The sequence below is a fragment of the Bifidobacterium thermophilum genome (assembly GCF_037482445.1).
GTDB lineage: Bacteria > Actinomycetota > Actinomycetes > Actinomycetales > Bifidobacteriaceae > Bifidobacterium > Bifidobacterium thermophilum_B.
On the sequence record NZ_JBBHLY010000001.1, the window covers coordinates 288,357 to 346,027 of the forward strand.

48 protein-coding genes and 5 tRNA genes (2 of these 53 cut by a window edge) are annotated in these 57,671 nt (G+C 63.0%); 19 read left to right on the forward strand and 34 right to left on the reverse strand.

The features are described 5' to 3' along the window. The 6 genes from WD012_RS01120 to WD012_RS01145 all read right to left on the reverse strand — a co-directional run. Positions 1 to 21: the 5' end (the start) of a hypothetical protein gene (locus tag WD012_RS01120; protein ID WP_339561967.1), read on the reverse strand. 333 nt of this gene lie to the left of the window's left edge; the window shows 21 of its 354 coding nt (coding positions 1-21); its start codon is at positions 19 to 21; its stop codon lies beyond the left edge, outside the window. Positions 22 to 206: 185 nt separating this feature from the next. Then, the gene (locus tag WD012_RS01125) at positions 207 to 944 is read right to left on the reverse strand and encodes a hypothetical protein (RefSeq protein ID WP_339561968.1); all 738 of its coding nucleotides are present in this window, start codon (positions 942 to 944) and stop codon (positions 207 to 209) included. Between the two features lie 709 nt (positions 945 to 1,653). After that, positions 1,654 to 1,726: transfer RNA gene (locus WD012_RS01130), tRNA-Phe, on the reverse strand. Between the two features lie 46 nt (positions 1,727 to 1,772). Beyond that, positions 1,773 to 1,846: transfer RNA gene (locus tag WD012_RS01135), tRNA-Asp, on the reverse strand. 128 nt (positions 1,847 to 1,974) lie between these two features. Then, positions 1,975 to 2,346: a hypothetical protein gene (locus WD012_RS01140; protein WP_339561969.1), complete on the reverse strand. Its 372-nt coding sequence runs from the start codon at positions 2,344 to 2,346 to the stop codon at positions 1,975 to 1,977. Beyond that, positions 2,304 to 3,041 carry a hypothetical protein gene (locus tag WD012_RS01145; protein WP_339561970.1) on the reverse strand — a complete coding sequence of 246 codons (738 nt, stop codon included), beginning with the start codon at positions 3,039 to 3,041 and terminating at the stop codon, positions 2,304 to 2,306. Before WD012_RS01145 ends, WD012_RS01140 begins: the two co-directional genes overlap by 43 nt. 154 nt (positions 3,042 to 3,195) lie before the next feature. Here WD012_RS01145 and WD012_RS01150 point away from each other — a divergent pair, with 154 nt between their 5' ends. The 3 genes from WD012_RS01150 to WD012_RS01160 all read left to right on the forward strand — a co-directional run bounded on the left by WD012_RS01150 (position 3,196) and on the right by WD012_RS01160 (position 6,163). Further along, positions 3,196 to 5,082: a glycoside hydrolase family 13 protein gene (locus WD012_RS01150; RefSeq protein ID WP_339561971.1), complete on the forward strand. Its 1,887-nt coding sequence runs from the start codon at positions 3,196 to 3,198 to the stop codon at positions 5,080 to 5,082. 38 nt (positions 5,083 to 5,120) lie between these two features. After that, complete coding sequence (trmB, locus tag WD012_RS01155; protein ID WP_339561972.1) at positions 5,121 to 5,957, forward strand: tRNA (guanosine(46)-N7)-methyltransferase TrmB; 837 nt, start codon at positions 5,121 to 5,123, stop codon at positions 5,955 to 5,957. Positions 5,958 to 6,091: 134 nt separating this feature from the next. Next, positions 6,092 to 6,163: transfer RNA gene (locus WD012_RS01160), tRNA-Glu, on the forward strand. A gap of 295 nt (positions 6,164 to 6,458) precedes the next feature. Here the strand turns inward: WD012_RS01160 and WD012_RS01165 are convergent. The 3 genes from WD012_RS01165 to WD012_RS01175 form a co-directional block, all read right to left on the reverse strand. Next, a complete protein-coding gene (locus WD012_RS01165; RefSeq protein WP_339561973.1) occupies positions 6,459 to 6,992 on the reverse strand; it encodes a low molecular weight protein-tyrosine-phosphatase in 534 nt (177 codons plus the stop codon). A gap of 86 nt (positions 6,993 to 7,078) precedes the next feature. After that, entirely contained in the window at positions 7,079 to 7,765 is a 687-nt protein-coding gene (locus tag WD012_RS01170) for a dihydrofolate reductase (protein WP_339561974.1), read from the reverse strand. 49 nt (positions 7,766 to 7,814) lie between these two features. Next, on the reverse strand, positions 7,815 to 8,615 hold the full coding sequence (locus tag WD012_RS01175) for a thymidylate synthase (protein ID WP_339562098.1): 801 nt from the start codon (positions 8,613 to 8,615) through the stop codon (positions 7,815 to 7,817). A 277-nt stretch (positions 8,616 to 8,892) separates the two neighbouring features. Between WD012_RS01175 and WD012_RS01180 the strand changes: the two genes are divergently transcribed. Beyond that, entirely contained in the window at positions 8,893 to 9,306 is a 414-nt protein-coding gene (locus WD012_RS01180; protein WP_339561975.1) for an OsmC family protein, read from the forward strand. A 144-nt stretch (positions 9,307 to 9,450) separates the two neighbouring features. On the opposite strand, the gene WD012_RS01185 is transcribed toward WD012_RS01180, so the two are convergent. The 3 genes from WD012_RS01185 to WD012_RS01195 all read right to left on the reverse strand — a co-directional run bounded on the left by WD012_RS01185 (position 9,451) and on the right by WD012_RS01195 (position 12,507). Next, positions 9,451 to 10,491: a universal stress protein gene (locus WD012_RS01185; RefSeq protein WP_339561976.1), complete on the reverse strand. Its 1,041-nt coding sequence runs from the start codon at positions 10,489 to 10,491 to the stop codon at positions 9,451 to 9,453. 170 nt (positions 10,492 to 10,661) lie between these two features. After that, positions 10,662 to 11,414, reverse strand: coding sequence for a C40 family peptidase (locus WD012_RS01190; RefSeq protein ID WP_339561977.1), 753 nt, complete (start codon positions 11,412 to 11,414; stop codon positions 10,662 to 10,664). Between the two features lie 166 nt (positions 11,415 to 11,580). Further along, a complete protein-coding gene (locus WD012_RS01195; protein ID WP_339561978.1) occupies positions 11,581 to 12,507 on the reverse strand; it encodes a CHAP domain-containing protein in 927 nt (308 codons plus the stop codon). Between the two features lie 432 nt (positions 12,508 to 12,939). Between WD012_RS01195 and serC the strand changes: the two genes are divergently transcribed. After that, positions 12,940 to 14,082, forward strand: coding sequence for a phosphoserine transaminase (serC, locus tag WD012_RS01200; RefSeq protein WP_339561979.1), 1,143 nt, complete (start codon positions 12,940 to 12,942; stop codon positions 14,080 to 14,082). A 79-nt stretch (positions 14,083 to 14,161) separates the two neighbouring features. Here the strand turns inward: serC and manA are convergent, their stop codons facing one another. Further along, a complete protein-coding gene (manA, locus tag WD012_RS01205) occupies positions 14,162 to 15,553 on the reverse strand; it encodes a mannose-6-phosphate isomerase, class I (RefSeq protein ID WP_339561980.1) in 1,392 nt (463 codons plus the stop codon). Between the two features lie 68 nt (positions 15,554 to 15,621). On the opposite strand from manA, the gene WD012_RS01210 reads away from it, so the two are divergent. Beyond that, positions 15,622 to 15,876 carry a DUF2530 domain-containing protein gene (locus WD012_RS01210; protein ID WP_339561981.1) on the forward strand — a complete coding sequence of 85 codons (255 nt, stop codon included), beginning with the start codon at positions 15,622 to 15,624 and terminating at the stop codon, positions 15,874 to 15,876. 103 nt (positions 15,877 to 15,979) lie between these two features. On the opposite strand, the gene WD012_RS01215 is transcribed toward WD012_RS01210, so the two are convergent. Beyond that, positions 15,980 to 17,281 (reverse strand): sensor histidine kinase, encoded by a 1,302-nt coding sequence (locus tag WD012_RS01215; RefSeq protein ID WP_339561982.1) that lies wholly within the window; start codon positions 17,279 to 17,281, stop codon positions 15,980 to 15,982. Between the two features lie 248 nt (positions 17,282 to 17,529). Here WD012_RS01215 and phoU point away from each other — a divergent pair, with 248 nt between their 5' ends. After that, positions 17,530 to 18,216 carry a phosphate signaling complex protein PhoU gene (gene phoU / locus WD012_RS01220; protein WP_339561983.1) on the forward strand — a complete coding sequence of 229 codons (687 nt, stop codon included), beginning with the start codon at positions 17,530 to 17,532 and terminating at the stop codon, positions 18,214 to 18,216. Between the two features lie 116 nt (positions 18,217 to 18,332). Here phoU and WD012_RS01225 read toward each other — a convergent pair whose 3' ends face one another. The 3 genes from WD012_RS01225 to lysS form a co-directional block, all read right to left on the reverse strand. After that, complete coding sequence (locus tag WD012_RS01225) at positions 18,333 to 19,070, reverse strand: phosphoglyceromutase (RefSeq protein ID WP_026502343.1); 738 nt, start codon at positions 19,068 to 19,070, stop codon at positions 18,333 to 18,335. A gap of 102 nt (positions 19,071 to 19,172) precedes the next feature. Continuing rightward, positions 19,173 to 20,123, reverse strand: a complete 951-nt coding sequence (gene menA, locus WD012_RS01230; RefSeq protein ID WP_339561984.1) for a 1,4-dihydroxy-2-naphthoate octaprenyltransferase — start codon at positions 20,121 to 20,123, stop codon at positions 19,173 to 19,175. 819 nt (positions 20,124 to 20,942) lie between these two features. Beyond that, positions 20,943 to 22,631 (reverse strand): lysine--tRNA ligase, encoded by a 1,689-nt coding sequence (lysS, locus tag WD012_RS01235; protein ID WP_339561985.1) that lies wholly within the window; start codon positions 22,629 to 22,631, stop codon positions 20,943 to 20,945. 92 nt (positions 22,632 to 22,723) lie between these two features. Here lysS and WD012_RS01240 point away from each other — a divergent pair. From WD012_RS01240 to WD012_RS01260, 5 genes are all read left to right on the forward strand, one after another. After that, positions 22,724 to 22,797, forward strand: a tRNA-Pro gene (locus WD012_RS01240). Positions 22,798 to 23,811: 1,014 nt separating this feature from the next. Then, a complete protein-coding gene (locus tag WD012_RS01245) occupies positions 23,812 to 25,797 on the forward strand; it encodes a DUF2207 domain-containing protein (protein WP_339561986.1) in 1,986 nt (661 codons plus the stop codon). A gap of 58 nt (positions 25,798 to 25,855) precedes the next feature. Continuing rightward, positions 25,856 to 27,964 carry a DUF4037 domain-containing protein gene (locus WD012_RS01250; protein WP_422614330.1) on the forward strand — a complete coding sequence of 703 codons (2,109 nt, stop codon included), beginning with the start codon at positions 25,856 to 25,858 and terminating at the stop codon, positions 27,962 to 27,964. 159 nt (positions 27,965 to 28,123) lie between these two features. Beyond that, on the forward strand, positions 28,124 to 28,795 hold the full coding sequence (locus WD012_RS01255) for a DUF4125 family protein (protein WP_339561988.1): 672 nt from the start codon (positions 28,124 to 28,126) through the stop codon (positions 28,793 to 28,795). 71 nt (positions 28,796 to 28,866) lie between these two features. Then, positions 28,867 to 30,534: an alpha/beta hydrolase family protein gene (locus tag WD012_RS01260; RefSeq protein WP_339561989.1), complete on the forward strand. Its 1,668-nt coding sequence runs from the start codon at positions 28,867 to 28,869 to the stop codon at positions 30,532 to 30,534. A gap of 83 nt (positions 30,535 to 30,617) precedes the next feature. On the opposite strand, the gene WD012_RS01265 is transcribed toward WD012_RS01260, so the two are convergent. Further along, positions 30,618 to 31,238, reverse strand: coding sequence for a hypothetical protein (locus tag WD012_RS01265; RefSeq protein WP_339561990.1), 621 nt, complete (start codon positions 31,236 to 31,238; stop codon positions 30,618 to 30,620). Continuing rightward, positions 31,235 to 33,070 carry a PspC domain-containing protein gene (locus WD012_RS01270; protein WP_339561991.1) on the reverse strand — a complete coding sequence of 612 codons (1,836 nt, stop codon included), beginning with the start codon at positions 33,068 to 33,070 and terminating at the stop codon, positions 31,235 to 31,237. The genes WD012_RS01265 and WD012_RS01270 overlap by 4 nt, the downstream gene beginning before the upstream one ends. A 113-nt stretch (positions 33,071 to 33,183) precedes the next feature. Between WD012_RS01270 and WD012_RS01275 the strand changes: the two genes are divergently transcribed. Next, the gene (locus WD012_RS01275; protein WP_339561992.1) at positions 33,184 to 34,833 is read left to right on the forward strand and encodes an ATP-binding protein; all 1,650 of its coding nucleotides are present in this window, start codon (positions 33,184 to 33,186) and stop codon (positions 34,831 to 34,833) included. Continuing rightward, complete coding sequence (locus WD012_RS01280; RefSeq protein WP_339561993.1) at positions 34,830 to 35,540, forward strand: LuxR C-terminal-related transcriptional regulator; 711 nt, start codon at positions 34,830 to 34,832, stop codon at positions 35,538 to 35,540. Before WD012_RS01275 ends, WD012_RS01280 begins: the two co-directional genes overlap by 4 nt. A gap of 51 nt (positions 35,541 to 35,591) precedes the next feature. Here WD012_RS01280 and WD012_RS01285 read toward each other — a convergent pair whose 3' ends face one another. The 3 genes from WD012_RS01285 to serS all read right to left on the reverse strand — a co-directional run bounded on the left by WD012_RS01285 (position 35,592) and on the right by serS (position 38,439). Further along, on the reverse strand, positions 35,592 to 36,329 hold the full coding sequence (locus tag WD012_RS01285) for an HAD family hydrolase (RefSeq protein ID WP_339561994.1): 738 nt from the start codon (positions 36,327 to 36,329) through the stop codon (positions 35,592 to 35,594). 631 nt (positions 36,330 to 36,960) lie between these two features. Then, positions 36,961 to 37,045, reverse strand: a tRNA-Ser gene (locus tag WD012_RS01290). A 107-nt stretch (positions 37,046 to 37,152) separates the two neighbouring features. After that, entirely contained in the window at positions 37,153 to 38,439 is a 1,287-nt protein-coding gene (gene serS, locus WD012_RS01295; protein ID WP_339561995.1) for a serine--tRNA ligase, read from the reverse strand. Positions 38,440 to 38,598: 159 nt separating this feature from the next. Here serS and WD012_RS01300 point away from each other — a divergent pair, with 159 nt between their 5' ends. Next, positions 38,599 to 39,891 (forward strand): diacylglycerol/lipid kinase family protein, encoded by a 1,293-nt coding sequence (locus tag WD012_RS01300; RefSeq protein WP_339562099.1) that lies wholly within the window; start codon positions 38,599 to 38,601, stop codon positions 39,889 to 39,891. Position 39,892: 1 nt separating this feature from the next. Here WD012_RS01300 and WD012_RS01305 read toward each other — a convergent pair whose 3' ends face one another. After that, positions 39,893 to 40,774, reverse strand: coding sequence for a PRD domain-containing protein (locus WD012_RS01305; protein WP_339561996.1), 882 nt, complete (start codon positions 40,772 to 40,774; stop codon positions 39,893 to 39,895). Between the two features lie 26 nt (positions 40,775 to 40,800). Next, the gene (locus WD012_RS01310) at positions 40,801 to 42,918 is read right to left on the reverse strand and encodes a glucose PTS transporter subunit IIA (protein ID WP_339561997.1); all 2,118 of its coding nucleotides are present in this window, start codon (positions 42,916 to 42,918) and stop codon (positions 40,801 to 40,803) included. 235 nt (positions 42,919 to 43,153) lie between these two features. On the opposite strand from WD012_RS01310, the gene WD012_RS01315 reads away from it, so the two are divergent. Both WD012_RS01315 and pgm read left to right on the forward strand, forming a co-directional pair. Beyond that, positions 43,154 to 43,411, forward strand: a complete 258-nt coding sequence (locus WD012_RS01315) for a hypothetical protein (protein ID WP_339561998.1) — start codon at positions 43,154 to 43,156, stop codon at positions 43,409 to 43,411. 4 nt (positions 43,412 to 43,415) lie between these two features. Next, positions 43,416 to 45,110: a phosphoglucomutase (alpha-D-glucose-1,6-bisphosphate-dependent) gene (gene pgm / locus WD012_RS01320; RefSeq protein WP_339561999.1), complete on the forward strand. Its 1,695-nt coding sequence runs from the start codon at positions 43,416 to 43,418 to the stop codon at positions 45,108 to 45,110. Positions 45,111 to 45,710: 600 nt separating this feature from the next. On the opposite strand, the gene brnA is transcribed toward pgm, so the two are convergent. From brnA to WD012_RS01340, 4 genes are all read right to left on the reverse strand, one after another. Continuing rightward, on the reverse strand, positions 45,711 to 45,995 hold the full coding sequence (brnA, locus tag WD012_RS01325) for a type II toxin-antitoxin system BrnA family antitoxin (protein ID WP_339562000.1): 285 nt from the start codon (positions 45,993 to 45,995) through the stop codon (positions 45,711 to 45,713). An 862-nt stretch (positions 45,996 to 46,857) separates the two neighbouring features. Beyond that, positions 46,858 to 47,304 carry a MerR family transcriptional regulator gene (locus WD012_RS01330; protein ID WP_339562001.1) on the reverse strand — a complete coding sequence of 149 codons (447 nt, stop codon included), beginning with the start codon at positions 47,302 to 47,304 and terminating at the stop codon, positions 46,858 to 46,860. Positions 47,305 to 47,576: 272 nt separating this feature from the next. After that, the gene (locus tag WD012_RS01335) at positions 47,577 to 48,668 is read right to left on the reverse strand and encodes a zinc-dependent alcohol dehydrogenase family protein (protein WP_339562002.1); all 1,092 of its coding nucleotides are present in this window, start codon (positions 48,666 to 48,668) and stop codon (positions 47,577 to 47,579) included. A 99-nt stretch (positions 48,669 to 48,767) separates the two neighbouring features. Then, complete coding sequence (locus tag WD012_RS01340; RefSeq protein ID WP_339562003.1) at positions 48,768 to 49,496, reverse strand: carboxymuconolactone decarboxylase family protein; 729 nt, start codon at positions 49,494 to 49,496, stop codon at positions 48,768 to 48,770. Positions 49,497 to 49,733: 237 nt separating this feature from the next. Here WD012_RS01340 and WD012_RS01345 point away from each other — a divergent pair, with 237 nt between their 5' ends. After that, positions 49,734 to 50,921 carry a ribonuclease H family protein gene (locus WD012_RS01345; protein WP_339562004.1) on the forward strand — a complete coding sequence of 396 codons (1,188 nt, stop codon included), beginning with the start codon at positions 49,734 to 49,736 and terminating at the stop codon, positions 50,919 to 50,921. 494 nt (positions 50,922 to 51,415) lie between these two features. Next, entirely contained in the window at positions 51,416 to 51,847 is a 432-nt protein-coding gene (locus WD012_RS01350) for a GNAT family N-acetyltransferase (RefSeq protein ID WP_339562100.1), read from the forward strand. A gap of 79 nt (positions 51,848 to 51,926) precedes the next feature. Here the strand turns inward: WD012_RS01350 and WD012_RS01355 are convergent, their stop codons facing one another. The 6 genes from WD012_RS01355 to WD012_RS01380 all read right to left on the reverse strand — a co-directional run. Next, positions 51,927 to 53,225 (reverse strand): MFS transporter, encoded by a 1,299-nt coding sequence (locus WD012_RS01355; protein WP_339562005.1) that lies wholly within the window; start codon positions 53,223 to 53,225, stop codon positions 51,927 to 51,929. A 91-nt stretch (positions 53,226 to 53,316) separates the two neighbouring features. Then, positions 53,317 to 54,111, reverse strand: coding sequence for an amino acid ABC transporter ATP-binding protein (locus tag WD012_RS01360; RefSeq protein ID WP_339562006.1), 795 nt, complete (start codon positions 54,109 to 54,111; stop codon positions 53,317 to 53,319). A gap of 83 nt (positions 54,112 to 54,194) precedes the next feature. Next, positions 54,195 to 55,163 (reverse strand): NAD(P)-dependent oxidoreductase, encoded by a 969-nt coding sequence (locus WD012_RS01365; protein WP_339562007.1) that lies wholly within the window; start codon positions 55,161 to 55,163, stop codon positions 54,195 to 54,197. A 15-nt stretch (positions 55,164 to 55,178) separates the two neighbouring features. Next, positions 55,179 to 56,459, reverse strand: a complete 1,281-nt coding sequence (locus tag WD012_RS01370) for an aminotransferase-like domain-containing protein (protein ID WP_339562008.1) — start codon at positions 56,457 to 56,459, stop codon at positions 55,179 to 55,181. 66 nt (positions 56,460 to 56,525) lie between these two features. Further along, positions 56,526 to 57,275 (reverse strand): amino acid ABC transporter ATP-binding protein, encoded by a 750-nt coding sequence (locus WD012_RS01375; protein WP_339562009.1) that lies wholly within the window; start codon positions 57,273 to 57,275, stop codon positions 56,526 to 56,528. Further along, positions 57,272 to 57,671, reverse strand: the 3' portion of a protein-coding gene (locus WD012_RS01380; RefSeq protein WP_339562010.1) for an amino acid ABC transporter permease. The gene runs 311 nt beyond the window's last position; only the last 400 of its 711 coding nucleotides appear in the window; its start codon lies off the right edge, out of view; its stop codon occupies positions 57,272 to 57,274. Before WD012_RS01380 ends, WD012_RS01375 begins: the two co-directional genes overlap by 4 nt.

The window sequence follows — 57,671 nt, forward strand, 5'->3', positions numbered from 1 at the left end:
GAGGCGTGTTTGTTCCGCCATTGCTTGAGTGTCGTGAGTTACCATGGGTATCCCCTTCCATGAGTGCCGCCGATACCCGGTCAGCGGCGAATCTGATTGATGGTTCTACGTAGTGGTGTGTTATGCGTATGGTGTGTTGCAGTATTCCGCGGCTTGTGACTGGTCCATCACAAGGACACCACAAGCCACGGCGGCCGTGCCTGCCGCTAGTTGGCCAGCGCGATTTTCGGGTTCACTCCGGTGTCGATGAGCATCCGCAGCTGCTTCTCGTAGAGCTCGATGCTCTCCCAGATCAACGGCTCGTCTTTCTTGTCGTTGCGATAGAACATCGCGTACTTGCGATGCCGATGACGCCACTGCACCCCAAAAAAGATATCGATGCAATTCCAACGACCGTTGGCAATCGAACGGAACCTGATGACGGCGTCATCAGTGATCGGAATAATGGCATTCAATGGCGTGACCACCAAGCCGTATACTCCTTCCGACGAATCGTCAATGCCGGTGCGCAGCATTCTGTGCGTCGAAGCATCGTCCGCGAGCAGCAGTCCGTCTCCGAAACACTCGCGCTTGTCAAGCTCCATTCCGGGTTCGTTTGTGGAATCATCGATCCGGAATTTTACCGCAAGGCGAATTTCGGCATACTGCTCGAAGACGCGAGCATCTCCGGGAGACCACACGTCCGCAGGCTCCCACTGGTCGCCCCGAAATGAGTACACGATCTGCTGTCCGTTCCTGGACGTGGATGCGCGGAAATCACACACCTGTACCGGCAGATGAAAATCACCGAATCCGGCAAGCTCACCCTCGAAGGCCGCATGGATGTCATCGGCGCTCATGCCCTTGCGCAGGGTGATGAAATCCTCGGCGTCCCATTTCGGTTCCAGATTGTCGTTGGTATTGCTGGTAACGTTTTCGTTCATGGTGTCGTTGTTCTTGCTCATGTCATGCTCCCTTCTCGTTTGGTTCTTGCAGACGGCAGTTCTTGCCGCCGCGTCTGATATCCATTTCATCACCGCGACACGCCGAGGCGAAAAATATGAACAACTTCGTTGACGCCTGGGATTCCTGTTGCCGCACATCAAGAACATGGCGATATTCCGCGTATTCAGAGTCCATAACGCACTGACCGCAGAAAGAACGAACCCCGATGCCCATGCAGCGGAGATTGTGAACCTGCATGCCTGCCGAACCACTGACTGAACCGCTAGCCGGCAGCCGGCGACTTCTGCGCTTGTGGTCACGGCTTATGGTGGTATCTGTCTGCTGTGCAACTGCACAATCGCAATACAGGAAGAAACGCCATCTGAATCCAGGATACGGGCGCGTATCACGCCGTCGTGCGACCACACAATCACACAACGGACGGGTATAGCCGATCCAATCAAGAATCCCGACGATACCCACCCGTCATGCGACCACACAATCACACAACAGGCAGATACGAATTCCCTCGAAACTCCACAAACCGGCGACGCTAACAGCCCTCCCAGCGTAGACAGTTTGTAGAGGATAACGACCGGCACACACCGCCAGACCGCGGGCACCCCCAACCGGTCCACCACCAGACACGCATTTTGGCCTATAACCCAGGCTGCCACCAACGCCACGGAAATGAGAAAACCCCGGTTCCATACGGAATCGGGGTTTTTGTGGCTCCGAGCGGGATCGATCCGCTGACCTAGCGATTTTCAGTCGCTCGCTCTACCAACTGAGCTACAGAGCCATGGACGGTTAAAAAAACCCGGATGAACCGGGTTTCTTACCATTCGCGACCTCGGCCGGACTTGAACCGGTGACCTCCGCCGTGACAGGGCGGCGCTCTAACCAACTGAGCTACGAGGCCGTGGCGTTTGCTCCGTGGAGCAGCCGAGTGTTTATATTACTCAGATCTGCCCGCCACGCAAATCGGGCGCGCGCTTCGGCGTGTCGTTTTTACGGGGGCAACGCAAAACCATTGCAATCTGTAGGTTTTCAGCAAATCAGTACAGGCTGCCCTGCCATCGTGACATCCAGGTATGAAACGCCGTCACTGTTTTGAAGGTCGCTGTAATCGCCCGTGTCACCGTAGCCGTCGCCGGAATCACTGCCGTAACCATACAGGCTGTCATCGCTCCAGCCGTCCGTATCATTGCCATCCAAGCCATATTCGCGCAGGTAGTCGCATCCGCTCCCCGTGCACTGGCCCAGACTGCTCGAGCCGCTCGGGCTGGAGAAACCGGTGCTGCCCGAAGTCATGGATTTAAGGGCGGAAACCGCGGAAACCGCCAATACGATGACCAGCACGACGGTGACCGCGCTGATCACAATGCCCGCGATCGCCAATCCGCGGCTTTTCTGCCCCACTTGCGGACCATCACCAGGCCGATAATCGAGAAAATCAGGCCCAGCATGGGGTTGAAGAACGCGAACACGAAACCGATGATGGTCAGCACGTTCCACGAATCAGTGGGGTTCGAATACGGGTAGGCCCCCTGCGGCGGGACCGCATACCCTGCCGGCGAACCATACCCGGGGGCTTGCCCATACTGGTATTGCTGGTATCCGCCGCCCGGCTGCCGCTCCGGGGCGGGCTGCTGCTGCGTGTATTGCCCATATTCGGGCTGACCATACTGATCAGGCTGGTCGTACTGGTTAGGCTGCCCATACGGCTCCGATTGCCCGGCATACGGGTCGTACTGACCGGGCCGTCCAGGCTGCGCGCCTTGATTCCGGTCCCCGCCCGGCTGCTGCGCCTGGTGGTCGTATACGCCAGCCGGCGTAAACACCTGCGTGGGCTGCGCATCGTAAGGCACATATGTGTCAGTCGGCTGGGCCGCGGGCATGGCTGCGGTCGGCTCCCCGTCAGCCGCCCAATCGGTATTCGCCGTGGACACCGTGGGAACTTCCGGCACGGTGATGGGCGGGATCGGCTGGGTCGGCATCGATGCCGCCGGCTCATCCGGTTGCATACCGGACGGCGAATCGATCGCGCCGGAAAAATCGTGCTGCTGGGCATCCCCTGAGGACGGCGTCTGCGCCGGGTCTTCATAATCACTCATGGTTGTATTCTACCCGCAAGCCCGGTCTCCTCCCAATCCGCCACGCCCTGCAAACGTCATCATCGTCGTTGTATCATCACCGTAGCTTGCCCCGAAAAGCCGCGCAACGGCGCAAGGGGATGAATCGCGAACGTTCGCACGACGAAAGGCGCATATGATGACCATGGCAGCGCAGGAAGCATACCAGCCCTGTGACGGGACCATCCCGGCACTCCCCCACCATGATGGCTCGGCATTGTATGTGTCCAACCCCACGCCGCGGCTGGGCGAGACGATACGCGTACGCGTGCGTATCCCCGCGTCAAGCCCGTACACCGGCGTGAAACTCCACTCGCTCACCGACGACGAGATGCATATCGAGGACGCCCAGCCCATTGCGAGCACCGACGCCGAGACCTGGTATGAGGCGCCGCTGCCTGTCCACAACCCCGTCACCCAATACCGCTTCGCCCTGTTGCGCGACGGCGGTTTCAACTGGCTTAACGCGCTCGGCGTATTCAGCCGCGAGGTCAGCGACGTCTTCGACTTCCGTATCACCACGTTCACCCCATCCCCCGCATGGAACCGGGAAGGTGCGACATACCAGATCTTCCCTGACCGTTTCGCACGTTCAGAGCAATCCTCCACCCGGCAGGCCCCCGATTGGGCGCATCCGACCGCGTGGTCGGCCAAACCGCTCGCCTATGGCATGGAAACCGGCCGCCAATGGTACGGCGGCGACCTCAAGGGCATCGAGGAGCATCTCGACTACATCCACGACCTCGGCTTCACCACCGTCTACCTCACACCATGCTTCCCGGCGCGTTCCGTCCACCGGTACGACGCTTCGACCTTCGACCATATCGACCCGCTGCTCGGCGGCGACGAGGCGCTGCACTCACTTGCTCGCGCATGCCATGCCCGCGGCATGCGTATCATGGGTGACCTGACGCTGAACCACACCGGTTCCAGCCATGAATGGTTCCAGCGGGCGTTGCACGACCCCGACAGCGAGGAACGCGACTATTACCTGTGGAACCGGTACCCGGACGATTATGTGGCATGGATGGGCATCAAATCACTGCCGAAACTCAACTGGGCTTCGCGCAAGCTGGTCGACCGCATGATTCGCGGGGCATCCAGCAGCGCAGGACAGTGGCTTGGCGGCGAGGACGGCCTGGACGGCTGGCGTATCGACGTGGCCAACCAGACGGGCCGTTGGATGGCGATGGACGAGAACCACGCCGTCGCCACGACCATCCGGGCCACCATTGACGAATCGACCGGCGGTAACGGCACGTTGATCGCCGAATACATGCCGGACGCCACGCGCGATCTGGCGGGCGACGGCTGGCAGGGCGTCATGAACTATGCCGCGTTCTCCCACCCGCTGTGGATGTGGGTCGCCGACCCGCACAGTCATGTCAGGCGTTTCGGTTTCGATGAGACCTTCCCGCGGCGTGACGGCAAGGCGATGGTCGACACCATGCGAGAGCTGCTCGCCCAGATTCCTTGGAAAGTCGCCGAATCCCAGTGGAATCTCATCGACAGCCATGACAGCGCACGCATCCTGACGCTCACGCAGAGCCCGCAAGTGGCCCATGCGGCGCTCGGCATCATGATGACCTACCCCGGCGTGCCGATGGTATTCGCCGGCGACGAACGGGACTCCACCGGCATCACCGGCGAGGAAAGCCGCACCCCGATAGACTGGGACGCCCCCGAGGACACCCATAGCGCGACCATGACCCGTTATCGTGAACTGCTGGCCTTGCGCAAGACATCGAGCGCACTCACGCACGGCGGCCTGCGCTGGGTCGGCGTGCAAGCGGACGTGGTCGCCTATCTGCGTGAGGATGCGACGGACCGTCTGCTCGTCGTCGCGGCGCGACAGGGCGGGCAACAGGTGCATGTCACACGTAAGTTGCTGGGCAATGCCGATCCGCAGCTGGTTGCAGGTCAGGGAAGCGTGAAACCCGGTGGCAACGGGGCACTGTTCACTCTTCCCGACGCCGGATATGGCGTCTGGCGTCTGGGTGGTCTCGAGGTGCCGCGCTGGTAGCATCGCGCGTGTCCGGTACCGGCCGGTATAAAGGAACCATGCACGAATCTGAAGAGCAATCCACACAGACGGCCGGTGAAGCCCGACCGGTCCGGCACGAGCACAAGGTGCTGTCGTTCGTTCGCCGTTCAGGCAAGCTTGACGCACGACTGCAGCGCGCCTGGGACACATATGCCGGCACGTACCTGCTGCCGTTGAACGCCGCAGAGGGGTCACTGGATGTGCGTGACGACTGGCGGCTCACGTCCGGGTGGATTCGCGACACGTGGGGCAACGACCATCCGCTGGTCATTGAAATCGGCACCGGGCAGGGCGAGAATATCGTCGCGGCCGCCGCGCAGCACCCGGAAACCAACTATCTGGCGCTTGAAGTCTATGATCCCGGTGTCGCCCACACCATGCTGCGCGCCGGCAAGCGGCAGCTGGGCAATCTGCGGATCGCACAGATCAATGCGCCGGAACTGTTCGCGAAGGCCGATGCCGCGACCGTGAGCGAGGTGTGGACCTTCTTCCCCGACCCCTGGCCCAAGATGAAGCATCATAAGCGTCGGATCGTCCAGCCGGCCCTGGCCGAGGCCATCCACCGGGCGCTGGTCCCCGGCGGCATGTGGCGGATAGCCACGGATATCGAGGATTATGCGCTGCATGTGCATGAGGTGATGGATGGCCGCACGGATTTCCGCAACACCGGCGGTCTGACCGTCAGTCTGCCGACCGGACACGTGGGCAAAGGCAATGCCGACCTCGCGCAGGACATGCCGCATGCGGATTTCACGGAATCAAGCCGTTTCGAGGGGCGGGTGCTGACGAACTTCGAGAAGAAAGGTCTGGACGCCGGCCGCGTCATCCACGATTTCGCGTATCAGACCGTCTGATCGCATCGGGCACCGGCAACACGGGCCGGCATCGCGTCCTTCGACGTCACGCAGATCGGAACAAAAACGACACGCCGAAGGACGCGATGTTGCATTCTTCTGGCTTTGTGTTTATCATAGCTAAGTTGTTTGACGCCCCCTTCGTCTAACGGTTAGGACACCAGACTTTCAATCTGACAACGAGAGTTCGACTCTCTCAGGGGGTACGAATGAAGAACCCGCCGGAAACGGCGGGTTCTTGTTTTTGCGATGATGCAACTGTTACGTGCAACTGCCGCGATGCGCCCAGTCACTGACAGATACCTCCATCCTGCCATGGTCTGTTTTCCCGCAATAGCACAAACTGGTTACGCCGGGAAGGTTCGGCGTAACCAGTTTGGAAAAGAGAGCATCCGCTTTGGCGGCATCGGCAAGACCGGAATACATGGCCGGTTTGGTCGCTCGGCGCCGTCTTGGGTCCGCATCAGCACCCCGGTTGCTTGCAGGCCGCATTCACGGGGTTCACTGACCGATCTGCCCGCTCACCCAGTCGACGATGTACGGGGCGACCTGCTCGATCTGGTCGATGGCGATATTGAAGTCCTCGGGCCCGCCATACCACGGGTCAACCAGGTCGATCCGGTCCTCGCGCCCCGCCGGCGGCTTCGGCAGGTTGGGGTCGAAGCTGCGGTACATATGCACTTCGGCACGCTTGGCAGGCGGCAGCAGCCGGACCAGCGCGCGCATATGCGAGGCGGTCATCGGCAGGAACAGGTCGCTGTCGTTGATTTCCTGCCGCGTGATGCGATGCGCGAAATGATGCGCCGGAATCTCATAGCCGCGCTCACGCAGCACCACGACCGCGCGGGGGTCGATCGGATGCCCATACTCCTCGTCGCTGACACCGCTGGACATGACCCGCACCCGGTCGGAGAGCCCACGCTCGTTGAACCGTTCGCGCAGGATGATCTCCGCCATCGGCGAGCGGCAGATGTTGCCGGTGCACACGGTCATCACCGTGTAGCGCGGGTCCTGGGATGATTGCGTAGCGGCCATGCGGCAGCCCCTTTCACGATTGATTGATGTGCGAATCGATACGAGCCGAAGAGCGCGGACCGCTCATGGCAGTCCGCGGCAACGAATCACAACGCCTCATCGTCTTCCGTCTCGCCGTCGATCTTACGGTACGTTTCGAAGCGGTATTCGCGGATGCCGCTCTCCGGGTGCTTCGGCAGCATCCACGGCGTCACATCGGCGAGCTTCCACAGGCCGGTCGCGGCGAGCTCCTCCATGTCCGGCGCATACGTGTCCGCATCCACCGTCGCGCGGATACGCGTCACGAACACCTGTTTGGCGAACGGCAGCGCCTCGCGGAATATCTGTGCACCGCCGATCACCCAGATCTCGCTGCGGTCGAGGCCGTCGTCGGGAATCGCCTCCTGGCGTGCCAGGTCGAAGGCGTCGTCAAGGTTCTCGACCACGGTGGCCCCGGGCGCTGCATACTTGCTGTTGTGCGACACGACGATGTTGTCGCGGTTCGGCAGCGGGCGGAACTTCGGGTCAAGCGATTCCCACGTCCTGCGTCCCATGATGACCGGGTGGGAAACGGTCAGTTCCTTGAACCGTTTCATATCTTCGGCCAAATGCCACGGCATGCCGCCTTGGAAACCGATGGCACCTTCGCGTCCCTCGTTGTCGCGCGCCTGTGCCCAAATCAGATTCACCGTGAAGGTCTTGGGGAAATCATCACCCCAATCCTCGGTGTCGTCCAGCCCGGCCATACCGGGCTTGCGTTCGTGATAGCCGCTTTGGCTACTGTCATACCCCATTTCATAAACTCCTTGAACTCAATGGACTGGGATAAGTGTAGACGATGCTTCAGACGGCAACCGGCGCCTTGATGGTCGGATGATGCTTATATCCGATCACTTTGAAGTCGTCATACGTGTAATCGAACAGCGAATCCGCCTTGCGGATCTCCATCTGCGGGTACGGGTACGGGGTGCGGGACAACTGTTCGAGCACCTGGTCGATATGGTTGTCGTACACGTGGCAGTCTCCGCCGGTCCACACGAATTCACCGGGTTCCAAATCGGTCTGCTGCGCGATCATCATGGTGAGCAGCGAATAGGACGCGATGTTGAACGGCACGCCGAGGAACATGTCGCAGCTGCGCTGGTACAGCTGGCAGCTCAGGCGCCCGTCCGCCACATAGAACTGGAACAGCGCATGGCACGGCGGCAGGGCCATATGCTCGACCTCGGCCGGATTCCAAGCGCTGACGACCATGCGGCGGGAATCCGGATGGTTGCGGATCAGGTCAAGCACGTTGGAGATCTGGTCGATGGTGCGGTTCGGGTCCTGGGGTGTCGGCGCCGGCCAGCTACGCCATTGGGCGCCATACACGGGGCCGAGGTCGCCGTTCTCGTCGGCCCACTCGTCCCAGATATGCACGTTGTGCTCCTGAAGCCAACGCACGTTGGTGGAACCCTTGAGGAACCACAGCAGCTCGTAGGCGATGCCGCGGAAGAACACGGTCTTGGTGGTGAGCAGCGGGAAATACTTGCTCAGATCGAAGCGCATCTGCTGACCGAACAGCGAAATCGTACCCGTGCCGGTGCGGTCTGATTTCAGCGTCCCCTCCTTGAGGATCCTGCGCACCAGATCCTCGTAGGGCATGGGAATGTCCGTCTGCGGGCGTTCCGGGATACGGGTGCGGATATCGGCAAGCTGTTCGGCGGTCAAAGGCATGCCCCCATGCTAGCAGCGACCCGCTGATTTCAGCTCAGAGCCGTAGCGCGGAATTCAAGCGTGGCAACACCACCGACGGCGTGTGACACCGCCGTACGCACCACCCGGTCCACGAATCCCGCTGTGAGCGGACAGCGGGCAGGTACTTGGGCTAGGCTGTAAGCGTCGGCGCGACAGGCGCGCCCGCAACTCCAGGAGGCACAACATGGGCAAAAGGCTCTGGGTGGAACGCAACAAGGATGGTTCATGGGACGCGTTCAGCGAGGATGGCGCGCATCTCAAGTTCGGCAAGGGCAAGGGCCTGTTCACGCCGGGCGACCTGATGAAGGTCGCTCTTGCGGGCTGCGCGGCGCTGTCCAGCCAGTTCCCGGTCGAGAACACGCTGGGTGAGGGTTCGGGCGCCAGGATCCTCGTCGACGGCACGTACGACCCCGAGACCGATTCCTATACGGCGTTCGAGGAGCAGGTGAACGTAGACGCGACATCCGCCGATCTGGGCGAGGAGGATGCGGCCAAGCTCAAGGAGCGCGTCGCCCGTCATATCGAGAAGGGCTGCACGGTCGCCCACACCTACCGCCAGGAGACGCCGGTGCGCGTGAACGTCACGGTGCGCAAGTAATCACAGCGAATACACGCGGCGACAGGCGTACCGCAAACTACGACACGAAACTACAACACGGTGATGCCGCCATCCGTAACTTGCGGATGGCGGCATCACCGTATACGGAGCCGGGCTTCGGCGCGTTGCCGGACGCCCGAACCCCTACTCCTTGTGCTCCGGGTCGATCTTCGACTCGATGGCGCTGGCCTGCTCGGCACCCGCCGTAGGCACCTGCACGGCTTCGACACCGGAGATATCGTCGATCGGCTTGGTCGGCACTTCCGCCGGGGAGCCCGGCACGGTATCGAGCCTGGATTCCGCAGCCTCCACGTACTTGCGCGGCACCACGTACACCGGGCTGACCGCGTGCTGGAGCAGCCCCTGGCTGGTCGACCCGAGCAGCAGACCGGTGAATCCGCCACGGCCGCGCGACCCGACAACGACGACGTCATGGTCGTAGCTCGCCTTGGTGAGGGTATCGACCGCATTGCCCGGCACGATCGACTTGTGGATCTCAAGGTCGGGATGCGCCTCCTCGATCGGCTTGATGCGCACGGCAAGGTCTTCCATGTAGGAGTCCATGACGCCCTCGTCCTCCGCGGCGCCCTTGACATTCGGCACGGCGGAGATCACATCGAGCTGCGCGTTCCAGCTCGCCGCGAAATCGGCGGCGATCTGCAGGGCCTTGAGCCCCCACTTGGATTCGTCCGAACCGACGGCGACACGCGTGATCTGGTTGTTCAAGTGCATGAGGTTGCCTTCGTCGTCGGTGTACGGCACGACGACGATCGGGCAGTACGCGTAGGCGGGCAGCGAGGAGCTCGTGGTGCCCAGCAGCCGCTCGGCAAGGCCTCCCTTGCCACGGTTGCCGATGACGATGAGATTGTAGTTGCGCGACAGCTCGACGAACACCGATGCCGGGTCGCCGGTGACGATCAGTGTCGCCGCCTTCACGCCCTGCTCGTCGGCGATGGCCTTTGCCTTGGACAGGATTTCCTGCGCGTCGTTATGCGCGGCGTTGTCATCGCCCATGGCGGTGTATGTGGCATCGAATGATACGGCCGCATAGCTCGGCAGTGAGTATGCGCATACGATTTGCAGGGTCAGCCCCGCATGCTTCGCATAGTTCGCGGCCCACCATGTGGCCTTGTAGCTTGCATGGGATCCATCCACGCCGACGAGGATTGCCTTGTCGTTGATCATGACGACCTCCTTCATTGATAGGCGACGCAGCAGTACGCCGTCCCTACTCTTCACCTTACTCCACCGACACGCATGTTCCAATGAGGTGTCGCGTGAAAATCGCCCGGAAAACATGTGAAGCGCCCTTTCGGGCGCTTCACATGCCAATGTTCGGGGAAGACCGGCCGTCGTTACAACAGGCGGCGGATGGAGTAGGCGCTGTCGAACGCGTAGGCGACCGGCGTGTACACGGTGCCCGCCCTCTTGTTCAGCGCGTTGACCACCATGCCGTTACCGACGTAGATGGCCGCGTGCGTACCGTTCGCGATGATATCGCCCGGCTGTGCCTCGGACAGGGACGGCACCGCCGTGCCGACGGCCGCCTGCCCGCCTGACGAATGGGGAAGGCTGATGCCGACCTGCGCGTACACATACTGCACGAAACCGGAGCAATCCCACCCCGCCGGGGTGTTGCCGCCGTAGACGTACGGCGCCACGCCGACGAACTGGGCGGCGTAGGCCACCAAGGCGTTCGCCGTCGCGCTATCCGGTGGATTGACCGTCGCGGTGGACGAGGAGCTGGAGCTCGAAGACGAGCTGTTCAGGCTGCTTCGGCTCGCGGAACGGCTCGCCGCCTGCTGCTGGGCTTGCGCCGCCGCCTGGGCGGCGGCTTCAGCCGCGGCCTTCTCGGCAGCGGCCTTCGCTTCGGCCTCCTTCTCGGCGGTCGACTTGGTCTGCGGCGGATTCAACGATTCGATGCCACCCCAATTAGTGTTGGAGTCCACGCTGGTCGACGTTGATTCAGCGAGCAGATTCTTCTTCACGGTTGTGGTCTTCGGGAACGAGCGTGACGACGTAATCGCCGTCGCGGACGTCGAGGATTGTGCGGACGCTGATGAGGCAGTCGCCGCCAACGACACACACGCGGCTGCTACTGCGACCATCGCTGTAAGAGATCTACCTAATTTCATCATCAGTCGGCACTCTACCATGTGAAACTTACAAGAACCTGAGATTGCCGGGATCGAACGGGGATCGAACGGCGCCATCCGTACAGACACGCCGGATGCATCGCCGAGGCGTCGAGACACGCCCGCCTGTCGGGCGGAATCAGTAGTGGATGAACTGCAGCTGTGCCGCCTGGTCGGCGGTGAACGTGCGCGAAACCGTCCTGCCCTGCAACGCGGCACCGCACTCCGAGGTCACGATCGACCCGTCGTCGTTGATCTGCTCGACGATGGCGACATGACCGTACACCGTGCTCGAACCGTACTGTCCACGCTGGAAGACGATGATATCGCCGGCATGCCGCGGCGTGGAATCCACCCAGTAGCCCAGCTTCCTCGCCGATGCCGCCCACTGCGCACCGTCACCCATATGCGAGCCGACCGGCAATCCCAGCTGCTGACGGCGCACATACGCCCACCACGTGCACTGGCTGAACGAATACTGATTGCCGCTGTCGCCGGTGGCATGGTTCGGATCGAAGCCGGAAGGCAGCAGCCCCTTGTCGCTTTCGACCAGCTTGGCCACCACCGGATTGGACACGGTGGTCTGCGACATCTGCGAGACATCAAGATCGGAATTGGACGACCCCAACGACCAGTTGCCCGAACTGGTCTGGCCGGTCGTCTCCAAGGACGAACGCTGCTGGGAGCGCGAAACGGCGCTTCCTGTGCCTGTCTGGTCGACCTGCTGGACCGTCGAGGCTCCCGACGCCACCGACGTGACGGCCTCCATATCGCTGAGGCTGATGGCCGCGGCCGCGGCACCCGCCAAAGCGACAACAGACCCCGAAGTCATGAAACGCGTTTTACGACGTGCGGCACGCGCGGACTCGCGGATCGCACGGCGGGTGAGCGGCGCCACCTCGTCGAGCTTCGCCGCCAACGCCGGATCGATGGCAATGGCAGCGGACGCGCCGGCATCGGCACGTGCCGCATGGGCTGCATGAGCGCCGCGGGACGGTTGCGAAAAGACGCCGGAGACACTGAAGCGATGCCGCGAACGCGTCGCCTTGTGTGCCGCATGTCCCATACCCGTGTGCTCCTTGCTGTCGTCCGGTATTGTCGCCCGGTATCGTCAAAGCCGTGCATCCGGCGATGCCGAGGCATCATCCCATAGTGCCGGAAGGACGCCATGACACATAACAGACACCATGGCGCACGCCATGCGCGATGCGCGGCGATGCCGCGACTGTCTGCCATGCGTGCCGAACCGGCTCGATACCATCCCACGATACAACCCGATATGTCCGAAATGCAACATGTCAATCGATTGCCACCCGCAGGCGGGCAGCCGGCCCACCCCGGCGCCGGCCGTGGAATACTTGCCTCTTCACGCCTGTCACCGGACCCGACGCCCCCGGCAGCCGACGGCGTGTTGCCCGCCGTGCCGCGGCGAAGGCCGAATGACCACGATGCGCACGGCCTTCCCCGACAATCCACCGTGTTGGCTACCCTAGCAAGCATGAGCAATACAGTGACAATCCCCGAATCCATGCTGCCTCGGGACGGTCGTTTCGGTTCCGGCCCGAGCAAAATCCGCCCGGAGCAGGTGCAGGCGCTTGATGCCGGCGCCACCACGCTGCTGGGCACGTCCCACCGCCAGACGCCGATCAAGCAGCTCGTCGGTTCCATCCGCGAGGGGCTTGCACAGTTCTTCGACATCCCGGACGGCTACGAAGTGGTGCTCGGCAACGGCGGGGCCACCGCGTTCTGGGATACGGCCTGCGCTTCGCTGATCACCCGCAAGGCCGCCTTCGGCGTGTACGGGTCGTTCAGCGAGAAATTCGCCATCGAAGCCGAGCGCACCCCGTTCCTCGAACAGCCCGAAGTGTTCCGCTCTCAGCCGGGCACCTACCGCATCCCGGAGCTCACCGAATACGTGGACACCTACTGCTGGGCCCACAACGAGACGTCCACCGGCGTCGCCGCGCCGGTCAAACGCATCGCCGGCAGCGCAGAGCAAGGCGCCATCATGCTCGTGGACGCGACCAGCGGCGCCGGCGTCCTGCCGGTCGATATCTCCCAGACCGACGCCTATTACTTCTCCCCGCAGAAGGCCTTCGGCTCCGACGGCGGCCTGTGGATCGCCATCCTCTCCCCCGCGGCCATCGAACGCGCCTTCGCGCTTGAGGAAAGCACGAAGCTGGAAGGCGCACGACGCTGGATCCCCGCGTTCCTGTCCCTCAAGTCGGCGATCGAGAACTCGCGCAAGGACCAGACCCTGAACACCCCTGCCGTGGCCACGCTCATCATGCTGGAAAACCAGATCCGCTGGCTCAACGATAACGGCGGCCTGGCATGGGCGAACGCACGGTGCTCGAAATCCGCCTCCCTGCTCTACCAGTGGGCGGAGCGCAGCACGTACGCCAAGCCGTTCGTCGAGGACCCTGACGCGCGGTCCACGGCCACGGTGACCATCGACCTTGACGATGCCATCAACGCCAAGCAGGTCATCCAGATCCTGCGTGACAACGGTATCGTGGACACCGGCGGGTATCGCAAGCTGGGGCGCAACCAGCTGCGCATCGGCGTGTTCCCCTCGGTCGAGCCCGCGGATATCGTGGCGCTGACGCACTGCGTCGACTACGTCGTCGAGCACCTGTAAACAGGCAGGCAGGCTCCGCTTCCCACGCCGGTTACGCCCACCTCGTTGTAGACGTAACCGGCGTGTTGTTGTACGGCATTCACACCTGGGTCGTCGCCACCAGGAACGACCCGCCGTCAGTCCGGGCGCCGGCCGCAGGCTCCACGCTCACCCACCCCTCGGCGGCAGGCACGAACACCGCCTGGCCGGCTGATAGTTCACGGCCGTCCGCTTCACTGGAGCAGCGGACGGCCCCGCTTGTGCACAGCACGATTCTCGGCTTGTACCGCCCCTGGTCGATGCGCCCCAACGTCAGCTGGCGCAACAGGATGCCGTAACGCCGGTGCACACGGTCCATCACCGGCCAGGCCGTCGCCGTCGCACCGGTATGCCCGTAGGCGAGCATGAACTGGTCGATATGGGGCGTGTAGACAATCAGATTGCCATCTTGCGTGGCCATATCGCCGAACCGGGCGTCAGCCGGGTCGACCGGCGCCCCCGGCTGGCAGTTGAGCGTGTGCAGCAGCCGGGGAATATCCTTGTGCTTGACCGTCATACCCGCCCTGAGCACGTTGTCGGAATTATTCATGATCTCCGCCGCCATGCCATGGATATACGCGTGAGGGGTGCCCGCCGGGATGAACACCGACTCCCCCTCCTGCAAGGACACCGGGTTGAGCATGAGCAGGGTGAGCACGCTCGGATCGCCGGGGAATGCCGCCGCAGCGGCGAGCGCATGATGGAACGCGCGACGGGCGACGGGGTCGCTCACCCGCAATGAGGCGTACCGTAGCTGCGATTCGAGCCCGTCGACCGGACCTGCGGTGATCGCCGTATGGAATGCGCGGAAGATGCGACGCCGGGAATCCGGCCAGACCATGGATGAGACCGGCATCATCGCGTCGGCCGGTTCGAAGCCCTCGGGTGTCTGGCCGATGCGCATCGTCCGTTCCGTAAGCGCCTCGACCATGCGGGCCGCCAGCGGGTGGGCCACCATACTCAGGTTGCGCAGCATGACCGAGATCGGGCTGAACCCCACACTCGCCTCGAACGGTTCCAGCGCGACAACCATCTCGCTTTTCGCCTCGGCGTCGTGGAAGGAACGTTCCGGGGCGTCCTGGGCGATGCCCAGGGCGTTCTGGGCGTTGAACCCGGCGCGCGCCTCGAAGTCCACGGGATGCACCTGCAACGACAGCGGGATGCGCGCCGCGATGATCTTGAACAGGAACGGCAGTTCAGGGCCGAACTGTTCCGAGCATCGCCTGCCGAGCATGTATTCCGGCCGTTCGCGGACCGCCTGAAGCACCGTGGTCTGCGACCCGTCCGGCGCAATGAGCCGGGAAGGCGACTGGGGGTGCCCGCTGAACCACATTTCCGCGAGCGGGCCGTCCGATCCGCCGGCCGTCGACAGGAGCTCTGCGCAGAACAGGGATTGCAAGCGGGTATACGACCCCCACACATAGCGTTTGGGGACCGGACGTATCACGTACACGGCTGTGGCGCCCCTTTCTTGCGGCGAACAATACCTAACAAGGTTACCCCGCACGTTATGGTAAAGGTATGAAGTTGGCTCCGATTTTCGATCCGGCGTCCCGTAAGCCGTCACCCAAACCCGTGCGCGTGGACCTGCGCAAGGTGTTCCAGGCCGGCACGACGCTATGGGTTGCGGCGCTCATCGTGTGCGCCATGCTGCTCGCCCTCCATGTTCCCGCGCTCAAGGAACTGGTCGTGTGCGCCGCGGGCGTGCTCGTCGGCATCATTCTGCTGATATGGGAGCATTTCGACCGCTGGGATTACCGCCGTCTCGGCAAATGACCCTCTCCCCACATGCAAAGACACCGCGTCCGACGGCAGAACAGCCTCGGCAGGTGCCGCCTCCTGCCGAGGCTGTTAGTCTGTTCGCCCCGAAGCAACCGCTTCAACCGCGATCGGACGGGCCATGCGCATCCGCGGCGAGCGGGATGGCCATCGTGAATGTACTCCCCTGCCCCGGGGCGCTCCACACGCTCACATTGCCATGATGCGCCAATACGACATGCTTGACAATCGCCAATCCCAAGCCAATGCCCTGCCGGGTGCGCTCGTTCTGTTGCGCGCCACGGTAGAACCGCTCGAAAATACGCTCCTGTTCGCTTTTGGAGATACCGCAGCCACGATCGACCACGCTTACGGCGGCGTCTTCGCCGTCTTCGGAGCGTTTCACCGAAACAGCGACCACGGAACCCTTGGGGGAATACCCGACGGCGTTTTCCACGAGTTTGGCGACCGCCGCCTTGAACTGCACGGGATCGCCGTGGATTTCCAGCGTATCGTCACCCGTCAGTTCCAAGGCCACCCCTGCCGCGGCGGCAGCCTCGCGATGGGTTTCGACGACGTCCCGCAGCTGTTCCATCACGTTCATCCGGTTATGCCCGGAAGCGACAATCGGCTCCTGCGCCTTGATCAGCAACAGCAGGTCGGACACCATGTGCTCCATATGCCTGCACGCGCCGCGGACCTCGACGGCCTCACGCCGGACCTCGTCGCGGTCAAGATCATCATGCTCCAGTGAATCCGCCAGACGCTCCAACGCGTGCGACGGCTCGATCAGCTGCTCGGAGACGTTCTGGATGAAGGATTCCCTGACCTGTGCGAACCTGATCGGTTCACTGACGTCATCAAGCATCACGACAATGAACCCGTCATTGATCTTGCCGACGGTCACCTTCAGCCAGTTCGGCCGTGACACCCCATGGATGACCCTGATGTCCTGCAATCCCGCGTCAGCCCCGCGGGTATCCGCCTGCGGGCCCACGATCCGCTGCTCCGCCGTCCGGGTGGTGACGTCGAGCTGTCTGCGGCCGCCGGTACGCCGCACATCATGGACGGCGGCGAGAATCTCATCATTGCACAGGGATTCGTCGCGCACCACGCCGAGCGTGTACGCCGCGGAGCTTGCCCTGATGACGCTGTCATGGGCGTCGATGACCGCCGAGGCGACCGGAAGCATGGCCAGGAGGGCCTGCGCGGAGTCATCAAGGTCTTCCGAAGCCGTACCGTCCGCATCAGCGTCGCCGTGGCGGTGGAAACCGAAGAAACCGCGTTCCCCGTCCTGTACGAACCGCCGCAGCAAGCCATCATGCCGCACGAATGACACCAACACCACGACACCAAGCACGACGACGGCTACGGCAAGAACCATCACCGGCGCGGCATACCAACCAGCAGAAGAATTGCCCATGCCGCCATTGTCCCACAGTTTCCCCCATGCCGGCACCGCCAGACATCGGCAGAACATGAACCGTAGCAAACCATACCGTGAATTTTGCACTAACCGTCGGCAATCCCCCACGGTTGAAGTGGCGTCACGGGCGTGTTGCGAATAAACTGGGCACAGTGGCAACTGCACGGCATCCGAGCGATGGTATCAGGAAGCGGTGCGCGACAGCTCACACAGCGAGACGGAACAAATCCCAGAAAGGCAGAGCAATGCGCGTTATTTTCAATGAGGAGATGAAAGCCGTCGCTGACGACCTTGATCGTATGGCACAGGACGTTCGCAAGGCCATCAACGGCGCCGGGGATGCGCTGTTGAACGCGGACATCGACAAGGCTCAGGCAGTGATCGACGGCGATATCGAAATCGATGCACTGGAATCCAGCATCATCGACCAGTGTGTTCACCTGCTGGCCAAGCAGAATCCGGTGGCGACCGACCTGCGCGTGGTTGTCTCCACGCTGCGCCTGGCCGCGACATTCGAGCGCATGGGCGACCTCGCCCGGCATATCGCCGAAACCGCACGCCGCGAGTACCCGCAGAACGCGCTGCCCGAGGAGACCCGGGAGACGTTCACCAAGATGGTCGAATTCCTGCGCGTGACCGCCGACCGTCTGGTGGAGATGCTCGCCGACCGTGACACCACCATCGCGGAAACCGTCATCATCGATGACGACAAGCTCGACCGGCTGCATCACCAGACCTTCGATATCGCGCTCGGCGATACCTGGAACGGCACCAGGCAGCAGCTTATCGACGTGGTGCTCATCGGACGCTTCCTCGAGCGTCTTGGCGACCATGCCGTGTCCGCCGCACGCCGTGTGGTGTACATCGTCTCCGGTTTCGACCCGAGCAAGGACCCGGGCCGCGACGAGGACACCCCAGTATCCGACATGTGACCGCCGATCGGCCATACCGGGCATACCCCGGTAATGCGAGTGCCCGTGTCACCAACCAGTGGTGGCACGGGCACTCGCGTTATTCAGACCGCGGGCTTCCGCCCGCCAATCGGGGCTTACTTGCCCTGGTTGGCGACAGCGGCGGCACCGGCGGCGGCGGCCTCAGGATCGAGGTACTCGCCACGCGGCTTGATCGGCTTGAAGTTCTCGTCCAGCTCGTACAGCAGCGGGATGGCGGTCGGGATGTTGACCTTGGCGATCTCTTCCTCCGACAGGCCGTCGAGCATCTTGACGATGGCGCGCAGGGAGTTGCCGTGAGCGGCGATGAGGACCGTCTTGCCGGCCTTGAGCTCCGGCTCGATGGCGGACTTGAAGTACGGTTCGACGCGCTTGACGACATCGGCCAGGCACTCGGCTTCCGGCACCGGATCGCCGGTGTAGCGCGGATCATGGTTCTGCGCATACTGGTCGTCCGGATCGATGTCTGGCGGCGGGGTGGCATAGGAGCGACGCCACAGCATGAACTTCTCGTCGCCGTATTCCTCGCGGATGGCCTTCTTGTTCTTGCCCTGGAGCGCACCGTAGTGACGCTCATTGAGGCGCCAGCTGCGCTGGACGGGGATCCACAGGCGATCGGCTTCGTCAAGCGCGTAATTCGCGGTGTTGATGGCGCGACGCAGCAGGGAGGTGAACACGATGTCCGGAAGGACGTTCTTCTCCTTGAGCAGCTGGCCACCGCGCTTGGCTTCCTCGACGCCCTGCTCGGTCAGCGGGACGTCCACCCAGCCGGTGAACTGATTGGTCTTGTTCCATGCGCTCTGACCATGTCGGAGCAGTACTAGTTTGTAAGTCATGGTCCCAGTCTAGCGCCCCGGCCTCCCAAATGCGGGTGCCTTGCGCGAAGCGTGGACACGGCCGTCCGCCCCCGCAACGCCTCCGGCGCACCATCGCGGACACTACACGGAACAAGCCGCCGCGGCGAACACCAGCGATACCGACAGGGAACCCAACGTGCACAGGGGCAGGGCACGGCGGTAATCAGCGCGTGTCAACGCGTTGCAGGCCACGATCATCACCAGGCACATCAGCGCACACGCCCCGATGGTCGCCGTGTCCGCGGCACGCCAGGCCACGACCATGCCGATGGCAAGGACCGAAGCGGTCATCAGCAACGCGTCCGCGAACACCGTGCCCCATGTACGTCCGAAGGCCGTCATCCACGTGTGTTTGCCGTGCGCACGGTCGGATTCGATGTCGCGCAGATTGTTCACGCACAGCACGGCCACGGCGACCAGGCCGTTCGCGGTTCCCGCACACACGCCGCCCGCCGTGATGCGGCCAGACAACGCGGTCATCGTGCCGCACACCGCTACAAGCCCGAAGAACACGAAGACGAAGACCTCGCCCCAATAGTGGTACCCATAAGGATGTCTGCCGCCCACATAGCCCCAGCCGGCCAGCAGCGACGCCACGCCGACGGCGATAAACCACCAGTGACCGGTTACCGCGCATACAGCAAGGCCACAGATACAGGCGAGCGCCGCGTTCACGCCCGCCGCGAGCAGCACCCGCCGGGGATTGACACCGGAGGCGACCAGCCGGGTCGGGGCATGCACCACGGCCTGCCCGTCTGTCGCATGTCCAGCCGCATGTCCAGCCGCATCTGCGGCATCCCGGTGCTCATCGGTACCGCGAATGCCATCCGAGTAATCGTTCGCGAAATTCGCCGCAATCTGCAGGAACAACGCCACACCCATGCACAACAGCATCACCGCAAGGAACCGCGGATGATACGGCGTGCCGGACACACTCGCGACAGCGGCGCCGGTGACGACCGGAGCCACCGCCAACGGCAAGGTCTTCGGCCGGGCCCCATGGATCCAGTCCACGAATCTCATCTCTGCCATACCTCCTGCCTACTCCCCTGCCGTGACGACATCGCCCATGGGCAGGGCTCAGCCATAGACGTTGCAGCCGAACGAGGCGATGGCGCGGGCCGTGGCCGCTGACGGGCGTGCTGACGGGCGTTGTGCGAGGATCCGCTCACACCATATGGCGTCGGCAGGCAGAAACGGGAGCCCTCGGCGTCGAAGTCCACAACGGTGTGAGGATTGATTCACACAGCACGGAGCTGGCAGGCTCCAGCGGGCGTTATCGCCCCCGAAATCGGGCGTTGTGCGAGGATCCGCTCACACAACGCAGCCTTGACCCTCCAAATCAAGCGTCGCCAGCGTCTACATACCGAGTTGTGTGAGGGTTCACTCACACGACGGCACCTCGAACGTGAGAATCCTCACCGCCGACCCCGATGCCCGCCGTCGCGCGAGGATTCGCTCACACCATGGATCGCTGGAATCAACGGTCAGACGACCAACCGGGAAGCCCTGTATTGCAACTCAGCATTCGCCCAAGTACCTCGGCGAAAATAAGATACTCACGGGTATAATACTCATGAGTATTAACGGCCCATCATCGCATCTGTAGCATTGCGGCCATCAGGTATTCCCGATAGCGCTGTGGATTCAATTACCGTAAAGACAACAACGCCGTTGTTCCTTACTGGACACGCTCGGCCCACCGTCAGCGCAACCAGTATGGGGAATCCTGCCGTGACTCCGCCACACAGCCTGCTGGTCAATAATCAACTACAAACACATCGGTGCCGGTCCGGGATCCTTGAAACCCCGGACCGGCACCGATGCTTGCAACCCGAAAACCCGGATGGCTTACTGAAGGTTCAGCGGCTTGGTCAGCGGGAAGGTGATCGTCTCGCGGATGGTCGCGCCGGTCAGCGCGATGAGCAGACGGTCGATACCCATGCCGGTGCCGCCGGCCGGCGGCATGCCCACGCCGAGCGCCTCTAGGAAGTCCTCGTCGATATCCATGGCCTCGACATCGCCGGCGAGCGCATCCTTGGCCTGGGCGACGAACCGTTCGCGCTGGACCACGGGATCGTTGAGCTCGGAGTAGCCGGTCGCCAGCTCGAAGCCGCGCACGTACAGATCCCACTTCTCCACCACGCCGGGCTTCGAACGGTGGGACTTGACCAGCGGGCTGGTTTCCACCGGGAAGTCACGCACGAAGGTCGGCTCGTAGAGCTTGTCCTCGTAGAAGTGCTCCCACAGGTGCTCGACCAGCTTGCCGTGGTTCTCCACGTCGTCGCGTTCCACACCGAGCTTGTCGGCGATCTTGCCCAGGTGCTCGACCGACGTGCCCGGATTGTCCGGCCCGCCGTTCGGGATGATTTCCTCGCCCAGCGCCTCGGAGAGCGAATCGTACATGCTGATGGTCTTCCATTCGCCGCCGAAATCGTATTCCTCGCCGTTGAGCAGCGTGACCTTCGTGCCGCCGAAGGCGTCAAGCGCGGACTTGACGATGAGCTCCTTGACGAGTGCGGCGATTGTATCGTAGTTGCCGTACGCCTGGTAGGCCTCGAGCATGGTGAACTCGGGGGCGTGCGTGGCGTCGACGCCCTCGTTGCGGAAATCACGGTTGATTTCGAACACGCGGTCGATGCCACCGACCAGGCAGCGCTTGAGGAACAGTTCCGGGGCGATGCGCAGATACAGGTCGATATCGAAGGCGTTCATATGCGTGGTGAACGGGCGGGCGGCGGCACCGCCGTGCACGGTCTGCAGCATCGGCGTCTCGACCTCGAGGAAGTCATGGCCTTCGAAGGTGTGGCGCAGCGAGGAGACCACGGCGGAACGCTTGCGTACCATGTCGCGGATGCGCTCGTCGGCGATCATGCCGATATACGGCTTGCGGGTGCGCGTGTCGTCGCTCAGCTCCTTATGCAATGCGGGCAACGGCTGCAGGGCCTTCGCCGCGATACGCCATTCGCTGGCGAAGACGGACAGCTCGCCGGTCTTCGAGGCGATGACACGGCCCTTGAGGAACAGGTGATCGCCCAAATCGACCATCTGCTTGAACTGCTTCAGGGAATCCGCGCCGATCTCCTTCTTGGAGATCATGCCTTGGATGGCGGTGCCGTCGCCTTGGGCGAGTTTGACGAAGCACAGGCCGCCGCCGTTGCGCAGGAAGAGCACGCGACCGGCGATGCCGACGACATCCTGCGTCTCGTCACCGGCGCTGAGCTTGCCGTCGTACTTGGCGCGCACCTGGCCGATGGTGGCGGTCACATCGACATGGACCGGATACGGCTGAATGCCTTCCTTGAGCATGAGCGCACGCTTGGCGACACGCATCTGCACCTGCTCGGGGTGCGCGAGCGGGCCGAATTCCTTGTTGCTCGGGTCGATCGCCTCGTCAAGGCTCCTGCCTTCATCGATATTGGAGCGGATCTTCTTGTCCTGCTCCAGCAGAAGTTCTGCGTGTTCGACGGTCGTCATGACCGGTGCGTCTTCGGTATGCTGTTCCGCGGCGTCTTCCGCGGATTGTTCAGGGTTCGTCATGCACCCCAGTGTATCGAAGTGCCAATACACGACGCGACACACCGATTTGGCATTGTTCTGCAATTGCTGTATGATGACGGACGTTGCCAAAACGGGCTGTAGCGCAGCTTGGTAGCGCGCTTCGTTCGGGACGAAGAGGCCGCGGGTTCAAATCCCGCCAGCCCGACCGACAGGGTCAAATCGCTGAGAAATCAACGGTTTGGCCCTTCTTTTTTGAGTAAAAGGGTACTCGTGGAATTACTGGGTTATAGGCCGAATGAGGGTTTGACCAACATGCGTGCCCGGAGGCAGGACGTGTGGGAGTCTGGAGTATTGTTCCGGTCTCCGTACGCGTCGTGTATGCCGGGGCATACGCCGCCGAGCAGATATCGACGGAAAACGGCCGCATCTGTCCGTGTCCCACGACTTGCGTATGCCCGGGCATACGCGGCGCGGCACATACGAACCGCCTATTCGCCTTGCGCCACTGTGGGCCCGTGCCGATCCCGGACATATATCCCGACCGGCCTCGAACGTGGCGGCATGGGGGCTCCGAAACCGCGGCATGCCTGACAGCGCAACCCCGCACGTCCGACCCCGGACACATTCTGGCAAATAACCCCAAGTCGACCCATCCCCCATGCGGTGGGAGAACTCGGCGGATTGGGCGGTTTGCGCCTGTTCTCCCGCGCGGAATGCGGGAGGTTATGGGATTCCGACGTCCTCATGAGTGGTCTCCCAACGGGAACGTTGGAAATCCGCGGTAAACTCCCGTGAAAACCCGGGACTTTGTTCGTCGGCGGCCGGTTTGCGGGATTTCTTCCACACCATCCGCAGGAGCCCACCGGATACGGGCTTCTGCAGCATCACATCCGCTGTTCCGATCGACCGCCCCGTGGCAATGCTTTCCCCTCGATTCCCCGATAACGCCGACGCCGCTATCGAGTACCGGGAACCGATAGACAAACCGGCGCGCAACCTCCGGCAGGATGAATGGCAGGTGAACGCATGGGGAATTGTAGCCGCCCCTGCATCCGCCACGGCGCCGAACCGTCTGCCAGGGTTTCTTCGGGAGCTACGATAATGGCAACGGATGCAAACGTTGCCATCGATACTACGGCAGACCGGCACGATTGTTCCGCCGGTTCCGGCTGCAAAGCCGTGCAGCCGAAACCGCCTGCGACGAAGGAGCACATACGCCATGGAGTACAACGACCAGCACAGCCCCCGAGTATTCACGCCCATGCCGCCGGCGGACGATTCCCCTGACGGCATCAGCTTCGCGGCGGCAGGCACCTATCTGACGGACACCTCGACAACGCCGGCACCGCACCCCGGGTCGCAACAACCCGCCGCACCGGAGATACCCGCGCCTCAGCCCGCACCGACGCCGCAGCAGACCGCGACACCGGGTCAGGCTGCACCGCCGAACCAGACCATGCCGCCAAACCAGACCATACCGCCGTATCCGCTTCCGCCGCACAATGGCCGTACCGCCGCACGCTACTGGGAGAAAGCGCCGGATGACAACTACACCAATCCCAACTACCATAAGCGGTTCGACTGGTTGTGCTTCGCTCGCATCCTTCTGGTCATCGTGATCGCCCTGGCTGCCGCCTACATCCTGTACCTCGCGTATTACTTCGGCATGCTCATGCTGTTCCGCGGGCGAAGCTTCCAGGAGGTCTACTCGGCCGACGACCCGGAAGTCGACGTCAACGGCATTGACTACCTGTTCTTCATTGTCGGCATCATCAATATCCTCATCGCCGTCCCGATCTGCCGGGCGGTCGGCATGCGCGGGCGCCACCCGTCAAAAGTGCTGTATTGGCGCGATCGCCCGGAAATCGAACCGATGGTGGCCGCATGGGCGTTCGGCGAACGGACCTTTATCGGTTCAGGCATCGCCTCGCTGATCGACAAGGGCGCCCTCGGCGTCGACCAGCAGGGGCACGTATATCTGCAGAGCGCCCCCACCCAGCCGCTGACGCCGGCGGAACACCGGCTCCTGGACTTTCTTGTCGTCGCATTCCAGGATTTCTACCGTGAGCGCCCTGACCTTGCCGGGACGCCTGATGCCCCCGGAACGCGGGTCAACCCGAGTGTCGCCGAACTGACCGACCATCTTTCCACCGAAGGCTACCGGGCGCTGTCCCGCGTCGAGGCCGAGGTCAGCAGGCAGTCTTCATGCATCATGCGGACCCTGGGGACACCGCGAGCGTTCATGCTGATCGGGTGCGCGTTCATTTCCGGCATATTCGGCATGCTCACCACGCGTGGCGACGGCTCGTCCGGCGCGATGTTCCTCAATGCTGGCGATTGCGCCTCCCTGACACAAATCCTGATCCGGTACGAAGGCTTCACCTGGCTGAATGTCCTGGTGCCAATCGCGAATCTCCTGACGCTCGTATATGTGGCCGTCATCGCGGCTGTCCTCGTCATCAACACCCGCAATCTGCAGCATATCCGCAATACCGGCTCTGATGGCGCACGCCGGCGTGACGTGCTGCGTATCTTCCTGGTGGTGTATTGCATCATCGCCCTGCCGCTGTCCCCCATTCGCCCGGTCGGCATGGCACTGACCTGGTATCTGCTCATCGACGCGGACATCCCCACCAAGCGCATCGACCTGCCGATGATGCGCCTGTACCATCATGTGCTCGGGCTGGGCAAATATCTCAAGGATTACGGTGATCTGGGCGAACGCGGCACCACGCTGGACGCCCAATTGTACGGGTGGAACCTTGCGTATGCGGTCGCGCTCGGTCTGGCGAAAGGCGAGCTGGCGTCGGTCGACCGCATGCTGTGGAAACGTGCCGACAGCGTGCAGAAGGCGACCGGCCGACACGCGGCGCCGGGCAGCAGGGGACGCGGCTTCGTCGCCAAGACGGTACGGTCGGCCGGCGTCCCGCTCAACACCGGCGGATTCGACACGGAAGCGCTGAACAACAGCCTCAATGCCATACCTGATAAGCTGGTGGACACCATGCGCAGCCACGGCATCGAGGTAGATCGGTATGACACCGAGCGAGAAGCGATATCCGCTCTGGTTGCATCGGGGGCGGCAGACCCCAAGCCCGATGACAACGCGTTGCAGAAATCGGTGAGAATATACCTGCGATGGCTCGACCAGGAATTGGAGAAGCAGGACCATGACGAATCGCAACGACCCGACCCAAGGACGTGAGGCCGCTTTCATACCCGACGGCGATAGCGGCGACCAAACCCCTGCCGAGGATGCGCTGATGGATGCGCTGATGGCGGCCAACAATCCGATGGCGTTGTTCGGCAGCGGCCAACCGGCCGCGGCGGACGGTGAGACCGCCGGCACCACCGATGAGGACCACGCCGCCCATGCCGCCCATTTCGACGCGGACGAGTTCCTTGCCGGGCTGGATGCCATCTACCATGCGCATCGTGCGGGCCACGACGCGGACGCCTACCTGCAGCAGGCGATGGCCGACGCCGAGAATGCCGGCGATGACGCCGGATTGCTCACCGTGCTCAACGAGACGATGGGATTCTACCGTTCCCAGGGGCGACATGAGGACAACCAGTGGATCGTGCAGCGGGCACTCGAGCTCGGCATGCGCATGGGGCTCGCCGGCAGCGAGGCGTGGACGACGACACTGATCAATGCGGCCACGGCGATGCGGGCAGCACACCACTACGACCAGGCCGCCGACCTGTACCGCCAGGCCCTTGACAGCGCCGCCACCGCCTACGGCCCGTATGACCGGCGTCTGGCGGCGCTGCACAACAACCTGTCCATGCTGTACAGCGAAACCGGCCGGCCGGACAAGGCACGCGACCAGCTCATGCAGGCGATGGCGATCCTCAAGGATTCGGGTGCCGACCCGCACACCGATCCTGACATCGCGTCCACATACGTCAATCTCGCGCTCGTCGAGCTGGAACTATGGCATGAATCCGGCAAGCAGACCGCCGACGGGAACGGCCGGTACGACGGCCACGCACAGGCTCCGGCCGCGCTGCTCGACCAGGCCAACGACCACGCCCAGCGGGCACTGGCCATCTACAGCGAGGGAGACCTCGCCCACAGCGCACATTACGCGTCAGCGCTGGCAGGGGCCGCGCAAGTACGGTTCACCCGCGGGGAATTCGCCGACGCGGTGATGCTGTACCGCAAGGCCCTTGACGTGATCGCCGAATGCTACGGCACCGACACGGAGTATTACCGGACCACCAGCAGCAACCTGCACGCGGCGAAAGACGCCCTGGCAGAGCAGATGGGGCACACCGGCACGCCGTCCGGCACCACGGCAGCCGCTGCGCGCGCCGATGCACCTGCCGATACACCCGCCGTTGCACCAGCCGCCGGCGACGAGGTGACGCCAAAGATCAGCGGACTTGCCCTGGCCAAACGCATGTGGCTCGAATACGGCAAGCCCATGATCGCCGAGCGATACCCGCAGTATCAGGGGCGTATCGCCGCCGGACTGGTCGGGCACGGTTCGGAATGCTACGGCTTTGACGACAACCTGTCCCACGACCATGATTTCGGCCCGGGCTTCTGCCTGTGGCTCACCGACGAGGACTATGCGCATATCGGCGAACGGCTGCAAGCCGACTACGATGCGCTGCCGACGCGATTCCTCGGATTCGGGCCGCGTCGGTCCACGCCACGCGCGCAAGGCCCCGGCAGGCGGGTCGGCGTGTTCCGTATCGGCGATTTCTTTGCATCCCTGACCGGATATCGTGAGGCTCCTGCCGCCGACCATCCGCACGAGTGGCTCATGTTGGACGAGGCGACGCTCGCCGCGGCGACCAACGGGCAGGTATTCGCCGATCCGCTCGGCGCTTTTTCTGCGACACGACAAGGGTTTAAGCTCATGCCCGACGATGTGCGGTTGTCGCTGATATCACGGCGTCTGGGCATGATCAGCCAGACAGGCCAGTACAATCTGCCCCGGATGCTTCGCCGCGGCGACGGCAGCGCGGCATGGCTGTCCGTGAGCGGATTCGCGGACGCGGTCTCCTCGCTGGTGTTCCTCATCAACACACCGGTATCCGCCGGATACGCGCCTTACTACAAATGGCGGTTCGCCGCGCTGCGCCGTCTGAGCGCCCGCATGGGGACACGGCTTGCCGGGGTGTGCGGCAAGCTGGAGCAGGTGTTGCGCCTATCGGGAACCGCATGTTATGGCGAGGCGGCCCAGTCGCGTGACGCGGCCATGGCGATCGACACCCTGGTCGATTCGATATGCGCGGATATCGTGGACGAGCTGCGGCGTGAAGGCCTGACGGACAGCGACGAGCGTTTCCTTGAATGGCAGCGCCCGCATGTGGAGGCGCGGATCGCGAGCGACGCCGCCTGCCTGCACAGCCTGTGACGGCACCGGTGTGACACCTTGCGGCAGATGTCGCAATAGCGCCGGCGGCGAATCGGGCACCGCACGGCACGGTAGGCGTGCATATCATGGCAGATATCCCCAAAAAGGCAGATATCCCGAATGGCAGATGTCCAGAACCGGGAAAGGAAGGAAGACGCCATGCCCCAACAGTCGCCGATCATCACGGTCCGTGCCGACGACCCGATGGTCGAATCGGTGATCCGGCTGGAATGGGACCAGTTCCAGCGCACGGACAACGAGGGCGGACGCGCGGCATGCCAAGGCAACTGGCCGATGTTCCATGAGATGCGGCTAAGCCAGTTCCTCACGTGGACACCGGCACTGCTGGCGAGCTACGAGAACGATCTACGGCAGGCGGACCGCGTCGGACGCAACCTGGTCACCGAAAAGTACGCGCGGATGATGGCGTCCACCGCTCCGGACATCTACCGTGAACGCATCGAACCGTACATCCCCCGGCTTTCCGGGCAACGGTTCGCCCGGCAGGAGCGGGTGATCGCCCGGCAGGTCGCGTGGGCGCGCGAATTCGCGGGCCGCTGGCCGGCGCTCGGCGGAGCGATGCGCGTACTCACCACCGTCGAGGACACCCCCGAGCGGACCTCGTTCGAAACGTATCTGCGCGGCGAACTGGGCACGTATTCGGACCGCACCTTCGACGAGTATGAGCGGCTGGTGGACGCGACCGAGACGTGCGGCGGCAACCTGACCGAGCAGGCCGTAGGCAACACGGTCAGACTGGAAGGGTATGCGGGACTTGACGAGGCACAGGCGGCGCAACACGCACACAACGCGCGGGACGCACACGCCTAGGGCATACGACGAGGGCAATAGGTACAAGACGGGCGGACCGCGACGGCGGCAGGGCACAACACGAGGATTCAATGGCCATGAGCATGGATGAGCAGGCAAGACGCGGCACCACCGACACAGCGGGGGATGCGGAAACCAGGACAAGCCAGCGGCGCCGGATCAGAACCGTCGAGAGCATGGCGATCATCCTGCTCATGATTCTGGCCATCCTAGGCTCCCGTATCGGCGCGGATTGGCATGTACAGCCGTATACGGATCATGTGACGGTCGGCTCGCCCGATACCGCGATCGCGGCGAACGGCCTGTCCACCACGCAGGAAGGCACGTACAAGGTCAAGACAACGAAGCTCACCATCAAACTCACCGATACGGTGAGCGTGAACGCGATCCTGCGCGAGCCGGTCGGGGCGGGCGGCAAACGCCCGGCCTGCCTGTTCGTGCACGGCGCCGGGACAGGCAAGGCGTCCGAAGTGTACGGCGATATCGCCCCCGCCATGGCGTCCGCGGGCATCGTCACGCTGGTACCGGACAAGCGGCTGGACGACTATTCGTGGACACAACGCGACTACCAGACGATGGCACACGACTATCTGGTCTCCTGGAAGCTGCTGGCCGGCCTGGGGAATGTCGATGCGTCGCAGGTCGGCGTGTACGCGGAATCGGAAGGCACGTGGATCGCGACCGTCATGGCGAAACGGCAGCCGGACATCGCGTTCATGATCCTCACGTCCCCGCCCGTGGTGCCCGGGCGCGACCAGATGGCGATGGCGGCGACCTCGTACGCGACCATCGCAGGCGCGCCGCACAACGTGGTCGACGAGCTGCCGACGCTGATCAGCCTCGATTTCTCGCTCATCGGGCTGGAATATGCGGATTTCCCGGCACAGGATTATTACTCGGCGCTCACCATGCCGCTGCTGGTCAATTACGGGACCATCGACCCGTCCATGCCGATCGAGCAGGGCGCGCGCACGCTGGTTGACGCGGCCAAACGCAACAGCAATACGAACGTGACGGTACGGTACTACCCGACCAACCACCAGATGCGCACCGGTTCGTCGCTGTCGTTGCCCGGGTTGCCGCTGGAACGGCATTACACGCATGACCTCGAGGATTGGACCAACGCCGTCGCGGCCGGCGCCACGGCCGCCGACTGGTCCACGCCGATGATCGCCGGAAGCCAGCCGCATCAACGGTTCGCAGCACCGTCCAGTACGAGGCCCGGTCTGATCGGGTCGGTCGCCTTGGCGCTCGCGCTGATGGCGGCGCAGACCCTGTGCATACTCGCCGCGGCAATCGGGGCGCTCGTGCTGTGGATCAGCGGGAAACTGCGCAAACCCAAGGCGCACATACCGTTGCAAGGCGCCGCATCAATCACAGTACGGGGCGATGCGCCGCGGTTCGGGCGTGGCGTGGCTCCCCTGCTCGCCGCGTGTGTCGTGCTCCCCGTGCTGCTCGCCGGCGGATTCGGCTGGTACCTGGTCACGTTCGCGAAGGCCGCGCTGGCGCTGACGAACCGCGCCAACGTGCTGGGACCGGGGTGGACGGTCTTGCAGATCGGCGGGGTGGCCCTCCTGCTGCTGCTGTTCATCCTGTTCACGGCGGTGCTGCACAATATCCGCAGGCATCCGGATGAGCCTTCCGTGGCGACCGGCACCGGGCATGTCGTCGTCGCCGTGCTCGCATTCGCCGCATTGGTGCTGTCCATCATCGTGTTCATGTTCTGGGGCCTGCGATAATCACCCCGCTTCTGCCGACGCCGAGCGGGTTGTCAGTGTCGGCAGAGGGTGAGGATTGACGGGGTGTTGTCACGCTGCGGGCGTTACTCGCGTTCACGACGACGGCTTGACACCGCGTTGGCGACCGCCCAGATGATGGCGATGACGACCAGCGCGACACCGACCACGCCGATGCCGACCGCCGCCACAATCCACGGATCGACCGCGCCGAACGGCCAGTCGGGAACCATACCGGCCATGGCGACCGCCGCCACACCAAGCAGCACAAGCAGCACGCCGAGCACCACGGTTCCGGCGCTGACCCCGGTGGGGGCCGGCGTACGGATAGCGAGCGGTTCGACCGGTTGCGCGGCTTGCGAAGGCCGTACCTGTGCGCCCGTGTACATCGGCACGGTATTGTCGCCGAGCGGATGCGCCTGGCGAGGCTCCTGGTCTGCCGCCTGCTGCCGTTGCCGCGCCAGCTCATCAAGGGGGATGTCGCCACGCGGTGCGGATGGCCGGGGCATCGTCCGGGTGGGAGCGTCCTGGACGGTATCCAGCCGTACGGTATCCGTCTGCCCGGAATCCATACGCGCGGTATCCTCCGAAGCGGTATTCGGTTGCGATGCGGCCTGCGGCAGGACCCTGGTGTCTGCGACCGGCTCTGCGGCGACCTGCTGCATGGCCACGGTCTCGACCGTATCCTGGTTCTTGGCTTCACTCATTTCGTGCCCTCTTTCTTGGTGTTGTCGGAGGGGATGCGGACATATCCCTTGCCGTTGCCCCCGTACGTCACGCCGACCTGGCCTTGGATCGTCGAGGCGTCGATGGTCAGCTCCGACGTGGACACGACGTCATCCGTGAAATCGTCGTAGTCATCGTCGTAGTCCTCATCATCGCCATCATCCCCGTCGTCATTGCCGGTGTCGTCGGCGGAGCCGCTCTTCGAGGAATCCGAGGACTTGCCGTCCGAGCCCGCCGAAGCGGATGGCTGGGGATCGACCACATGGCCCCGCTCCGATGACGCCGCGTCGATGGGAATGCCGTCATCGAACCCCACCTGCACAAACCCGGAGTCATACAGCAGGTACCTGCCGCCGACACCGTCGCCGCCCATATAGCCTGGGTGCTTGAACTCGTAGGTGCAATACCGGGGCAGTTTCACATCCACCTGCACGTCGCTCGCGACGATCCGGTACGTGCCCGTCGGGCAGTAGGAGAGGTAATCGTGCTCGATGTCGGTCATCTTGTGGGTGCCGTACCGTTCGCCGTAATCGCTCAGGTCGATGGTCACCTTGTCGCCGTCATAGCTGTCGCCGACGAAATACACGCCATCGCTCAGCTGCTTGAGCGTCGACTTGGTCGCGGTCATGGTCATGGAGCCGTTGACGTCCACACGCTCGTAGCCTTGCGCATGATGGTTGATATCAGTCAGGCAGTAGCCGGTCGCCGCCGCGGTGAGCATCATGACCATCGCGATGAACGCGGACAGCCACACCAGCGGGTGCAGTCCGCCAGTCCGGCGGCCCCTGGCGCCGAGCACGATCAGCAGCACGCCGAGCACGACGCACACGCATCCGATCCAACCGGTCGCCGAGGCGACCATGCTGACCACCTGCGGTTCGCCATGGTTACGGCTCATATACCAGAACACCATGAGTGCCGCGGACAACAGCACCAGGCCGAAGGAGGACAGCACAGCAAGCGGGCCGGCGGGCGTGCGCCTCGTACGCACGATACGAGGCCGGGCCGGTGCCGCGGGACGCGCAGGCGGCACCATATCGTGATACCCGTTGTACTGCGGGTATGCCGGCGCCTGTACCGGACGGGCGGGGGCCTGCTGGCGGGCAGCCGGGTCGCCCGGCATGGGCGCGCCCTGCGCCGGCATGGCCGGAGCGGCCGGACGCGGCCTATTCGTGCGGTACGCCGTCGCATTGAACATCACCAGCACCATGGCGAGCGCGAGCAGCGACACCCATCCGGTGATATCCCACCGCCAACCGTCGCTCATCAGCCACGACATCACCGCACTGACGACAAGGAACATGGCGATCGGGGCGAACACCCACTGCCAGCCGTCACCGCCGTGCAGCACGTCTTCGGCGATGATATGCCCGTCGGCACTGTCCGGCATCAGCAGCCAGGCGAACACGTACGCGTACACACCGAAACCGCCGCAGAAGGCGAGGATGATGGCGATGGCACGCACCAGGGCAGGATTCCAGCCCAGCCGGTGGGCGATGCCGGCGCACACGCCGCCGACGTACCGGTCCTCGGTACGCACCAGATCGCTTTGCCGAATCCAGCCGAAGAACACGTCGCGCCAGTCGCGCCTTGGCTTGTCGCGCGGTTCTGGCTGGCGGGGAGGATACCAGTTACCGTTGCCGGCTCCGGACCGGCCCGGCGCCTCGTAACCGTACTGGCCCTGGCGACGGTCCCAGCCCGCGTTGCCCGGCTGGCCGTCGGCAGTGGACTGCTGTGCCGGCCGCGCCGAGGCATCGCCATCGGACGGCTGTCCGGGCGCCGGCTTGTCTGATTGATCATATGCGTTACTCATGGTTCCATTACAGCAACCGAATGCCGGAAAACATATCGGGGAAACACCCGATTTATCCCTGAAAACAGGCTATGAACCCCGAGCCCCCGACCCAAGGGGCGCACAATAGAGGCATGACATCTGCAACGAACACGCCCCGACAGCCGAAGGCGCCGCCCACGGCCAGACCATCCGGCACCCGGCCGAATGCCGCAGCCCCGCTCGCCCCGGCGAAACTGCCACTGTACAGGCCGACATACGGCAGGATGCTGTGCGGGGTCTGCCGTGGTATCAGCCTGCATCTGGGCGTATCCGTATGGCTGGTGCGACTCGTGTTCATCGTGACCTCGTTTATCTTCGGCGCCGGTATCATCGCCTACATCTTCCTATGGCTGACCGTGCCGGTCGGCGATCCCGTACTCGAAGCGCAACGGAGGCGACCGGTAGCCCAGGCTCCCCTATCAAAGGGCAACGTCCCATACCCCGCTTATCCCCCATATCCCGCTTATCCCGCATACCCCGGATACCCCGCGGCACCCGCGGCGGCACCGGCCCCCATCCCCGACACCAGACGGGCCGGCAACACAACCGGCAGCAAGGCCGCGCAGCCCTTGCCGGCAGGCGGCATGACCACCAGCGCCGACAATGCGGCCAGTGCCACTCCAGGTGTCCCGGCGGCGACGTCACAGGCCGTACCGACATTCGCCGGCAGCACCCAGGCGGCCAGACAGTCAGCCGCCGCACCGGACACGGCGGAAACCAGCGAAAGCCTGCTGGACGCCATCCGAAGAGCCCCCAAGCCCGCAATCATCGCACTGGCCGGCATCATCATGCTGATCCTCAGCGCCATCATGCTGCACACCGGCGAAACCACGATGATCCTACCCGCCATGATGACCGTCAGCGGGGTACTCGTCGCATGGCTGCGATTCAACGAGCAGGACAACCAATGGCCTACAACCATACTCGGTCTGGCGCTACTCATCGCCGCCTTCTGCATCACCGTCCTCCTGCAACCCGAAACCCAGCAGATGCACAGCAAAACCATGCTCGCGGGCATCGTGATGCTCGCATCCGCCGCGCTCGCGGTCATCCCATGGTTCACGTCCCTGACACGGTCCCTGGGCACCGAACGCGCACTCAAGGAACGCGAGGAGGAGCGCGCGGACATGACCGCACACCTGCATGACGGGGTATTGCAGACACTCGCCCTCATCCAATTGCACAGCACCGAGCCACACACCGTGTTCACGCTCGCCCGGCAACAGGAACGCGAACTGCGCAACTGGCTGTACCAGGAACGTACGCCACCGGACAAATCCATCAGCACCGGCATCAAGGACATCGCCGCCGAAGTCGAAGACACATCAGGCAAGCCGATCGACGTGGTCACCGTCGGCGACGCCCAGCCCAGCGCGCAGACCGACGCGCTGCTGCAAGCCGCCAAACAGGCCCTGGTCAACGCGGTCACGCACGGCGGCGAACCGATCTCCGTGTACTGCGAGGCAAAAACCAGCGCCGTGGACCTGTACGTGCGCGACCACGGCGACGGCTTCGACATGAACGCCATACCCGAAGGCCGGCTCGGCATCCGCGAGTCCATCGTCGGCCGTATCAAACGGCGCGGCGGATCCGTCGACATCGTATCCCGGCCGCATTGGGGCACCGAAGTACGCATGCACATGCCCATCGGCAACGCGACAACCCCCGCAGGCACGCGCACGCATATCATGGACAACGCAGACAACAGCCAGCACGAGACATCGGAAACCGAGGAGCGATGAGCCAGACCGGACAAGACAGCAACGGGACCAGCGGCAATACCCAGGACGCGCACGACATCCGCATCGCCGTCGTCGACGACCACGAGATGTTCCGCGCGGGCGTCATCGCCACACTCCAATCGGACTTCGACATCGTCGGACAGGCCGGCGACGTGGACGGGGCCATCGACATGATCGCCCAGACCAAGCCGGATGTCGTGCTCCTTGACGTGCATGTCCCCGGCGGGGCGGGCGGCGGCGGCACGGAAATCCTCACCCGCTCGCATCCCCTCTCCCCCGCTTCCGTGTTCCTGGCGCTGAGCGTCTCAGACTCCCCGCAGGATGTCGGCTCGGTGATCCGCGCCGGGGCACGCGGTTACGTGACCAAAACCATCACCGGTGACGATCTGGCCAGCTCCATCAGACAAGTGCATGAAGGGTACGCCGTATTCTCCCCCAAACTCGCCGGATTCGTGCTGTCCGCCTTCCAGAACGGCGGTATCGCACCCGAAGGCGAGGTCCATGATGACGAGCTCGACCGGCTGTCGGCGCGCGAACAGGAAGTCATGCGCCTCATCGCCCGCGGGTACACGTACAAGGAAGTCGCCGCCGAACTGTTCATCTCGGTGAAAACCGTAGAAACCCACGTCAGTGCGGTGCTGCGCAAACTCCAACTGTCCAACCGGACCGAGCTGACGCGTTGGGCGGCAGACCGGCGCATTGTGTGAATGGCGGACGATGCGGTCCGATTGCCCGATTGAACCGCATCGGCGGGATGATCAGGACAAACCGAGCACTGCGCGCGCCTGGTCTGCAGATGTGAACGTCACCCCGCGCAAACCGGCGACTCTCGCCCCACGCGCGTTGCGGGGATTGTCGTCGAAAAACACCGTGGACTGCGGGTCGACACCGAAGCGACCGATTGCGCGCAGATAAATCGCCGGGTCAGGCTTGAGCAGACGCTCCTGCGACGAAACGAGCGTGTCTTGCAGCCGGCTGAACACATCGAATCGCGAATGCGCGATATCAACCGCCTCCGTCGTGAAATTCGTAAGGCCCCACACCCGCACGCCGGCAGATCGCAGGTCATCGACCAACTGGCCCATGCCATCAAGCACGCCGAAAATCGCCCGTTCCTCATGCTCGAGCCACATGCGCAGCACCCACGTGACCGCCGGACCGTGGTGGCGTGAGTATTCGGCAAGCACATCCTGCATCGGGACGCCGGAATCGAGCAGGCGGTCAATGAAATCGTAGCCCCACTCGTCCGCGGGATCGAAGAACATGTCAATCACGCCCTGCGGATACAAGCCCTCAAGCGCGCGCCACGGACGCCAGTCAAGCAGAACATCGCAATAATCGAAGATGACGTCGGTGATCGGGCCGCCAAGCGGGGCGATAAGGGTCTCGTCGGGCGCAGGTACCGGTCCGCCGGGCATACGGTCGGCGCCGTTCTTGCCTGTACCGGCGGCAAGGACGGCCGTGGTTGTGGCTGCGTCTTGGATGTGCTCGTTCATGTCTCATATTGTCGCGCATACCGATGCCGGACCAGTGCCGCGTGTCAGGTGGTGGGCGGTGGATGGCCGCGATTTGCACGGGCAAGTCGCAGGGTATGGAAGGGAAACCGAGGCCGCGCGACGGAACGGCACCGGGTTGCAGCACACAATCCGCGGGATTCCGTCATTCTTCTGCCAAGAATGATTCGCGGTGCTATGCAATCCTTGGGTTACTTTTCCACACCATGAACATCGACATCGTAAATCACGACCGTGGAGCCGCACAGCGGGTCCGCCGACGGCAAACACAGTGCCAACAGCCGGCGAATCGGCCATTTTCCGCGGTTCCTTCATCCGACCATTGCTCCAGGCTACGCCGCCACCGCCGGTATCCTTTCCACACGATGAACATCGCCCATCGACATGCGCGGTGCGGAACCGGCATGGCCATGCACACGATTCGGTACCGCCCCAAATACCGCCTTACCCTGCTACAACCCTGCGAAATACCCTGTTACGGGACCGATTTACCCGGTTTCTCCCGCATCATCCGCAAGACCGCCGGCAGCCGGCCATACCTGCAAATCCCAGCAACCGCAACGGTTCCGGCAAGGGTATAAGAAACCCCGCGGGTTGAACCCGCGGGGTACTGCGGACAGGGCGAGATTCGAACTCGCGGTGGCTTGCACCACAACGGTTTTCAAGACCGTCTCCATAGACCGCTCGGACACCTGTCCATGCGTTTGCACGCACAATCGGTTAGTCTACCACGAGGCATGCCCAGTGTGCAGCCACGCGCCCGGTACACCGATATCATGCGCGCAAACACGAATCAGGTGAAGGCTCAGGCCTCCCACTTGCGCGGCTCGATGACTTCCTTGCCGCCCATGTACGGACGCATGGCCTTCGGGATCTCGATGGAACCGTCAGCCTGCTGGTGGTTCTCGAGAATCGCGACCAGCCAGCGGGTGGTGGCGAGCGTGCCGTTCAACGTGGACACCGAACGGGTGGAACCGTCCTCGGTGCGCTCGCGGATGTTCAGACGACGCGCCTGATATTCGGTGCAGTTCGAGGTGGACGTGAGCTCGCGGTAGCGGTTCTGCGTCGGCACCCAGGCCTCGCAGTCGAACTTGCGGGCGGCGGAAGCGCCCAGATCGCCGGCGGCAGTGTCGATGATGCGGTACGGCACCTCGACCTTGCCCAGCATCTCCTGCTCCATCTGCAGCAGGTGCTGGTGCTCGGCGCGGGAGTTCTCCTGCTTGCAGTAGACGAACATCTCGACCTTGTCGAACTGGTGGACGCGGATGATGCCCATCGTGTCCTTGCCGGCGGCGCCCGCCTCGCGGCGATAGCAGCTGGACCAGCCGCAGTAGCGCAGCGGGCCGTTGTCAAGATCGAGGATCTCGTTCTCATGCATGCCGGCGAGCGCCACTTCTGACGTGCCGACCAGATACTGGTCATCCGGCTCGCGCAGACGGTAGATCTCGTCCGCATGGGAGTTGAGGAAGCCGGTGCCGGCCATGACTTCGGGCCGCACGAGCGTCGGGGTGATGGCGAGCGTGAAGCCGTGCTCCTCGGCCTGGTCGACGGCCATGGTGAGCATGGCGATCTGCAGGCGGGCGACCGCGCCGCGCAGGAAGTAGAAGCGGGAGCCGGAGACCTTGACGCCGCGCTTCATGTCGATGCCGGCAACGCCTTCACCGAGTTCGAGGTGGTTCTTCGGCTCGAAGCCTTCCGCGGCGAAATCGCGGATGGTGCCAACCTTCTTGACGACTACGTAGTCATCCTCGCCGCCTTCCGGAGCTTCCGGCTCGACGATATTGCTGAGCTTCCACATCGCAGTCGTGTACTCGGCCGCGGCCTGGTCTGCGGTGTCCTTGTATTCGGAGACCTTATTGGACAGTTCCTTGGTCTGGGCGATGATCTTCGCCTTCTCCTCAGGAGCGGCGGTGGCGATCTTCTTGCCCATGTCCTTCTGTTCGGCGCGTGCGGCTTCGAACGCCTTGAGCGACTCGCGACGGGTTTCGTCGGAGCGGAGCACCTCGTCGACAAGTTCCACGGATTCCCCGCGCTTACGCTGGGACTCCTTGACGGTGTCCGGATGTTCACGGATGAATTGAATATCAAGCATAGTTCAAGACTAATGCGGCAAGCCGACACGTGACTGCTGGCCGTAGGTGCCGGCGCCGGCAACGCGAAACAATTCGTGGAGGGACCGTCAAATTCTCGAGTTTTGTCCATAGACATCCCAGCGAAACAGGTAAGAATGGAACCTATGCAGTCGTCCAAGATGCCCATAGCGGTTGTTGTTATCGCAATCATCATCGCGGTCGTAGCGATTAGTGTCGCCGTATTCTTCCTTGTCCGCCATCTGCGCCGCCAGCATGTCGCCAAGGTACTGGAACAGCGTGAAGACGACCAGGTTCATTACGCGTTCATCATCAATCCGTCCAAACCGCAGGCCAACGAGCGGCGCCGCCAGATCAAGTCGTTCTGCGAAAGCAAAGGCATCAAACAGATCGAGTTCATTGACACGCAGCTTGACAAGGACGGCCGCGCGTGCGCACTCGAAGCGCTCGGGCACGGCGCTGACGTCGTGGTCGCAGTGGGCGGCGACGGCACGGTGCGTACGGTGGCGAGCGCGATGTCGGGCAGCGGGCATGCGATGGGCATTCTGCCGATTGGCACGGGTAATCTGTTCGCCCGGAATCTCAACATTCCGGTGGATGACTTCGAGGCGGCCCTGACCATCGCCACATCGCACGGTTCAAGGAAGGTCGACGTCGGACGCCTGTCTCTGCTGGACGACCCGAACGAAGATCACCCGCATGCGTTCATGATCATCGGCGGGGTAGGTTTTGACGCGCAGATGATTGAGGAGACCGATCCGCAACTCAAGAAGAACATCAGCTGGCTGGCCTACTTCGTCAGCGGGGCGAAGAACCTGTTTACGCCGAAATTCAAGGCGGATGTGACCGTGACCGACGCGCACGGCAACACGCACACGGTTGACGGACTGGTGTTCCGCACGTTCATGGCCGGCAATTGCGGCGAAATACCGGTGTTTTCGCTGATGCCCAGCGCGTCCTATGATGACGGGCTACTTGATTTCGAAATCATCGACACGACCGGCGGCCTGCTTGGCTGGGCGAACCTGTTCAATGACGTGGTTCATCAGACCATCACCAAGAAGCCGCAGCAAAGCCCGCTGTCCACAAATTCGACCATCGAGCAGATGCAGGGCGTCAGCGCCGAAATCAAACTGGAAAAGGCGGCGCTTGCGGAGGTGGACGGCGATATGCTCGGTCGTACACGGCATATCCTCATCACCGTCGATCGTCAATCGCTGACCGTGCGTGCTCCGGAAAGCGACCCAGTCAAGGCGAGCGCGGCGGTTCCGGCATCCGTAACGGCAACAGCGTCAGGAGCAGCCCCCACCCCCGCGGCAGCAACAGTATCAGCGCCAACATCCACGCCGGCAACATCACTGGAGTCTGAGTCGAGTTGTGCACCCAAGTCGCCGTCAGTACGCACCGGGGCACCCGAAACCGCTTCCGCGGCTGCCCCGGCAACAGCAATCTGAATCAATCGCGCTGAGCATCCGTCGGCAACACATCATCCTGTTCGCGTTCATCGATGTCGGATACCACGCGGGCGACGTGCAACGCCAGATAAGCGATTTCCGCGGGAGTCAGATCCGCGCCCAATCGGATTGCGACGACATCGGCGATTTTCTGCGCGCACCGCATCTGATCGGGATAGGATTGCCTGATCGCCTCAATCACAGGTTCAGGCTCGCTGTCCAATTGGCGACCTTGGTAGATGCGCACGAACAGGTAACGCAGATGCGTGATGAACCGGCCGACACTGATATTGTGCTGGCCGAGCGAAACATTGTAGGTCTTCTCGATGATGACGAGCATCTGTTGGATAACGCCCGTCATGGTATAGGTATACGACAAATCCCCGTTGGAAAAGCCCGCATTGACCAGATGCAACGCGAACGCCACCGCCTCGCTGCGGGGCAGGGCATCATGCAGGTTGTCGTTGAGCGCTGAAACCAACGCCTCCCCTTGGACATACTCCCTGGCGTACAGGGAACGGACCTCCGCGTCGAGCGGGTATTCCACGGCGGTGCCGCGCTTGGCCCGACGCAACGCGCCGACCACATGATCGGCGAGCGCCATGACGAGCGTAGGCGATTGCTCGGCTTGCTGGCCGAGCCCCACGCGCGTCATGGCGTCAGTGACTAGCCGAATCGTCTCCGGAGGGATATCCGCGAGCAATTCAGCTACATGATCAGGATCGCGGCCGTCGGAAGGAACGAATTTCCGCACGACCTTGGAGTCGTCGACCTTCTGGCCGGGCTTGGCTTTGAAACCAAGGCCCCGGCCGGTGAGGATGACCTCCTGGTCGCCGTCGCGCGCAAGCACGACATTGTTGTTGAAAACGCGGAGAATGTCCACGACGTTCCTTCCGATCAGCCCGCGATTCAGCGGGAGATCTCCAGGACGGCGTCTCCCGGCTTGACGTCGATGCCCGTCTTCGGGGTCACGCCGCCAAGCGCCGCGGTGTTCAGAACCGTCATCAAGGTGACGGTGTTAAAACCTGCCGCCTTGACTTTATCAAAGTCCACGGTCACCAACTTGTCGCCGGCGTTGACGCGTTGGCCCTTGATGACGGCCGGGGTGAAGCCCTCGCCGTTCATCTTGACCGTGTCGATGCCGACGTGCACAAGCACTTCGACCCCATCATCGGTCTTGATGCCGAAGGCGTGGCCGGTCTCGGCGACCGTCGACAGCTCGCCGGACACCGGGGCGTACACGGTGGAGTCAGTGGGCTGAATGCCGACGCCCTCGCCGAGCGCGCGGGAAGCGAACACCGGGTCGCCCGCCTCATCCAAGGAGATGACATGGCCGGCAACCGGGGCGACAACCGTATCAGTCGCGGTCTTGGTCGCGGTAGCGGTAGCAGTTGCGGCGGTATTGTCGCTCGCGGCGGCCGGGGCTTCGACCTCGTCCATCGACTGCTGGGCTTCCACCGCATGGTCGGCGGCCTTCTGCTCCGCGGTGCGGTAGTCGAGCGTGATGATCAGGAACATGGACACGAAGAACGCCACGGCGATGGCGATCGCATAGACCCACATCTGGCTGAACACCGGGATGGTCAGCAACGAGGTGAAGGCGAAGGCCGTCGTGGTCACGCCGTGCACAACCTGGCCATTGGCGAGCGTGGACGGGAAGATCCAGCCGAGGATCGCGATGACCACGCCACCGATGAAGCAGCCGATCAGCATGCGCTTGTACACCAGCTTGTAGCGCAGGTGGATGCCGTACAGGCTCGGCTCGGATACGCCGCCGAGCAGACCGGCCATGAGCGCGCCGAATGCGGTCTGACGCATGTCGACGTTCTTCTCGCGCATCGCGATGACCAGCACGCCGGCGGTCGCGCCGAAGCAGGCGAAGTTCCACACGCCCATCGGGCCCTGGATGAAGTCGTAGCCCAGCGTGTTGATGTTGACCAGCATGAGGGCGTTGAGCGGCCAGTGCAGGCCGAGCGGCACGAGGAACGGATAGAGCATAGGAATGAGGATCGCGAAGATGAACGGCGCGTTGTTGTTCAGCCATGCCAGGCCGACGCCGAGGCCGTTGCCGACCCACACGCCCAGCGGGCCGAGCAGGAAGGCGGTGACCGGGATCATGATGACCATGGACAGGAACGGCACGAACACCATCTGCACACTGTCGGGGATGATCCGTTCGAGGCCCTTATAGACGAGCGCGAGCACGGCGACCATGAACAGCGGCACGAACACGGAGCCGGAGTAGTCGTTGAGCTGCAACGGCAGGCCGAACACCTTGGTGGAGCACGACTGCGTGCCCAGCGTGGCGTTGGTCACGCAGTTGAGGGCGCCCTTGGCCGCGGCCAGACCGCTCTTGTCACCGAAGATGCCCGACCACTTGTCAGGCGCGGACAGGGCCATGAACTGCGGGGTCATAAGGGCCGCCATGATGGTGGCGCCGACCCAGCCGTCGACCTTGAGCTTCTTCGCGCCGTTGTAGGCGATCATGATCGGCAGGAAGTAGAACACGCCCTCATACGCGGCCTTGCACAGCAGCAGGGTCGGGCTTTCCGTGTCGTTGGAGATGACATGGCAGGCGATAAGCACGTTGAGGATCGCGATGATCAGCGACGCGCCGAGCAGCACGTTGATGATCGGACGGAACGTGTCGGACAGGAACTCGAAGAAGTTGTCCACCCACGCGTGCTTGCCCTTGACCTTGGAACGCTCCTGGGCCTTGACTTCGGCGTTGGACAGCTTCTTGGAGCCGTCGTTGTTGACTTCGCCGCCGCCGATATTGGCCATTTGCGGCAGCTGCATGATCTTGTCGTACATGGTGGCGACGCCGCCGCCGATGACGACCTGGTAGCGGTCACCGCTCTGCGGTACGGCACCGAGCACGCCTTTCATGTGCTCGAGGCGGTTCTGGTCCACCTTGCCCGCGTCGACAAGCTCGAACCGCAGACGGGTGGCGCAGTGCGTCAGGCTCTTGATGTTGCCCGGACCACCGATCGCGTCGATGATCTGCGAGGCAGTTGATTCAGCCATCGTCTTTCCTTCCTTGGACTGTTCTTCCTCTTCGAATTCACAAGGCGGCTGCAACAAAAAAGACCCGAGGCCCGGCAGCAGATGTGACAATGCCACCGTGTCTCAGGTCTTGCGTCTTGTTTGACTTGCAACCCTGCAATAAACGAATCGTTTTCACTATAGCGCCACAATCCGCTTTGCGCAACACGCGCCGTACCTTCGGACGGCATTGCACTACTAGAATCGCGGAATTCCAATGAAAACAGTACGTCACACGCCGGTGGCAGCGCAATGCCGCCGCCGCATGACGATGAGACACGGACGGGCCCGGCACAGCAACACGCCGCATATGCCGGACACGCCAGCCACGACTGCAAACGATAGCAAAAAGCGCAATCCGCACAATTGCGCCGATGCAAACGTTTCATTCGGCACGCAAGCGCATGACTTCGGCGATCGTTGCCATATGCCGGGACGCCTTGCGGCGAACATCCAAACGACGTGGCACAATTGAAGTCATGGTAGCAACAAACGCGGGTCTTCCCGCCACCCCAGCTGATCTGATCGACGTCGACGAAGTCATCGGCAAATACTATGACATCGTCCCCGACGTCAACATCCCCGAGCAGCGCGTGAGCTTCGGCACGTCCGGCCACCGCGGCTCCTCCCTGAAGACCTCGTTCAACGAGGCCCACATCGTCGCCATCTCCCAGGCCATCGCCGAGCACCGCAAAGCCGCCGGCATCACCGGCCCGCTGTACCTCGGCCGCGATACCCACGCCCTGTCCCTGCCGGCATGGAAGACCGCCATCGAGGTGCTCGTCGCCAACGGCGTGCGCGTGCGCATCGATTCGCGCGACGACTTCACCCCGACGCCGGTCGTCTCCCAGGCGATCCTGACGCACAACCGCGCGGCCGACGGCACGCAGCGCTTCTCCGGCGACGACCTCGCCGACGGCATCGTCGTCACCCCGTCGCACAACCCGCCCACCGACGGCGGCTTCAAGTACGATCCGCCGACCGGCGGCCCGGCCCCGGCCGAGACGACGAACGCGATCGCCAAGCGCGCCAACGAGCTGCTGCCCGATTTCAAGAACGTCAAGCGCGTCCCGTTCGAGCAGGCCGTCAAGTCCGACCTCGTCGAGCGCTTCGACTTCCGCAAGCATTACGTCGAGGATCTGGGCAATGTCATCGACTTCGACGTGATCAAGTCCTCCGGCGTGCGCCTGGGCATCGACCCGCTGGGCGGCGCGTCCGTCAACTACTGGCCGCTCGTCAACGAAGTGTACGGCACCTCCATCGAGGTCGTGCGCCCACAGGTCGACCCGACCTGGCGTTTCATGACCATCGACCACGACGGCAAGATCCGTATGGATCCGTCCTCGCCGTACGCGATGAAGGGTCTCGTCGACTCCCTCAACAACGGAGCATGGGACAAGTACGATCTCGTCGGCGGCACCGACCCGGACGCCGACCGTCACGGCATCGTGTGCCCTGACTGGGGCGTCATGAACCCGAACCATTACATCGCTGTCGTCGTCGAATACCTGTTCGGCAAAGACAAGAACGGCAACCCGAACCGTCCGGATTGGCCCGAAGGCACCGGCATCGGCAAAACCCTCGTGTCCTCCTCCTTGATCGACCGCGTGGCCGCCTCCATCGGCGCCAAGCTGGTCGAGGTCCCGGTCGGCTTCAAGTGGTTCGTCGACCCGCTGTTCACCGGCGAAGTCGCGTTCGGCGGCGAGGAAAGCTCCGGCATGAGCTTCCTGCGCAAGGACGGCCGCGTGTGGACCACCGACAAGGACGGTCTGATCCCCGACCTGCTGGCCGCGGAAATCACCGGCAAGATGGGCAAGAACCCGGCCGAACTGCACAAGGACCAGGTCGCCCGCTTCGGCGAAAGCTGGTACAAGCGCATCGACACGCCGACCACTCTCGAGCAGAAGCAGAAGTTCGCCAAGCTTACCGGCGACGACGTGACCGCCACCACCCTGGGCGGCGAGGAGATCACCGCGAAGCTCACCAAGGCTCCGGGCAACGACGCGCCGATCGGCGGCCTCAAGGTGACGACCAAGAACAACTGGTTCGCCGCCCGCCCGTCCGGCACCGAAAACATCTACAAGGTGTACGCCGAATCCTTCGACTCCCCCGAGACCCTCGACAAGGTGCTCGAGGAAGCGACCGAAGTCGTCGACAAGGCGCTGGCCGAGTGATTGCGGCTGGCGTTGCTGATGCGTCAGTGACGCTGATCGCGACAATCTGAGAGGCCGATGGCTGGAAAGCCAACTGCCGGAGGGTTGATGGCTTACAGGCCGGAGGACCAACAGAGGGAAGGACCCCGTTGCGGAATGTCTCCGCGGCGGGGTCCTTTCGTTTGCTGTGGTTGGAATTTGGGGCGGCGTGCGAGGATGCGCTCACACAACGGGCGATTAGACCGCTATATCAGCCGTTTCCGCGGTCAATATGCCCGCCGTGCGAGGAGGCAATCACACGATGGCCGTTTCAAAGGGTCCGAGCCGCCGGTCGGAACGTCAAGACGGGAGGCGTGTGAGGATTTACTCGCACAACAGGGGTCAGACGGTACCGCCCCAACCGCCCCGTCGCCTCCGGCTTCCACCATGTGAGGATTGGCTCACACAACAACCGCCAGACAGCATCAAACCGGCGATTCAACGCCGCCCGCACCCCATCATGTGAGAATCGGCTCACAAGTCAGATACTTCAGTGGCCGGAATCATCAACCAATATGGCGACATCATCAGTGTGAGCTGGGCAATGTGGCAAAACCAAGTACAGTCGATGCCCCTCAGATGTCACGCCCGCACCGCGGATTGGCTGTACGCACGCGAGGCGCGAATCCGCTCAGCGAGCCATGTATTTACTACTGCGTTGCGGCTGATGGCCAACTCTTCGGCCTCTTCGTCAAGCCCCTCGACGATCCAGTCAGGCATGGTCAAGGTGATACGCTTCTGGACGACCGGATGATGTTCGACGACGGGATGGTCCAAATCAAAGTACCCGAGCACTTCCTCGCCATCATCAAATCGTTGTTCCAGCTGTTGTGCATCAAGCAACTGGCTGTTATTTGCATTGGTCATAATATCGCTCCCCGTCTTTTCGTGACCGTCTGACCGAGATCAACCGGATGCGGTTCCCACGTCTCGAATTCAATGCTCCGCGGCCGATGCCGGTTCGGACAGAAGTCCGAAGCAAGTCCCAACATCTCGCGGAATCGCCGAATCGCGGGAGATTTTCAAAGAAACATCCCGACATCTCGTCATTCGCGGCCCTGTAAAAGAGATATTGAGAAGACGTGACATGTCCATTACCCGCCCCCTCGAGCGAGACATCGAGCGATGCTGACATCAAGGAACCACACCAAACACCCGTCCACGCACACGCCCACGCCGATGGTCACGTTACGCGGAGCGTCCGTCGTGTCGCTACCCGTTGGATTGCTGGGCTTGATGGACTATCGGTTTGCTTAGCCGGGGAATACAATGGGCGCACCGCGGTATAGGGCATTTCAATATCTGCGGGCTCCTCGCAGCAGTACTGTCGCCGGCGGATGGGAGTTTAGCGTGAACTGGCCTATCGGGCGCCGATCTCCCGCGCGCGGTGCGGGAGTTTGCGGGAATCACGCGTTCATGCGGATAATCTCCCAAGGTGAACGTTGGAATTCCGTGATTCTTGAATATTGGTCACAAGTCAGGTTTTGGGAGAACAGTGACCGATCGGCGCATTGGCGATAAACTCCCGCTGCAATCCGGGATTTTTCTGCCGAATCGCCGATTCGCGGCCAATCTCCCACGAGTGGCGGAAGATAACGGGAGATTATTCGGTTACATGCTTCTACGACGCAAACTCCCACGTTCATTACGACCCGTGCACAGGCCAGAATCCGCATCAAGCGGGCACAGCACAATACGCCCCTGAAAACCCAATGACTTCAACGGTATCTCAGTGGCTCAACCGGTGCCGTACCGCGCGCATCTTGGGACTCAGCTCGTCATCAGGCAGCGCATCGACCTGCTCGCACGACCCCAGCCGATCGGCCGTCTGGTAGTACCACAACTTGTAGTCGAGCGCGTCGAGGTTGTCTTGCAGCTCGCGCATCTTGTCCATCACGGCCTCGCGCTGGTTGCGGATCATATCAAGCCGGCGTTCGATGGTCGCATCGCCTTCGCCGCACAGGTCGACATAGCGTTTGATGTCCTTGATCGGCATACCGCCAGCCTTGAGGCACCCGATGATATTGATCATCGGCATGTCGTCATCGCAAAACACACGCGCCCCGCCGCTGGTCCGGCCCACGAACGGCAGCAGCCCTTCGCTGTCGTAATATCGCAGCGTCGAGGTGGACACCCCGAGCTTCTTCGCCATCTGGCCGATGGTGTATGTCGCCATCAGTGGCTCCTTTCAACGCTGGCTTGCACGTTCGAAGTCCTCCGTAGACCTTGGAAATCCTAGCACCTGAAGATATCCTACCGATGCAGAGTCAAGCCAAAGCACAGCATCGAAGCGCAGCACAGCATCGCAGCGCGCAATCGCGGCGACACGCACACAGACGCGCTTGCCGCTCCGGACCCGTGGATCCAAGGCGGCAGAACGGCAATGCGTCAGTTTGGCGCGATGTTGACGTCAGTTCGATGTCAACCCTCGAACATGGGTCTCGCACCTCAGCCTTCGACTTCGGACACCTTCACCAACGCCTTGACGACGCGGCGCGCATCCATGTCAGCGTAAGCCTGCGGCACCTCGTCCAGGGTGTACGTCTTGGTGAAGACGCGTCCCGGGTGGATGTTGCCGGCGAGCACTTCGTGCAGCAGACGCCGACGGGCGTAGGTGCGCACGGGGGCCGGGCCGCCCTTGATGCCGATGTTGCGGTAGAAGGTGATATCCGCCGGAATCTGCACACCGTGAGGCAGGCCCACGCGGCCGATGACGGCACCCGGACGGCCGACACGCAGCGCCGTGTTGAAGGACTGGGCGGAACCGACGCATTCGAGCACGGCATCGGCACCGGAACCCGTGAGCTCCATGACACGCTCGACCGCCGCGTCATCACGCTCGGGCACAATGTCGGTGGCGCCGAATTCGCGGGCGATGGCGGCACGATCGTCGTGACGGCTCATGGCGATGATACGGGTGGCGCCCAGCAATTTCGCAGACAACACGCCGCACAGGCCCACGGCGCCATCGCCGAACACCACGGCGGTGTCTCCGGGCTTGACTTCGGCGCTCACGGCCGCATGGTAGCCGGTACCCATCACGTCGGAGAGGGTCAGCAAATCGGCGAGCATCTCGTCAGAGAATTGTGCAGGGCTGGCGGGCGCGCCGGGAATATCGCCGGCGGCGAGCGCCTCGGACACGTTGACGACAGTTCCATTGGCATGCGGAACATGCAGGTATTCGCTCTGGCAGCCCTCGCCCTCGGCGGCGCCGAAGTAGCCGCCGTTCAGGCAGCTGGACTCGAATCCGGCCTTGCATGCCGCGCATTCGCCGCAGCTGATGGGGAACGGCACGATGACGAAGTCACCGGGCTTGGCGACGGTCACGTCGGCACCGACTTCGGTCACCACACCGATGGATTCGTGTCCGATCGGCGTTCCGGCGGAGTTAGCATCCTGGCTGCGGTACGGCCACAGGTCGGACCCGCACACGCAGGTGCGTACGACGCGGATAATCAGGTCTCCCGGGTTCTTGATAGCAGGAATCGGGCGTTCTTCGACGCGCACATCGCGCGGGCCGTAATAGATGGTTGATTTCATGGTTGCTCCTTTGGATTGAGGTATTGCACTGGATTGGATGATGTATCGGTGCCGGTCAACGGCAGACCGGCGGACGGCTCACGCGTCACGCGTTGTACATCACGCGTTGAGCTTGTCGTACTCGGCCTGGTCAAGAAACTCCTGCCAGTCCACAACCGACCCGTCTTCGCCGGCCGGCGTGATGGCGATGTGGGTGAGCGTGGAATCCGCCGCCGCCCCGTGCCAATGACGCACGTTCGGCGGGCAGATCACCACATCGCCGGCGTGCAGTTCGTGGGGCGGTTGCCCCTCCTGCTGCTCCCAGCCGTGACCGGCGGTGACCAGCAGAATCTGCCCCTTGGGGTGAGTGTGCCAGCGGTTGTAGCAGCCGCGGTCGAAGGTCACGTTGCCCGCACCCGCAGCCGGTAGGCCGCCGAGCATGCGCAGCCAGACATGTCCGGTGAAATTCTGGCCGTCCGCAGGCTCGCCCAACGCGAATGGCCCGTGCACGGGCGCCAGTTCGGTGGCATCATCGCCATAGATCTTGCGCACGATGCCGAACGCGCTCCATGCCTTGGGCCAGCCTGCATAAAACGCGAGCTGGGTGACGATCTCCACCATCTCGTCGCGGGTCACGCCGTTCTTCTTGGCGATGCCGACATGCGCTTCGAACTGCGGGAACAGCCCCTGCGCCATCAACGCCGCGCATGTGACCATGCTGCGGTCGTGCAGCGACAGCGAATCCTCGCGGCTCCACACTTCCCCGAACAGCACGTCATCGTTGAGATGCGCGAACACCGGGGCGAGATCGCCGAGGTTGTCGCGTCCCGCGGTCTGCTTGATTGCCATGTTCTTCACCTTGTCTTTCTGCGGATCGGCTTGCTCCGGATTCCGGATTATCCCAGCTTTCCGCGCCGGTTCCTTCCGGCCGGTTTCCCGAGATTCCTCCCGTTCCGGGTTGCCCGGAACGTTTCGATATCCGCGATGCGATACCTCAACCCTAAAGGTTCAAGTTCACTTGAAGTCAAACGGCGACACGCCGGCATTGCGTACGACCGTATCCCGCCCCCTCCGTAAGGTGGAGGCATGACGATCACGGTTTCGACGGATGGATCAGCACTAGGCAATCCGAACGGCCCGATGGGGTGGGCATGGGCCGACCATACGCCGCACGCGGGCGGGACGCCCGGGCATGAGCATGAGGGCGATTGCGATGCAGGCGGCGCCTCCAACGGCACCAATCAGATCGGTGAGCTGTGCGCGGTGCTTGAAGCCTTGCGCGCTCATCCAGGCGCTGAGCCGCTCGTCATCGAATCCGACTCGCAGTATGCCATCAACTGCTCCACGACCTGGGTGCGCGGCTGGAAAAAGCATGGTTGGAAGAACTCGCAGGGCAAGCCGGTGAAGAACCGTGAGCTCATCGCCGCCATCGACCGTGAGATCTCGCAACGGCCCGGACCGGTGAAATTCGTGTGGGTCAAGGGGCATAACAACAATCCCGGCAATGAAAAAGTCGACCACCTCGCCCACGGGTATGCGGGCGACTGCCGCGGCGGCGTCAAACCGGGGTATCTGCCGCTTGAAGGCTGGCAGTCGCTGCTCGCCTCCGAATACGCCAAAGGCACCGTCGTGCCCGAGGATGCGCACATGCTGATGGAAGGCAAGATTTCCGCAGCCGAATACCATCTGGGACGCGCTGAAGACACCGGCGGCGTGCCAGGCGCGGGCGACGGGCAGAGCGCAAACGGCGGACCGGCTTCACGGGTTTCCTCCGGCACGCGCCACACTCATTCGCTGGCTGATCGACTGGCTGAGCCTGAGGGTGTACCGGATGATTTGCCGGATTATCGCGCCGCTGCGGGGTCGGTGGATGCGATAGATGCTGCGGATAGTGCGACCACAGCAATCGCCGCTGCGGGCAAGGGCGATACGGTCACCGATGCCGCAACCGCCTCCGACATTGCGCCCGCCGTTATTGATTCCGCCGAGGCCGCCGAATCAGGCGACAGCGAGACAGCGGCATCCCCCGCCACCGGCCAATCCGCACCCGTACACAGCACCGCATCCGTCACGCCCGCAGCATCCGGCGCGAACCGCCCGCGTGTAGTCCCGGGCCTGACGCTCTCCGGCACGCTGCGGTTCTCCCCGCCACCATCCAGCAGCCCGACATTCAGCGGCGAGCCCCGCCATATTCACGGGCTGGTGGAAATCGACGGATACGTACAAGGCGACGGCTCGATTGAACTCAACGGCGCACGGTTCATGCTCGGGTAGGCGGGTGTCCGACAATTTGCCTTGCCTGGCGTATCCTCGCAGGACCGCCCGGCAAGGGCTGCACTAGGTGTCATGCCAGCGGAAAGCCGTATCCAGCCAATCCTTGTCTTCCGTGTGGGAGATTTCCACAAACACACCGGCAGACCGGCCCCGTCCCGGAACCTTGCGGAAGATTGTCGCGCAAACGCCATCCAAGAGACAATCTCCCGGCACCAGCCCAAGGAGCCGATTTCAAGAATCGCGGAATTCCAACGTTCTTGCTGGGAGATTATCCGCGGGAACGCAGCATCGTACAAAAGTCCCATATGGAACGCGGGAGATTATCCCCCGAATCACAACAACCGGGTATTCTCCCACCATATCCGGGAGGTCACAACCGGTTCACATCTCGTTGATAGGGTTTCCGCATGACATCACCTCGTGCAATTACACCCCCTGACGGGCACTCCGCCGACGTGTACTCCCCTGCCAGCACCCCGATCAGCATCCGCCTGATGCAGTCCGACGACTTTCCCCGGTTGCTGGCGCTGTGGCAATCATGCACCGGCATGGGGCTCAACGATGTCGACGATACTCCGCAGGGCATCGCGCGGTTTCTCGCACGCAACCCGACCACCTGTTTTGTGGCGCAATCCGACACGGACGGCAGCATCTTCGGCGCCATTCTCTCCGGTCATGACGGTCGACGCGGCTACATCTATCACACGGCGGTCAGCCCGTCCGCCCGGCACCAAGGCATCGCATCCCGGCTCGTCTCCTGCGTATGCGATGCCATGAAGCGCGAGAATATCGCGAAAGTCGAGCTCGTGGTGTTCTCCCGCAACGCTGCGGGCAATGCGTTCTGGGAAGCTCAGGGATTCACCGCACGGCGCGACCTGGTATACCGCAATCTGGCGCTGCGGCAGATCACCCGATACGATTCATGACAGCCGCCCCGCGCGCATCCCACCGCAGGGACCTTACGCGCCCACTCTCTCATACACGCCCGCGATCACAAGACCATCCTCAGTCGCACCCGCGCAGCCGGCTGACCAGCAACCACCCGTAGAAGAGGAACCCGAACAGCGCACACACCCCGCAGATCACATACATACTGCGGAAACCGCACCAGTCGGCCACAATCCCCCACAGCAACGCCCCGCCACCATACGCGACATCGGCCGACGCTGAGAAGAACGCGGTCACGCGCCCACGCTGGTCGGGCTCTATACCGTCAAGCACCAAGGTGTTCATGATCGGCTGCAGATTGGCTTGGCCGGCGCCATACAATGCCGCCGCAAGCAGCAGCACGCCAAGGTTCGGGGCGTTGGCCACCAGGAAAAACGTGGCGCATACCATGGCTAGACTCACCGACACCACCACGGATTGCCGGAAGCGTATGAGCTGCGGCGAGACGAACAGCCGAACGACGACCGTCGACACCGAGGCGACCACGAAATACACGCCCGCATTGGCGATACCCGCCTCCACCGCGAACTGCGCGACGAACGCCGTTACGCCGGCGGCAGCGCAGAACACCACGAACATGACCGCGCTCGGCAACAGGATCCCCGGCCGCATCAGCAATGCCAGGGAGCCGCCGTCATGCAAGCGTTCATCTTTCCCGGATATCGAAGCGGCGGACCGCCCCGGCACACCCCGATCGGCGAGCAGCAGGCTCAATGCCAAGGCGGCCGCGGTGAGCACGACCCCGACCACGAACAGCATCCGGTACCCGAAATGCTCGACCACGCTCAGCCCGATCAGCGGCCCGATTGCACTGGGGACCACTTGGGCGAGGCTGAAATACCCGAGTCCGGTCTGCAAACGGCCCGGCGGAATCAGATCCGCGGCCAGTGTCGACGTCGACGTGGTCTGGATGCCGTTGCCGATACCTTGCAAAAACCGCAGGCAGAACAGCATAAGCAGGGTCCGGAACACGTTGAGCAGCGAGAAATCAACCAGCAGTATCGCCAGGCCGACAATCAGCAGCACGCGCCGACCATAACGGTCAAGCAGCACTCCTGTGGGGAAACGGAAGATCAGAGCGGAAATACCCAGGATGCCCACAATCGCCCCCGATACCGCCGTAGAACCGCCAAGCGAGGCGACATACAACGGCAGGGTGCCCATCTGCGTGGTGATGGCGGTGGAAGCGAGAGTCGCAATCACCATCACCAGGATGAAATCCTTGCTCCAGATGCGCTGCCCTCCGGCCTCCCGCCCGCCTCCCGTGCGGGAGGCGACAGCTGCCTGCCGCCCTGATTGCGTAATCCCGTCCGTGATATCGCCCGACGCCGTCCGCGCCGCCAACCGTATTGTCAACAGACCTGCTCCTTTCCCCGCTCCTCTTTCATCTCCCCCGATTACCAATACCGCTGCCTGCGACGCAAATCTCCGCCGGCAGTGCACGAACTCACACGAGCGCCGGTTCCCTACTCGCCTCCATGGTCTCATCCGCCAAGGGCGAAATGGCGAAATTGCTCAGGAACTCGCGTGTCCGCTCCTCCTTGGGATGGTCGAATATCTCCTGCGGCGAACCGCTTTCGACCACCACGCCACCGGACATGAACACCACCTGGTCGGCGACCTCGCGGGCGAACTGCATTTCGTGGGTGACCACGATCATGGTCTGCCCCTCGTCGGCAACCTGGCGCATCACCGCAAGCACATCGCCCACAAGTTCCGGGTCGAGGGCCGATGTCGGCTCGTCGAACAGCAGCAGGTCAGGCTTGATCGCCATGGCGCGGGCGATGGCGACCCGCTGCTGCTGGCCGCCGGACAGCTGCACCGGGTACATATCAGCCTTCTCCAGCATGCCCACTTTCCCGAGCATCTCCAACGCGGTCGCCTTCGCCTGGCCCTTCGGCACCTTGCGGGGCGTGACCAGCCCTTCCATGACGTTCTCCAGCACGGTCATGTTGGCGAACAGCTCATAGGACTGGAACACCATGGCGGTCCGGCGTGCGATATCCCGCCGTTCGTGGCTGCCGATATGGCTGAAGTCGCACCGTACCGTGCCGCCGAGCGCATACTGGCCCTCATCCGGCTCCTCCAGCAGGTTCAGGCATCTGAGGAACGTGGTCTTGCCCGAGCCGCTCGGGCCGATGATGCACACCACTTCGCCGCGTTCCACATTGAGCGAGACCCCTTTGAGGATCTCGTTGTCGCCGTACCGCTTCTTCAGGCCGACAATCTGTGCTTCGATCATGATGATTCCTTTCCTTTGCCTTGCCTTGGCTTGCGCACGTCTCCGGGTTCCGGCGCCCACGCCCTACGCTCCACGCCCACGCCCTACAGGACCATGTCCACGGAGCGTCCCGTCTCGATGACATTCTTCGCGTTGTCCAACGCCGCCACCGCGATCTCGTCGACCGCCCGCTGCGTGTAGTAGGCCACGTGCGGGGTGACCATCACATTGGGGTATCGGGTCAGCCGCCGCACCAGCGGGTTGTTCTTCCACCCGGTGGCCATATACCGTTCCTCGTCCTCCACGCAGTCGAGCACCGCGCCGCCCACGCGCCCGGCGTCCAGGGCGGCGAGCAGCGCCTCCGTGTCGACGATCGCCCCGCGGGCGGTGTTGACCAGGCATGAGCCTTCCTTCATCCGGGAAAACGCGCCGAAGTCGAACTTGTGGTATGTCTCCTCGGTCAGCGGCACGTGGATGGAAATCACATCGGACTGCTCGAGCAGCCGGTCGAAGTCGACGTATCGTACACGGCCTTCGAGCAGCGGGTTCGTCCGGGCGCTGCAGGCGATCACATGCCCGCCGAGCGCCGTCACACCGTCGGCGACCACGCTGCCGATACGCCCGGTGCCGAGCACGCCCACGGTCACGTCTGACAGTTCACGCCCGATCATGGTGCGGCTGTCCAACGCGTCCTTCTCGACCGCGGCGATGCACCGCAATCCCATGAGCACCGACATCAGTGCGAAATGACCTACGGACGTCGGGCTGTAGCCGGGAACATTCGTGACGTGGAAGCCATATTGCTGCGCATACTGCCGGTTGAGCCCGTCCACGCCGGTCGCCGTGATCGACAGCTGCCGGATGCCGTACCCGTGGAGCGTGCGGTAGATGCCCTCATCCGAACGCATCGCGTCGCTCAGGTACAGGCAGATGCCGTCATAGCCTTCCACCATGCCGATATTGCCGGCGTTGAGCCCTTCGCGCACGCAGGTCACCTCGACGCCGTTGCGCTGCGACCACTGCCGGATCGCCGGATAGGCCAGGGGGTTCGCCCCGAAATAGATCAGCCGCATTCCGACACCTCCTGTTCAGCGAGCGCCCGCGAGCATGGGTTCATGGTCGGCCGGACAGGAGCCATCACAAGGACCACCGTCGCCTGGCTCCTTGATTCTTGCCTGTTCCAGGGCTTCGCCGATGATGCCGATGCCGCGGTCGATCTCCTCGAGCGACGGCCGGGTGAAGTTCAGGCGGAAGTCACGCTCGTAGCCGTGGCCGGTGACGCTCATCACGTCGCCGGGGATGACGGCGACATGACGGTCCGCGATGATGTCGTAGAACGCGTCCGGATCGATGTCGTCCGCCATGCGACAGCCGATGAAGTACCCGCCGGTCGGGCGGATGTAGCGCAGCATGCTCCTGGGGATCCTGTCAAGGGCCGCCATCATCGCTTCGACGCGCTCGCGGTAGAGGCGTTTGAGGTATTCCACGTGGCCTTCGAAGTCGTAGTGCAGCATGAATTCGGCGAGCATGACCTGCCAGTAGTAATTCGAGTGGGAGTCGGCCACCTGTTTGGCGAGCACGAGTTTGCGCATGAGTTCGTCGCCAGCCATGAGGAACCCCAGGCGGGTGCTCGGCGCGAGTACTTTGGAGAACGAGCCGGAGTAGATGACCCGGCCGTCGGTGTCGAAGGATTTCATCTTCGCGATCGGGTCGCCGAAGTACAGCAGTTCGCCGTACGGGTCGTCCTCGAAGATCACGATGTCGTACTTGCGGGCGAGCTCGTAGACGGCTTTGCGCTTGTCCAGCGGCATCGAGGTGCCGAGCGGGTTCTGGAAGGTGGGGATCAGGTACATCATCTTGATGTTCGGCGTGGTGCTGAGGATGTGTTCGAGCGCATCAAGGTCGACCGATTGCGCGTCCAGGTCCATGGGTACGGGCATCGGTACGGCGCCATAGCTCTGGATCGCCTTGACCGCCCCGGAGAAGGTCTGGTCCTCGCACAACACCACGTCGCCCGGGTCGCACAGCACCTTGACGACCAGGTCCATGCCCTGGGTGGAGCCGGAGACGATGAGCACGTCGTCGTCGTTCCTGATATCCGCATTGTTCGCGAGCCGCTCCTTGATGAGGCGTCGCAGGACCGCGTAGCCTTCGGAGGGCGCGTACTGGAGGAACACGTTGGGGTCGTACTCGGTGTACAGCTTGTTCGAGATCGTACGCAGCGTATCCATCGGGAACGCCTCGGTCGCCGGGTATCCGTAGGCGAAGGAGATGGTGTCCTTGGCCGCCATGGCCCGTTTGGCGTTCTCGCGCAGCGGCGATCCGGTCAGGTGTGCCATGCGGGATGCGAATGTGAATGTCGTGCTCATGTCTGTAATCCTTTGCTTTGATGTGCGGCCGCGCTGTGCGCCTGCCGTCTTGTGTCCGATCGGTGCTTATGCGTGCTCCAGCTGGCTGGTGAAGCGGGACAGGAACTCCTGCGTCCGCTGATGCCTGGGGTGTTCGAAGACCTCCTGGGGCGTGCCTTGTTCCAGCACCACGCCCTTGTCCATGAAGACCACCTTGTCGGCGATCTCGTAGGCGAATTTCATCTCGTGGGTGACCAGGATCATGGTGGCCCCGGCGTTCGCGATGTCACGGAGCAGACCGAGCACCTGCCCGACCAGTTCCGGGTCGAGCGCCGATGTCGGTTCGTCGAACAGGGTGACCTTCGGATCCAACGCGAGCGCCCGGGCGATGCCGATACGCTGCTGCTGGCCGCCGGACAGTTGGCTGGGGTAGAAATCCTTGCGTTCGGACAGCCCGACCTTGTCGATGAGCTCTTCGGCACGCCGGTCGGCTTCGGCCTTGTCGGCCTTGCCGGTGGCGACCATCGGCATGGCGATGTTCTCCAGCGCGGTCTTGTTGCTGAACAGCGCGTAGTTCTGGAACACCATCGCCGTTTTGCGCTGGTAGTCGAGGACGTCCTTCTTCGAGGAGGTTTTCACGTCGATATGGCTGCCATCGAGGTCGATGTGCCCGGCGTCGGCTTTCTCGAGGAAGTTCAGGCACCGCAGGAACGTGGTCTTGCCGGATCCGGAGGAGCCGAGGATCACCACGACCTCGCCGTCCTCGACGTCCATGTCCACGCCGTTGAGCACCTGCTGTTTGCCGAAGGCCTTGCGGATTCCGCGGATCTTCATCATGCGACGGCCCTCCTGGTGTGTACGGTCAGCACGCGTTCGAGCAGACCGGATGCTTGTTCGATCAGGGCGACCACCGCCCAGTAGATCAAGGCGACGCCCACATACGCTTCAAGGAAGGTGTAGCTTTGCTGCCCGGAGATGGTCGCCGCGGAGAAGATGTCGACGACCCCGACCATGGAGCACAGGGCGGAGGCCTTGATGAGGTTGATGAGCAGGTTGCCGAAGACCGGGACCGCGACCGGGACCGCCTGCGGCAGCAGCACCCTGCGGATGGTCTGCATACGGGTCATACCGATGGATTGGGCGGCATCGAGCTGGCCTTTGCGCACCGATGAGAACGCGCCGCGGAAGATCTCGGTGCCGTTGACCACGGCCATGAGCCCCAGGCAGATGACG

Coding starts and splice junctions, on each gene's coding strand:
- WD012_RS01365 (WP_339562007.1), bottom strand. CDS start 55,163: ATGCGGCTGATCTATTTCGGGGCGAACCCCCTGGCCTATCCGGCGATC.
- WD012_RS01260 (WP_339561989.1), top strand. CDS start 28,867: ATGGCCATGAGCATGGATGAGCAGGCAAGACGCGGCACCACCGACACA.
- WD012_RS01285 (WP_339561994.1), bottom strand. CDS start 36,329: ATGAACGAGCACATCCAAGACGCAGCCACAACCACGGCCGTCCTTGCC.
- WD012_RS01310 (WP_339561997.1), bottom strand. CDS start 42,918: ATGGCTGAATCAACTGCCTCGCAGATCATCGACGCGATCGGTGGTCCG.
- trmB (WP_339561972.1), top strand. CDS start 5,121: ATGCACGAATCTGAAGAGCAATCCACACAGACGGCCGGTGAAGCCCGA.
- WD012_RS01125 (WP_339561968.1), bottom strand. CDS start 944: ATGAGCAAGAACAACGACACCATGAACGAAAACGTTACCAGCAATACC.
- WD012_RS01250 (WP_422614330.1), top strand. CDS start 25,856: ATGGATGCGCTGATGGCGGCCAACAATCCGATGGCGTTGTTCGGCAGC.
- WD012_RS01255 (WP_339561988.1), top strand. CDS start 28,124: ATGCCCCAACAGTCGCCGATCATCACGGTCCGTGCCGACGACCCGATG.
- WD012_RS01340 (WP_339562003.1), bottom strand. CDS start 49,496: ATGGCAATCAAGCAGACCGCGGGACGCGACAACCTCGGCGATCTCGCC.
- WD012_RS01335 (WP_339562002.1), bottom strand. CDS start 48,668: ATGAAATCAACCATCTATTACGGCCCGCGCGATGTGCGCGTCGAAGAA.
- WD012_RS01300 (WP_339562099.1), top strand. CDS start 38,599: ATGCCCATAGCGGTTGTTGTTATCGCAATCATCATCGCGGTCGTAGCG.
- WD012_RS01280 (WP_339561993.1), top strand. CDS start 34,830: ATGAGCCAGACCGGACAAGACAGCAACGGGACCAGCGGCAATACCCAG.
- menA (WP_339561984.1), bottom strand. CDS start 20,123: ATGGCAGAGATGAGATTCGTGGACTGGATCCATGGGGCCCGGCCGAAG.
- brnA (WP_339562000.1), bottom strand. CDS start 45,995: ATGACCAATGCAAATAACAGCCAGTTGCTTGATGCACAACAGCTGGAA.
- WD012_RS01175 (WP_339562098.1), bottom strand. CDS start 8,615: ATGCCCTACGAGGATCTGGTGCGCAGGATCCTCAAGGAGGGGACGCTG.
- WD012_RS01375 (WP_339562009.1), bottom strand. CDS start 57,275: ATGATGAAGATCCGCGGAATCCGCAAGGCCTTCGGCAAACAGCAGGTG.
- WD012_RS01345 (WP_339562004.1), top strand. CDS start 49,734: ATGACGATCACGGTTTCGACGGATGGATCAGCACTAGGCAATCCGAAC.
- WD012_RS01245 (WP_339561986.1), top strand. CDS start 23,812: ATGGAGTACAACGACCAGCACAGCCCCCGAGTATTCACGCCCATGCCG.
- pgm (WP_339561999.1), top strand. CDS start 43,416: ATGGTAGCAACAAACGCGGGTCTTCCCGCCACCCCAGCTGATCTGATC.
- WD012_RS01170 (WP_339561974.1), bottom strand. CDS start 7,765: ATGGGGTATGACAGTAGCCAAAGCGGCTATCACGAACGCAAGCCCGGT.
- lysS (WP_339561985.1), bottom strand. CDS start 22,631: ATGACGAACCCTGAACAATCCGCGGAAGACGCCGCGGAACAGCATACC.
- serC (WP_339561979.1), top strand. CDS start 12,940: ATGAGCAATACAGTGACAATCCCCGAATCCATGCTGCCTCGGGACGGT.
- WD012_RS01210 (WP_339561981.1), top strand. CDS start 15,622: ATGAAGTTGGCTCCGATTTTCGATCCGGCGTCCCGTAAGCCGTCACCC.
- WD012_RS01330 (WP_339562001.1), bottom strand. CDS start 47,304: ATGGCGACATACACCATCGGCCAGATGGCGAAGAAGCTCGGGGTGTCC.
- WD012_RS01270 (WP_339561991.1), bottom strand. CDS start 33,070: ATGAGTAACGCATATGATCAATCAGACAAGCCGGCGCCCGGACAGCCG.
- phoU (WP_339561983.1), top strand. CDS start 17,530: ATGCGCGTTATTTTCAATGAGGAGATGAAAGCCGTCGCTGACGACCTT.
- WD012_RS01145 (WP_339561970.1), bottom strand. CDS start 3,041: ATGAGTGATTATGAAGACCCGGCGCAGACGCCGTCCTCAGGGGATGCC.
- WD012_RS01265 (WP_339561990.1), bottom strand. CDS start 31,238: ATGAGTGAAGCCAAGAACCAGGATACGGTCGAGACCGTGGCCATGCAG.
- WD012_RS01370 (WP_339562008.1), bottom strand. CDS start 56,459: ATGAGCACGACATTCACATTCGCATCCCGCATGGCACACCTGACCGGA.
- WD012_RS01190 (WP_339561977.1), bottom strand. CDS start 11,414: ATGGTCGCAGTAGCAGCCGCGTGTGTGTCGTTGGCGGCGACTGCCTCA.
- serS (WP_339561995.1), bottom strand. CDS start 38,439: ATGCTTGATATTCAATTCATCCGTGAACATCCGGACACCGTCAAGGAG.
- WD012_RS01350 (WP_339562100.1), top strand. CDS start 51,416: ATGCAGTCCGACGACTTTCCCCGGTTGCTGGCGCTGTGGCAATCATGC.
- WD012_RS01165 (WP_339561973.1), bottom strand. CDS start 6,992: ATGGCCGCTACGCAATCATCCCAGGACCCGCGCTACACGGTGATGACC.
- WD012_RS01195 (WP_339561978.1), bottom strand. CDS start 12,507: ATGGGACATGCGGCACACAAGGCGACGCGTTCGCGGCATCGCTTCAGT.
- WD012_RS01315 (WP_339561998.1), top strand. CDS start 43,154: ATGAAAACAGTACGTCACACGCCGGTGGCAGCGCAATGCCGCCGCCGC.
- WD012_RS01225 (WP_026502343.1), bottom strand. CDS start 19,070: ATGACTTACAAACTAGTACTGCTCCGACATGGTCAGAGCGCATGGAAC.
- WD012_RS01360 (WP_339562006.1), bottom strand. CDS start 54,111: ATGATCGAAGCACAGATTGTCGGCCTGAAGAAGCGGTACGGCGACAAC.
- WD012_RS01180 (WP_339561975.1), top strand. CDS start 8,893: ATGGGCAAAAGGCTCTGGGTGGAACGCAACAAGGATGGTTCATGGGAC.
- WD012_RS01215 (WP_339561982.1), bottom strand. CDS start 17,281: ATGGGCAATTCTTCTGCTGGTTGGTATGCCGCGCCGGTGATGGTTCTT.
- WD012_RS01150 (WP_339561971.1), top strand. CDS start 3,196: ATGATGACCATGGCAGCGCAGGAAGCATACCAGCCCTGTGACGGGACC.
- WD012_RS01275 (WP_339561992.1), top strand. CDS start 33,184: ATGACATCTGCAACGAACACGCCCCGACAGCCGAAGGCGCCGCCCACG.
- WD012_RS01185 (WP_339561976.1), bottom strand. CDS start 10,491: ATGATCAACGACAAGGCAATCCTCGTCGGCGTGGATGGATCCCATGCA.